59 protein-coding genes (2 of these 59 cut by a window edge) are annotated in these 53,277 nt (G+C 62.6%); 26 read left to right on the top strand and 33 right to left on the bottom strand.

The genetic code is table 11. The features are described 5' to 3' along the window. The 4 genes from SynRS9907_RS13720 to SynRS9907_RS13705 all read right to left on the bottom strand — a co-directional run. Positions 1–664, bottom strand: partial view of a formate/nitrite transporter family protein gene (locus tag SynRS9907_RS13720; protein WP_186593756.1) — the 5' portion only. It extends 224 nt beyond the left edge of the window; 664 of the gene's 888 nt are visible here — the first part of the coding sequence; the start codon lies at positions 662–664; its stop codon lies beyond the left edge, outside the window. Positions 665–699: 35 nt separating this feature from the next. Further along, positions 700–834 carry a hypothetical protein gene (locus tag SynRS9907_RS13715; protein ID WP_006851080.1) on the bottom strand — a complete coding sequence of 45 codons (135 nt, stop codon included), beginning with the start codon at positions 832–834 and terminating at the stop codon, positions 700–702. A gap of 70 nt (positions 835–904) precedes the next feature. Then, the gene (locus SynRS9907_RS13710) at positions 905–2,446 is read right to left on the bottom strand and encodes a ferredoxin--nitrite reductase (RefSeq protein WP_186593755.1); all 1,542 of its coding nucleotides are present in this window, start codon (positions 2,444–2,446) and stop codon (positions 905–907) included. 257 nt (positions 2,447–2,703) lie between these two features. Beyond that, a complete protein-coding gene (locus tag SynRS9907_RS13705) occupies positions 2,704–3,021 on the bottom strand; it encodes a hypothetical protein (protein WP_188022509.1) in 318 nt (105 codons plus the stop codon). A 42-nt stretch (positions 3,022–3,063) separates the two neighbouring features. Here SynRS9907_RS13705 and SynRS9907_RS13700 point away from each other — a divergent pair, with 42 nt between their 5' ends. Together SynRS9907_RS13700 and cobA are read left to right on the top strand one after the other, a co-directional pair. Next, the gene (locus SynRS9907_RS13700) at positions 3,064–3,711 is read left to right on the top strand and encodes a DNA mismatch repair protein MutS (RefSeq protein ID WP_255445931.1); all 648 of its coding nucleotides are present in this window, start codon (positions 3,064–3,066) and stop codon (positions 3,709–3,711) included. Next, a complete protein-coding gene (gene cobA / locus SynRS9907_RS13695) occupies positions 3,708–4,496 on the top strand; it encodes a uroporphyrinogen-III C-methyltransferase (protein ID WP_186593753.1) in 789 nt (262 codons plus the stop codon). The genes SynRS9907_RS13700 and cobA overlap by 4 nt, the downstream gene beginning before the upstream one ends. Before the next feature lie 21 nt (positions 4,497–4,517). Here cobA and moaB read toward each other — a convergent pair whose 3' ends face one another. After that, positions 4,518–5,015, bottom strand: coding sequence for a molybdenum cofactor biosynthesis protein B (gene moaB / locus SynRS9907_RS13690; RefSeq protein WP_186593752.1), 498 nt, complete (start codon positions 5,013–5,015; stop codon positions 4,518–4,520). 45 nt (positions 5,016–5,060) lie between these two features. Here moaB and SynRS9907_RS13685 point away from each other — a divergent pair, with 45 nt between their 5' ends. Both SynRS9907_RS13685 and SynRS9907_RS13680 read left to right on the top strand, forming a co-directional pair. After that, the gene (locus SynRS9907_RS13685) at positions 5,061–5,297 is read left to right on the top strand and encodes a MoaD/ThiS family protein (protein WP_115081347.1); all 237 of its coding nucleotides are present in this window, start codon (positions 5,061–5,063) and stop codon (positions 5,295–5,297) included. Between the two features lie 3 nt (positions 5,298–5,300). Next, positions 5,301–5,729: a molybdenum cofactor biosynthesis protein MoaE gene (locus SynRS9907_RS13680; RefSeq protein WP_186593751.1), complete on the top strand. Its 429-nt coding sequence runs from the start codon at positions 5,301–5,303 to the stop codon at positions 5,727–5,729. Here SynRS9907_RS13680 and SynRS9907_RS13675 read toward each other — a convergent pair. Next, a complete protein-coding gene (locus SynRS9907_RS13675; protein ID WP_186593750.1) occupies positions 5,693–6,556 on the bottom strand; it encodes an NAD-dependent epimerase/dehydratase family protein in 864 nt (287 codons plus the stop codon). The genes SynRS9907_RS13680 and SynRS9907_RS13675 overlap by 37 nt on opposite strands. Before the next feature lie 41 nt (positions 6,557–6,597). On the opposite strand from SynRS9907_RS13675, the gene SynRS9907_RS13670 reads away from it, so the two are divergent. Further along, positions 6,598–7,425: a hypothetical protein gene (locus tag SynRS9907_RS13670; protein WP_255445930.1), complete on the top strand. Its 828-nt coding sequence runs from the start codon at positions 6,598–6,600 to the stop codon at positions 7,423–7,425. Here SynRS9907_RS13670 and SynRS9907_RS13665 read toward each other — a convergent pair. From SynRS9907_RS13665 to SynRS9907_RS13650, 4 genes are read right to left on the bottom strand one after another with little or no spacing between them, the layout of a single operon-like run. Continuing rightward, positions 7,410–8,660, bottom strand: a complete 1,251-nt coding sequence (locus SynRS9907_RS13665) for a molybdopterin molybdotransferase MoeA (RefSeq protein WP_186593748.1) — start codon at positions 8,658–8,660, stop codon at positions 7,410–7,412. The two genes, SynRS9907_RS13670 and SynRS9907_RS13665, sit on opposite strands and share 16 nt — an antisense overlap. After that, positions 8,644–9,120 carry a cyclic pyranopterin monophosphate synthase MoaC gene (moaC, locus tag SynRS9907_RS13660; RefSeq protein WP_115131388.1) on the bottom strand — a complete coding sequence of 159 codons (477 nt, stop codon included), beginning with the start codon at positions 9,118–9,120 and terminating at the stop codon, positions 8,644–8,646. Before moaC ends, SynRS9907_RS13665 begins: the two co-directional genes overlap by 17 nt. Beyond that, positions 9,117–9,815: a carbonic anhydrase gene (locus SynRS9907_RS13655; protein ID WP_186593747.1), complete on the bottom strand. Its 699-nt coding sequence runs from the start codon at positions 9,813–9,815 to the stop codon at positions 9,117–9,119. The genes moaC and SynRS9907_RS13655 overlap by 4 nt, the downstream gene beginning before the upstream one ends. A gap of 52 nt (positions 9,816–9,867) precedes the next feature. After that, the gene (locus tag SynRS9907_RS13650) at positions 9,868–10,179 is read right to left on the bottom strand and encodes a hypothetical protein (RefSeq protein ID WP_186593746.1); all 312 of its coding nucleotides are present in this window, start codon (positions 10,177–10,179) and stop codon (positions 9,868–9,870) included. A gap of 278 nt (positions 10,180–10,457) precedes the next feature. On the opposite strand from SynRS9907_RS13650, the gene SynRS9907_RS13645 reads away from it, so the two are divergent. Beyond that, on the top strand, positions 10,458–10,925 hold the full coding sequence (locus tag SynRS9907_RS13645) for a nitrate reductase associated protein (protein ID WP_114988767.1): 468 nt from the start codon (positions 10,458–10,460) through the stop codon (positions 10,923–10,925). On the opposite strand, the gene SynRS9907_RS13640 is transcribed toward SynRS9907_RS13645, so the two are convergent. Continuing rightward, the gene (locus SynRS9907_RS13640) at positions 10,906–13,137 is read right to left on the bottom strand and encodes a nitrate reductase (RefSeq protein ID WP_186593745.1); all 2,232 of its coding nucleotides are present in this window, start codon (positions 13,135–13,137) and stop codon (positions 10,906–10,908) included. The two genes, SynRS9907_RS13645 and SynRS9907_RS13640, sit on opposite strands and share 20 nt — an antisense overlap. An 82-nt stretch (positions 13,138–13,219) precedes the next feature. Beyond that, positions 13,220–14,761 (bottom strand): NarK family nitrate/nitrite MFS transporter, encoded by a 1,542-nt coding sequence (locus tag SynRS9907_RS13635; protein ID WP_186593744.1) that lies wholly within the window; start codon positions 14,759–14,761, stop codon positions 13,220–13,222. 262 nt (positions 14,762–15,023) lie between these two features. Here SynRS9907_RS13635 and SynRS9907_RS13630 point away from each other — a divergent pair, with 262 nt between their 5' ends. From SynRS9907_RS13630 to SynRS9907_RS13620, 3 genes are all read left to right on the top strand, one after another. Further along, entirely contained in the window at positions 15,024–15,620 is a 597-nt protein-coding gene (locus SynRS9907_RS13630) for a molybdenum cofactor guanylyltransferase (RefSeq protein WP_255445929.1), read from the top strand. After that, positions 15,617–16,660, top strand: coding sequence for a GTP 3',8-cyclase MoaA (locus SynRS9907_RS13625; protein WP_186593743.1), 1,044 nt, complete (start codon positions 15,617–15,619; stop codon positions 16,658–16,660). Before SynRS9907_RS13630 ends, SynRS9907_RS13625 begins: the two co-directional genes overlap by 4 nt. A 79-nt stretch (positions 16,661–16,739) precedes the next feature. After that, positions 16,740–17,231 (top strand): redox protein, encoded by a 492-nt coding sequence (locus tag SynRS9907_RS13620; RefSeq protein ID WP_114988886.1) that lies wholly within the window; start codon positions 16,740–16,742, stop codon positions 17,229–17,231. On the opposite strand, the gene SynRS9907_RS13615 is transcribed toward SynRS9907_RS13620, so the two are convergent. The 3 genes from SynRS9907_RS13615 to SynRS9907_RS13605 are packed head-to-tail and all read right to left on the bottom strand — an operon-like array spanning position 17,219 to position 20,555. Continuing rightward, positions 17,219–18,118, bottom strand: coding sequence for a transglutaminase family protein (locus SynRS9907_RS13615; RefSeq protein WP_186593742.1), 900 nt, complete (start codon positions 18,116–18,118; stop codon positions 17,219–17,221). The two genes, SynRS9907_RS13620 and SynRS9907_RS13615, sit on opposite strands and share 13 nt — an antisense overlap. Beyond that, positions 18,091–19,086, bottom strand: a complete 996-nt coding sequence (locus SynRS9907_RS13610) for an alpha-E domain-containing protein (RefSeq protein WP_186593741.1) — start codon at positions 19,084–19,086, stop codon at positions 18,091–18,093. The genes SynRS9907_RS13615 and SynRS9907_RS13610 overlap by 28 nt, the downstream gene beginning before the upstream one ends. Beyond that, positions 19,080–20,555: a circularly permuted type 2 ATP-grasp protein gene (locus tag SynRS9907_RS13605; RefSeq protein WP_186593851.1), complete on the bottom strand. Its 1,476-nt coding sequence runs from the start codon at positions 20,553–20,555 to the stop codon at positions 19,080–19,082. Before SynRS9907_RS13605 ends, SynRS9907_RS13610 begins: the two co-directional genes overlap by 7 nt. Positions 20,556–20,871: 316 nt before the next feature. On the opposite strand from SynRS9907_RS13605, the gene SynRS9907_RS13600 reads away from it, so the two are divergent. The 6 genes from SynRS9907_RS13600 (at position 20,872) to SynRS9907_RS13575 (ending at position 27,814) form a co-directional block, all read left to right on the top strand. Continuing rightward, complete coding sequence (locus SynRS9907_RS13600; protein ID WP_186593740.1) at positions 20,872–22,302, top strand: sodium:solute symporter family protein; 1,431 nt, start codon at positions 20,872–20,874, stop codon at positions 22,300–22,302. Positions 22,303–22,319: 17 nt separating this feature from the next. Next, positions 22,320–22,448, top strand: a complete 129-nt coding sequence (locus tag SynRS9907_RS14145; RefSeq protein WP_255445928.1) for a hypothetical protein — start codon at positions 22,320–22,322, stop codon at positions 22,446–22,448. A gap of 161 nt (positions 22,449–22,609) precedes the next feature. After that, complete coding sequence (locus SynRS9907_RS13590) at positions 22,610–23,725, top strand: aspartate carbamoyltransferase (protein WP_186593739.1); 1,116 nt, start codon at positions 22,610–22,612, stop codon at positions 23,723–23,725. Positions 23,726–23,734: 9 nt separating this feature from the next. Then, on the top strand, positions 23,735–25,759 hold the full coding sequence (gene asnB, locus SynRS9907_RS13585; RefSeq protein WP_186593738.1) for an asparagine synthase (glutamine-hydrolyzing): 2,025 nt from the start codon (positions 23,735–23,737) through the stop codon (positions 25,757–25,759). Positions 25,760–25,940: 181 nt separating this feature from the next. Then, positions 25,941–27,143, top strand: coding sequence for a Zn-dependent hydrolase (locus SynRS9907_RS13580; RefSeq protein WP_370586641.1), 1,203 nt, complete (start codon positions 25,941–25,943; stop codon positions 27,141–27,143). Continuing rightward, positions 27,140–27,814 carry a DUF1028 domain-containing protein gene (locus SynRS9907_RS13575; protein ID WP_186593736.1) on the top strand — a complete coding sequence of 225 codons (675 nt, stop codon included), beginning with the start codon at positions 27,140–27,142 and terminating at the stop codon, positions 27,812–27,814. The genes SynRS9907_RS13580 and SynRS9907_RS13575 overlap by 4 nt, the downstream gene beginning before the upstream one ends. Before the next feature lie 77 nt (positions 27,815–27,891). Here the strand turns inward: SynRS9907_RS13575 and SynRS9907_RS13570 are convergent, their stop codons facing one another. The 7 genes from SynRS9907_RS13570 to SynRS9907_RS13540 all read right to left on the bottom strand — a co-directional run bounded on the left by SynRS9907_RS13570 (position 27,892) and on the right by SynRS9907_RS13540 (position 32,605). Then, positions 27,892–28,110 carry a hypothetical protein gene (locus SynRS9907_RS13570; RefSeq protein ID WP_115009785.1) on the bottom strand — a complete coding sequence of 73 codons (219 nt, stop codon included), beginning with the start codon at positions 28,108–28,110 and terminating at the stop codon, positions 27,892–27,894. 80 nt (positions 28,111–28,190) lie between these two features. Further along, positions 28,191–28,358, bottom strand: coding sequence for a DUF4278 domain-containing protein (locus SynRS9907_RS13565; protein ID WP_186509456.1), 168 nt, complete (start codon positions 28,356–28,358; stop codon positions 28,191–28,193). Positions 28,359–28,549: 191 nt separating this feature from the next. Beyond that, complete coding sequence (locus tag SynRS9907_RS13560; protein WP_304623052.1) at positions 28,550–29,290, bottom strand: type 1 glutamine amidotransferase; 741 nt, start codon at positions 29,288–29,290, stop codon at positions 28,550–28,552. A 14-nt stretch (positions 29,291–29,304) separates the two neighbouring features. Continuing rightward, on the bottom strand, positions 29,305–31,014 hold the full coding sequence (gene ureC, locus SynRS9907_RS13555; RefSeq protein WP_186593734.1) for an urease subunit alpha: 1,710 nt from the start codon (positions 31,012–31,014) through the stop codon (positions 29,305–29,307). A 3-nt stretch (positions 31,015–31,017) separates the two neighbouring features. Next, positions 31,018–31,338 (bottom strand): urease subunit beta, encoded by a 321-nt coding sequence (locus tag SynRS9907_RS13550; RefSeq protein WP_188021380.1) that lies wholly within the window; start codon positions 31,336–31,338, stop codon positions 31,018–31,020. A gap of 10 nt (positions 31,339–31,348) precedes the next feature. Next, positions 31,349–31,651, bottom strand: a complete 303-nt coding sequence (locus SynRS9907_RS13545; RefSeq protein ID WP_188021379.1) for an urease subunit gamma — start codon at positions 31,649–31,651, stop codon at positions 31,349–31,351. An 18-nt stretch (positions 31,652–31,669) separates the two neighbouring features. After that, entirely contained in the window at positions 31,670–32,605 is a 936-nt protein-coding gene (locus SynRS9907_RS13540) for an urease accessory protein UreD (protein ID WP_188022499.1), read from the bottom strand. 105 nt (positions 32,606–32,710) lie between these two features. Between SynRS9907_RS13540 and ureE the strand changes: the two genes are divergently transcribed. From ureE to urtE, 8 genes are all read left to right on the top strand, one after another. Beyond that, on the top strand, positions 32,711–33,163 hold the full coding sequence (gene ureE / locus SynRS9907_RS13535) for an urease accessory protein UreE (protein WP_188021377.1): 453 nt from the start codon (positions 32,711–32,713) through the stop codon (positions 33,161–33,163). After that, a complete protein-coding gene (locus SynRS9907_RS13530; RefSeq protein WP_188021376.1) occupies positions 33,160–33,831 on the top strand; it encodes an urease accessory protein UreF in 672 nt (223 codons plus the stop codon). The genes ureE and SynRS9907_RS13530 overlap by 4 nt, the downstream gene beginning before the upstream one ends. Continuing rightward, complete coding sequence (ureG, locus tag SynRS9907_RS13525) at positions 33,831–34,436, top strand: urease accessory protein UreG (protein ID WP_188021375.1); 606 nt, start codon at positions 33,831–33,833, stop codon at positions 34,434–34,436. The genes SynRS9907_RS13530 and ureG overlap by 1 nt, the downstream gene beginning before the upstream one ends. Positions 34,437–34,545: 109 nt before the next feature. After that, entirely contained in the window at positions 34,546–35,838 is a 1,293-nt protein-coding gene (gene urtA, locus SynRS9907_RS13520) for an urea ABC transporter substrate-binding protein (protein ID WP_188021374.1), read from the top strand. Positions 35,839–35,931: 93 nt separating this feature from the next. Beyond that, entirely contained in the window at positions 35,932–37,086 is a 1,155-nt protein-coding gene (locus SynRS9907_RS13515; protein ID WP_188021373.1) for a branched-chain amino acid ABC transporter permease, read from the top strand. A 4-nt stretch (positions 37,087–37,090) separates the two neighbouring features. Next, the gene (gene urtC, locus SynRS9907_RS13510; protein WP_115131365.1) at positions 37,091–38,218 is read left to right on the top strand and encodes an urea ABC transporter permease subunit UrtC; all 1,128 of its coding nucleotides are present in this window, start codon (positions 37,091–37,093) and stop codon (positions 38,216–38,218) included. Further along, positions 38,215–38,970, top strand: coding sequence for an urea ABC transporter ATP-binding protein UrtD (gene urtD / locus SynRS9907_RS13505; RefSeq protein WP_115131364.1), 756 nt, complete (start codon positions 38,215–38,217; stop codon positions 38,968–38,970). Before urtC ends, urtD begins: the two co-directional genes overlap by 4 nt. Further along, entirely contained in the window at positions 38,967–39,677 is a 711-nt protein-coding gene (gene urtE, locus SynRS9907_RS13500; protein ID WP_115009797.1) for an urea ABC transporter ATP-binding subunit UrtE, read from the top strand. The genes urtD and urtE overlap by 4 nt, the downstream gene beginning before the upstream one ends. Positions 39,678–39,710: 33 nt before the next feature. Here the strand turns inward: urtE and SynRS9907_RS13495 are convergent, their stop codons facing one another. Next, positions 39,711–39,956 carry a DUF1830 domain-containing protein gene (locus SynRS9907_RS13495; protein WP_170950888.1) on the bottom strand — a complete coding sequence of 82 codons (246 nt, stop codon included), beginning with the start codon at positions 39,954–39,956 and terminating at the stop codon, positions 39,711–39,713. Positions 39,957–40,134: 178 nt separating this feature from the next. On the opposite strand from SynRS9907_RS13495, the gene SynRS9907_RS13490 reads away from it, so the two are divergent. Beyond that, positions 40,135–40,413: a hypothetical protein gene (locus SynRS9907_RS13490; protein ID WP_370586614.1), complete on the top strand. Its 279-nt coding sequence runs from the start codon at positions 40,135–40,137 to the stop codon at positions 40,411–40,413. Positions 40,414–40,430: 17 nt separating this feature from the next. Here SynRS9907_RS13490 and SynRS9907_RS13485 read toward each other — a convergent pair whose 3' ends face one another. After that, entirely contained in the window at positions 40,431–41,681 is a 1,251-nt protein-coding gene (locus SynRS9907_RS13485; RefSeq protein ID WP_188022498.1) for a glycosyl transferase, read from the bottom strand. A 69-nt stretch (positions 41,682–41,750) separates the two neighbouring features. On the opposite strand from SynRS9907_RS13485, the gene SynRS9907_RS13480 reads away from it, so the two are divergent. Next, a complete protein-coding gene (locus SynRS9907_RS13480) occupies positions 41,751–43,478 on the top strand; it encodes an alpha-amylase family glycosyl hydrolase (protein ID WP_188021372.1) in 1,728 nt (575 codons plus the stop codon). Continuing rightward, positions 43,475–44,266, top strand: coding sequence for an HAD-IIB family hydrolase (locus SynRS9907_RS13475; protein ID WP_188021371.1), 792 nt, complete (start codon positions 43,475–43,477; stop codon positions 44,264–44,266). Before SynRS9907_RS13480 ends, SynRS9907_RS13475 begins: the two co-directional genes overlap by 4 nt. Before the next feature lie 19 nt (positions 44,267–44,285). On the opposite strand, the gene SynRS9907_RS13470 is transcribed toward SynRS9907_RS13475, so the two are convergent. The 9 genes from SynRS9907_RS13470 to aspS all read right to left on the bottom strand — a co-directional run. Further along, positions 44,286–45,098, bottom strand: coding sequence for an aminotransferase class IV (locus SynRS9907_RS13470; protein WP_188021370.1), 813 nt, complete (start codon positions 45,096–45,098; stop codon positions 44,286–44,288). Further along, complete coding sequence (locus SynRS9907_RS13465) at positions 45,095–46,393, bottom strand: anthranilate synthase component I family protein (protein WP_188021369.1); 1,299 nt, start codon at positions 46,391–46,393, stop codon at positions 45,095–45,097. The genes SynRS9907_RS13470 and SynRS9907_RS13465 overlap by 4 nt, the downstream gene beginning before the upstream one ends. After that, positions 46,390–47,070 carry a 7-cyano-7-deazaguanine synthase QueC gene (gene queC, locus SynRS9907_RS13460; RefSeq protein ID WP_188021368.1) on the bottom strand — a complete coding sequence of 227 codons (681 nt, stop codon included), beginning with the start codon at positions 47,068–47,070 and terminating at the stop codon, positions 46,390–46,392. Before queC ends, SynRS9907_RS13465 begins: the two co-directional genes overlap by 4 nt. Continuing rightward, a complete protein-coding gene (locus SynRS9907_RS13455) occupies positions 47,067–47,921 on the bottom strand; it encodes an NAD(P)-dependent oxidoreductase (RefSeq protein ID WP_188021367.1) in 855 nt (284 codons plus the stop codon). Before SynRS9907_RS13455 ends, queC begins: the two co-directional genes overlap by 4 nt. Before the next feature lie 3 nt (positions 47,922–47,924). Continuing rightward, a complete protein-coding gene (locus SynRS9907_RS13450) occupies positions 47,925–49,451 on the bottom strand; it encodes a S8 family peptidase (RefSeq protein ID WP_188021366.1) in 1,527 nt (508 codons plus the stop codon). 143 nt (positions 49,452–49,594) lie between these two features. Continuing rightward, entirely contained in the window at positions 49,595–50,212 is a 618-nt protein-coding gene (locus tag SynRS9907_RS13445) for a 7-carboxy-7-deazaguanine synthase QueE (protein WP_188021365.1), read from the bottom strand. A gap of 9 nt (positions 50,213–50,221) precedes the next feature. After that, entirely contained in the window at positions 50,222–51,871 is a 1,650-nt protein-coding gene (locus SynRS9907_RS13440) for a CTP synthase (RefSeq protein ID WP_115081305.1), read from the bottom strand. A gap of 64 nt (positions 51,872–51,935) precedes the next feature. Then, complete coding sequence (locus SynRS9907_RS13435) at positions 51,936–53,069, bottom strand: RpoD/SigA family RNA polymerase sigma factor (RefSeq protein ID WP_188021364.1); 1,134 nt, start codon at positions 53,067–53,069, stop codon at positions 51,936–51,938. A gap of 103 nt (positions 53,070–53,172) precedes the next feature. Further along, positions 53,173–53,277, bottom strand: partial view of an aspartate--tRNA ligase gene (gene aspS, locus SynRS9907_RS13430; protein WP_188021363.1) — the final stretch only. The gene runs 1,725 nt beyond the window's last position; only the last 105 of its 1,830 coding nucleotides appear in the window; the start codon falls outside the window, past its right edge; the stop codon is at positions 53,173–53,175.

Below are 53,277 nucleotides of genomic sequence, written 5' to 3'. Positions count from 1 at the left end.
GGTTCACCACGATGTGCTCCATGCCCATCGATTGGAAGGCGGTGATCGGAAGCCAGCAGGCCAGGATCTTGCCGGGAACGCTCTTGCTCACCAGAGCCATGGTCACGCCCAGGCAAACCAACCAGTTGGCCACGAGTCCGCGCAGGAAGGCGAGGAAGAAGCCCATGCTTCCCAGGGCCTCGTACTTCTTCTCAACGTTGATTTGATTGAGGGCCATGATTTTCTGGGCCACGGCATCCCAGATCGGCGGGCCGACGTTGTCAGCAGCGCCATCCATGGTGCCGCTGGTGAGGCTGATGGCCATGATCACGGCCACAACGGCGGTGCCGATCCAGTTGCCGATCCACACCCAGACCCAGTTGCGGAAGGTGGCACCCCAGCTGCTCTTGCCGGCCCAGGTGGCCATCGGCAGCAGGGCGAAGTTGCCGGTCACCAGCTCCATGCCGAACAGCACGATGCTGGCGAAGCCGAAGGGGAACAGCAGCGAGCCCACAAAGGGGGCTTTGACGGTGATGCCCACGGTGAGGGCCAGGATCACCGCCAGGCCAAGGATGGCCCCGGAGTAAAAGCCACGGATCAGCAGGTTCTTCACGCTGACCGTTGATTTTTTGCCGCCGGCGGCAATCATGCCGTCGACAAGCTCATTGGGTAGGACGTAGTCCATCAGATGAGATTGAGAGTTGGACGAAGGTTTTGATGTCAACCGCTGATGCGGTTCATCAGGCGGGAGAACAGATCAGGGCTGCCGCCCTGACGGTTGATGGCGGCTCCGTCGCGACCACTGGCGCTGAGCCAGTTGACGAAACGAGAGAACACGTCGTTGCGGTTGGCCATGACGGTGAGGGGGAGTGGTCGGTGCGGGGAGCCGTGACTTCAAAAGGAAGCGTCACGGCCAAAGCAGCGATCAGGCCTTCGGGGTGGCCCCGAACTTGTCGATCAACACCTCTTTGAGAGCGGTCTTGATCTCATCGGCCGGGATCGCCTTGCGGTGGATTTCGCCGACCGTTGGGTTGGCGCCTTGGGATCCACCAAGGGTCATCACGTAGCCCTCACCCATCACGCCTTCACTGTTCTTGGCCTTGGTGCCGGTGAGGCCGATGGCACCCATGTAGGCCTGGCCGCAGGTGTTGGGGCAGCCGGTCCAGTGGATTTTCAACTCCTCGGGAAGATTGAGCTCCTGGTCCAGTTCCTTGGCCGCTTCCAGGGCTTGGTCCTTGGTGTTGGTGAGACCAAAGCCGCAGTAGGTGTTGCCCGTGCAGGACACGGTGCCAGCGGCAATGGTGCCTGGCTCCAGCGGGAAGCGCTGCACCAGGGCGTCTGCCTTCAGGGCGTCGAGCTTGTCGTTGGGAAGGCCAACGAGGATGACGTTTTGATCTTCGGTGAGACGCACCTCGCCATTGCCGTAGTTGAGGCTGGCGGTCGCAAAATCCTGCAGATCCTTGGCGGTCAGGCGACCCACCGGAACATGCAGTCCGGCAAAGGAGAGGCCTTCCTGCTTCTGCGGATGAATTCCGTAGTGGGATCGGGGCGTGGTGTTGAAAACAGAGCCTGGGTCGGGGGTCAACGGACCGAAGAGTTCTTCCACCTGGCTGCGGAACACGTCGTGGCCCACCTGATCCAGGTAGAGACGGAAACGACCCTTGGGGCGCTTGTCGCGCTCACCGTTGTCGCGCCAGAGCCGGATCACGGCATCGGTCATCTTGCAGATTTCATCTGGCTTCACCCAGGCGTTCAGGGGAACGGCATAGGCGTTCATTTGCGATGACAGAACACCGCCGATCCAGACGCCAAATCCCATCACTCCATCCCGTTCCACGGGGTGGAAAACGATGTCGTTGTGGAGCAGGAAGTTGTCTTTTGCGCCGGCAACGGCGGTGTTCCACTTGCGGGGCAGGTTCGAATACTCCGGGTTGCCCTGGCAGTTGTTGGTGAGGAAGTTCTGCAGCTCGGTGGTGTAAGGCCGCGTGTCGACGATCTCGTTGGGATCGATGCCGGCGATGGGGTTGCCGGTGACGTTGCGGGGATTGTCGAAGCCGGATTGGATCGTGCTCAGGCCGGCTTCTTTCAGCCGCTTGAGGATTTCCGGCAGGTCGCCCAGCAGCACGCCGCGCAATTGCAGGTTCTGACGGGTGGTGATGTCGCAGCTGCCGTTGTCGCCGTAGCGCTCAACGATGGAGCCAACCACCCGCAGCTGATCGGCCGTCAGCACACCATTGGGCACCCGCAGGCGCAGCATGAATTTGCCCGGCGTTTTCGGACGCCAGAACATGCCGTACCACTTCAAACGCAACTGAAGGTCGGTTTCATCCACCTGTTCCCAGCCGAGCTCGGCGAATTTTTCGATTTCGCTGCCAACCAACAGGCCATCCTTGGCCGCCTTGTTCTGCTCGATCTTGTTGAGCTTCTTGCCATCCAGGTAAGGCCTGGAGGGAGAGCTAATGGTCATAAGTCGATTAACGAGTGGGCGGATTGATTGCTCAAAGACGAGGCGCGAATCAATCGAGATGGCCCGAAGACCGGCAACGCTTCAAAACGAAGGGGAGCGTTGGGTTGATCGAATAAACACTGCGACGGCGACCCTGGTCCGTAACAAAGAGAACACTTTTGGTGCTAGTCAATCCCAGGGCTTTGTCCTGACCGATTTGTAAAACCGGCTACATCTGGTGGTTCCCACGAGGCCGTAAAAGGCAACTTGCTTCGGCCTCAGTATTGGCGTCCAATTTCGCCAACCATGCGCACCGCTCCGGCCCGGAGCATCTGCCAAACCCGCTTCATCGCAGCGAAGTCTTGGTCGAGTTCGGAGGGTCCGGCGGGACGGTCGAAGCTTCGGTCGTACCGGTCATGCCGGTCGTAACGGGCCTCCCTGGGGTCGTATCCCCGGCTGTACCTCTCGTCCCGGACGTCGTTCCGCCCGTCGTACCGGTCGTCTCGGAAGTCGTATCGCTCAATGCGTCCGTCCAGCGGTTCCCGGTAGGAGCGGCTGTCCAATGGGGCACGATCAAAACGACGGCGGGGCGCCATGACTCATCCAACGTTCACAACAACCCGATGACATCAGCCGGCATGGTCATCGATCCGTGGCCATTGCTACGAAATGATGCTTCCGATGGGGGGCGCCAGGGGTTGCATCTGGTGGTGCATGGCCGCAGTGGAGGTGTTGTTCCTGAGTGTTTGGCCTCTCTGCCGGACCTTCTGGCTCAGCGGCGCTCGGCGCCCGTGCAGTTGGAGGTGCTGACGGCTGAACAACCCGTATCGGCGCTTCCCCAATCCTCTTGGATCGTTCCCCTGCTGCTGCTGCCTGGGGCGCATGCCCGCACGGATGTGCCGGCGATTCGCAACAGGCTTCGTGGTGCCGGAGCCAGTGTGCGTCTGCTGCCCTTTCTGGGCTCTTGGACCACATGGTGGAACGCTGTGCTCTCAGCACTTCCGTCGTCTGAGCGAGCTGATGCCGTGCTGGTGCACCATCCCCTGCGCCCGGGGGTGGCGGATCGCTTCCTCGCGATGCTGGCGTCTCGCCTGGCTTTGCCCTTGGTTGCCTTTGATGCCTGGCCCGAGTTCCAGCAGCGCCATCCCAGGGCCAGGCCACTGCCACTAACCCTTGCTCCCAACCGCATGACGGATGCGTTGAGCGAAGCTGGTGGATTGCCTCCTCTGCTGGAGCATCCACCCACCCGTCAGGCCCTGATCGATCTGCTTGTTTCTCTGCCGTGACCACCGCTGAACAAACCGGAACCGTTTATCTGGTGGGAGCCGGTCCCGGTGATCCCGAGTTGCTCACGCTGAAGGCGCATCGGCTGCTGAGCCAGTGCGATGCGCTGGTGTACGACTCGCTGGTGCCCGAGGAAGTGCTGGATCTTGTGCCGGAAACCTGCGAACGCCGTTTTGTCGGCAAGCGTCGCGGTCATCATTCGGTGCCCCAACCCAGCACCAATGCCGTGCTGGTTGAAATGGCCCAGAAGCACAGCACCGTGGTGCGCTTGAAGGGGGGTGATCCCTTCCTGTTTGGTCGTGGAGGGGAAGAAGCCGCTTACCTGGCGGAGCGGAACATTCCTGTTCAGGTGGTGCCTGGTGTCACCGCTGGCATTGCTGCCCCTGCCTACGCCGGAATTCCCGTCACCCACCGGCGGGCGGGGTCATCGGTGACCTTCGTCACCGGTCATGAGGAAATCGACAAGCGCCGTCCCTCCGTGGATTGGCGTGCCCTGGCTGCGGCCAGTGACGGATTGGTGATCTACATGGGGCTGCACAACCTGCCCCGGATCGCAGAGGAGCTGATGGCGGGTGGTTTGGCTTCGACAACCCCCGTGGCGGTGATCCAGCAGGGCACGGTGGCGGGGCAACGCTGCCTCAAAGCCACCTTGGTTGACGTTGCCGATCAATGCCGAGCCGAAGCCTTCAAGTCACCCTCGATCGTTGTGGTGGGTGAGGTGATTGATCAGCAGGTTGAAGCCTGCATGCCCTCACCGGCAGCGGTCACGATGCCGATTCCGTTCTGAACGGCTCCGCTTGATTCCGCTCTATTCCTTCAAGCGAGCCCGGAGCTGGGCCAGGTTGCACGGTCGGGTGTCGGCATCGAGTTGAGCCCGGATGAGCCGGTTCCAAGCAGTGGTCACCGCATCCAGAGATCCCGGCAGCACAAACACGAATGTGCCGTTGGCCACGCCGGCCAGGCAGCGGCTTTGCAGGGTGCTGGTGCCGATGCTTTCGAAGGAGAGCACACGGAATAGTTCACCGAATCCTTCGATGGTTTTGTCCAGCAGCGGTGCCACTGCTTCGGGGGTGCCATCGCGTACGGTGAGCCCGGTTCCGCCGCTGGTGATCACCACATCAACCCCAGGATCGGCGATCCAGCGGCTCAGTTCACGGCGGATTTGATAGCGATCATCCGGGCAGAGTTGTCGCTCCTGAAGGCGATGCCCCGCGTCTTCAAGGCTGCGCTGCAGCTGATCTCCGCTGCTGTCGTCCGCCAGGGTGCGTGTGTCGGAGATGGTGAGCAGGGCGATGGAGAGGCCCATGGCACAGCGGCGGAGCCCTCGGACGCTAGAACCACTCCAGCTGCAATGGACGTGGTGCTGAAGGTGCTGCTGTTCGCTTCCCTGCGAGAACGCGCCGGTTGGGCCGAGCGTTCCCTTCCCTTCACACCAGGCGTCTCGACGGCCCGTGAGGTCTGGAACCAGCTGGATCTTGGTCCGCTGGAGGGCATCAGCATTGCGGTGAACCAGGAGTTGGTCGGTGCCGATCAGCCGTTGCAGGCCGGTGATGAGCTGGCCTTTCTTCCACCGTTCACGGGGGGGTGACGCGTGACCGATTGCCGTGTGGAGGTGTGCCCGGATCCCTTTGATCCTTGGCAGCAACTGGCGCTTTGGAGCGGGGATGCCGCGGCCGCTGCGATCTTCATGGGTCGGGTGCGTCCCACCACCATGGATGGCCGGCCTTTGGAGGCACTGGAGCTGGAGCACTTTCCCGGCCTTTGCGAACGTCAGATCACGGCAATGGCGCTGCGTCTGCAGCAGGAGCACCGGGCGGGGTCGATTTTGGTGCTGCATCGGGTGGGCAAGCTCGCCCCCGGTGAGCCGATCGTGCTGGTGGCGGTGCAGGCCGATCGCCGTGGGGCGGCGCAGCGCTGCTCGGCCGCTTTGTTGGAACAACTCAAGCACCAGGCCCCGTTCTGGAAGCGGGAGTGGTGCGCGGGTCAGGGCACCTGGCTGGCGGCCAACACGCCGCTCTGATCAAGGCGCGGGTGCTGCAGCTGGTAGCCCAGCTGTTTGAGCCGGCTGTTGCGAATCCGTCGGCCCCCTGAACCCGGTTCGTCCTGCCCAAGCCAGCGCACGGGGGCCAGGCCCTGGCGCTGCAGGCTGCGGCCTACCAGGTCCCGCAGCCGAAGCGGCTCGTCGTTGACCACATTCACCAGACCGGCCCATTCAGCATCGAGAGCGGCTTCAAGGGCACCGGCGGCATCGGCCACATGCAGCCAGTTGCTGTAGGTCGAGCCGCTGCCAGGGCGTTCCAGTCCGGCGAGCCCGCGTAGGCGTCGATCGAGATCGCGGCCAGGGCCATAGAGCGCCCCGAGGCGCAGGATGCACACCCGTCTGTCGCTGATGCCGCTGAGCAGTTGTTCGCTTTTCAGCAGAACATCGCTGTGGCCGCTGCCTGGTGTGGGTGGCGTTTGTTCATCCACCCAGTCCCCCGCGGCATCGCCGTACACCGAGCAACTGCCCGTGTAGACGATCTGCCGCAGTTTCGGCAGTTGTGGCAACAGCGACGTCAGGCAATGGAAGCTGTCGACGAAGGTGTGGCGGTAGCCGTTGGCATCCACCTGGCGATCTCCCTTTGGCCCGAGGCAGAACACGGCATTGCTGCTTTTCCGCAGAGCCTCCCGCAATTGCGCGGGGTCTGTGGCGTCGCACAGTTCCACCCGATCGGCGAGGGGGCTGAGTTGCTCCAGCCGTTCGCTGCTGGTGGTGGTCAGCGTCAGCTTCAGCTGGGGGCGTTTTGGTTGCAGCCGCTCCGCCAAAGCGAGCCCCACGTAGCCGCAGCCAACGATCGTCAGGTCCATGGCGGGGATGGCTGTTGGGGCGACCCTAAGGAGACCGACCGTTGGCTGCCGTCACGGACATGACTGATCAGTGGACCCTCAACCGCCGCAATTTCGCCGGCCACTGGCAGGGCTGCGGCCATTGGTTTGAGCGGGACGGCAGCGGTCGGCTGGATCTGCAGCATCCGACCCGTTGGATCGACCCCACCACCTACGCGATTTCCTTTTCCGATGACGACCACGGGGTGTGGGATGGATCGGGTCTGGCCTTTGCCCCCGGGGGTAAGGCCACCTATCCCATCAGCCGGGCCACCTACAACGCCGGTGGAGGCTGCTGGCAGTTCCCCGGGGCGGGCGGTCAGTCCAGCCGGGGGTTGGATGCCGAGCGTCCTCGCTTCGGCCATGAGATCAACTTGTTCTGCGGTCGTTCCCGCTCGATGCTGGTGCTGCTCTGGGAACCGCTTGACGGCCGCTGGCGTTTGCAGCGTGTTGGGGCGGTGGGTTTCCGTTGCATGAACGGCACCGATCCCGAACCCGACCGTCCCGCATGCGGGACACCCGAGGCCTTGCTGGCGCAGGTGCAGGGATGGAGTGGCGAGCGGCAGATGCTCAGGCCGCAGGCGGGGGTGAACGGCCAGGCGGAGGACGCCGCTTCGCTGGTGTTCGATCCAAGCCAGCTGTTGCACAACGACTGCTCAGCGGTGATGCCCGACGGCTTGGTGTTTTCGGTGCCCAGTGAGCTCCCCAGTGCGCCCTTCAGCCTCGAGATCGGTGGCCGTCTCGGCGCTGCCCTGTTTCAGCAGATCAGCATCCATTTCGATTCAACCGGCAGGCTCATGGCCTGGGAGCGCCGCTGGTTTCAGCCTGATCCGGCTCAGAAAATCCGCTGACGGATGAGCTGGGCCCAGAGACGGGTGCCGCTTTCGAGCGGGCCGGCTTCCGCTGGCAGTTCCAGCAGCAGATCGGCCTGTTGCAGGGAACCGATCCTGGACGAGGCCTGCGAGCCATCCACCCGTGCCAGCAGCGTTCCTGCGGCGTTGGTGTCAAGGCGGGCCCGAGCCAATTCCGGCCGTCCCGGTCGGCGGGACAACGGGTCAGCGAGTTCCACCATCACCCGGGGGAATAGCTCCGGTTCGCTTTGGCCCTCCAGAACCTGCAGGGCGGGCCAGAGCAGTTGCAGGGCGGTGACCGCCGCCGCCACGGGATTGCCCGGCAGTCCGAAAAATGGCACGCTTTCGCCGATGCTGCCGAAGGCGAAGGGGCGCCCCGGGCGTAGGAACAGTTTCCAGAAGTCCACGGCACCCAGCCCCGCCACCAGGGGTCGGATCCAATCGGTGTCGCCAGCGGAGACGCCGCCGGTGCTCACCACCACGTCGCAGTCATGGGCCAGATCCAGCAGGGCCTGGCGCAGGGCGTCGGGTTGATCGGCCACCACCCGTCGCTGGGTCACCGATTGCCCCAGGGCTCGGAGCATCGTCTCCAGAAGCGTGCCGTTGCTCTCCCAGATGGCACCGGGTTGCCGCGCTGTTCCGGGTGGCACCAGCTCGTCCCCGCTGATCAGCAGCCCGATGCGGGGTTGCTGCGCAATGGTTAGCTCGGCGATGCCGCAGCCGGCGAGGCGTGCGAGATCGGCGGCACCAAGGCGCTCTCCAGCGGCCAGCAGCAGGTCCCCCGCTCGGCATTCCTCATCCTCGAGGCGAATCCAGGGACGATCCGACGCCTCTTTCACCAGCTGGAGGCTGGTGCCGTCCACGCTGATCAGCTCCTGGGGCAGCACCCAGCCGGCACCGTCCGGCAGTGGAGCGCCGGTGAGGATGCGGATCGCATCGCCGGTGGCCAGGGTTCTGTTGAAGGGCTGGCCGGCGGCGGAGCGTCCCTTCAGCTGCCAGGTGTCCCCAGGTTTGGGTTGGTGGCTCTGCCCCAGGGCGTAGCCGTCCATGATCGAAGCCCGGAATCCCGGAACGGCCGCGCTGGCCAGCACATCCGCAGCGCTCACCCGGCCGAGGGCCTGCTGCAGCGGCACTGTGTTGCTGGTTGTGATCGGCTGAAGCGCCGCAAGAACCCGTCGACGTGCCTCTTCCAGAGGTAGCCCTTCGCGTCCGTAGGGCTCAGCGTTTCCAGACACCGTTCCTCCCTCCTTCCTTGAACTCCAGCTGGATCGCCTCGATCGTCATGGCTGGATCAACCGCCTTGAGCATGTCGTAAAGGGTCAGCAGCCCCACGGACACGGCCGTCATCGCTTCCATTTCCACCCCGGTCTGGCCTGTGGTGCGGCAACGGCAGTGGACCACCAGGCCAGGCAGGGAGGCGTCGGCGTCGATCGACACATCCATGCCACTGAGTGGCAGCGGATGGCACAGGGGAATCAGCTCCCAGGTGCGTTTGGCGGCCTGGATCGCTGCCACCCGGGCGACCGCCAGAAGATCTCCTTTCGGTGTCTCGCCCCGCTGGATCAGGCCGAGGGTTGAGGCGTCCATGCGAATGGCGCCACGGGCATGGGCTTCGCGGTGGGTGGTCGGCCGGTCCCCCACGTCCACCATGTGAACCTCGCCTTGCTGGTTCAGGTGACTCAGATCTTGCGTCATTCGATCAAGCTCACAACACCGCTGCTGAGTTGGAAACAACCCACCACCAGTTTCAGCGCACCGCTGGCTTTGGCCTCAGCCAGAACGGCGCTGCGTTGAATCAAGGTGGAGGCGCTGGCGAGGGCGTTGCGCTTCACGGCGTCCTCGAGATCGCTGCTGCCGTTGATGTTCTCCCGGATGGGTTGGATCAGTCGCTCCAGGGAGGGGGTCAGCGGGTTGGTGTCCATCGCCGCCGTCACGGCTCCGCAGTCGCTGTGTCCCATCACCATCAACAGTGGCGTCTTGAGAACGCTGACGCTGTATTCAACCGAGGCAATGGCTTCGGTGAAGGCGGTGTTGCCGGCGTTGCGGATCACGAACAGTTCACCAGGGGTGGTGTCGAACACCCAGCTCGGCGACACCCGTGAATCAGAGCAGGTGAGCACGGTGGCCCAGGGATGTTGGCTGGTGGCCAACGCCCTGGGGGAGTTGAAGCAGCGCGGGTTAGCGCCCGCCGTTCTGGGTGTCGTTCCGTCGTCTTGTTTGCCCTGGCGCCAGGCCTCGGCAAATCGGCGGTTCCCCTCCATCAGGGCCTCGAGTGGATCATTCGGGCTGCAGAAGCCCTCCTCTGCTGCCTCAACGGGGCGCGCTTGGATCAGGGCGGCCAAGGCCAGACCGCCCGTTCGTTGGAGGAATTGACGGCGCTGAATCCCCATGCCGGCACCTTATGCGGGCCGGCTGGTGGGCTGTGCTGCGTGGGCAGTGCGATCAGCGCTCGCCGAAGGCAGACCAGAGGGTGGCTTCGGAGCCCACAACAGGCTCAACGGCGGGCTGGATGGCAGCAGTGGGTTGGGCTGTTGCGGCTGCGGTGGCACTGGCGATGTCGCGCTCGGCCAAGGGAGCCCAGAGAGCGGCAGGGCCGGCGATTACCGGCTCCACGCCAGCGGCACCGGCCTGAACGGAAGCCGTCTGGGTGCGTACCAGCTGCACGGCGAGGGAACCAACGATGAAGGCGCCCAGGAAACCGGCGGCCAGGGTGATCGGGCTGCGGCCGGAAGCGGACGAGATGCTGCTGGTCACGGCAGAAACTCTTTAAACAGAGCTTCAGTATGGAAAAAATTGGTGTGAACGACTACTAAACAGGTTGAATTGTGTAGCGGAATTAACAGTTTCTATGGGATCAAAGCCCTGCATGGGCTGTTGTTGGAGTGCTTCAGCCGTGACCCATCCATGGGACATTCCCAGCAGCATTCCGAGGGAGAGGGCGAAGCGCACAGACCAACATTTGTAACGGGGTAAACATCTCTGTTTCCGTGGGCTTCCGTTGTCATCATTGACACCGATCAAGGCTTTGGTTGATGTCCAGCCGCCGTAATTCCGCCTGCCATTGCTTTGCCTTTGAACAGGACTTCATCGGCAACTGGCGCTGCATCCCTCTGTGTGTGCGACGCAAATTGGATCTGTGTGGGGTGAAGTTGAAGCTCAACCACTGGCTTGAACTTTCCCAGGAGCAACGTCAAGCCCTGGTGGATTGGCCGGATGGCGCCGATGCTCTTGAGCAGCTTCGCCAACACCTGCGCGATTGCACGCGCTCCATGGCCGATGGCATGGCCAAGGATCTGCCACCGGTGAGTGGTGCCCCCTGGCAACAGCAGGCGGAGCTGCCCGCTGTGGTGCAGGAGGCGGCCACAGTGCGGGGTGTGGCGCTGACCCTGGAGCAGTGGACCCAGCTCAGTGAGCTGGATCGCTTTGCCTTGTGCAAGTTGGTTCGGCCTGGGCACGACCACCACAACCTTGAGGCAGCCTTCAGCGAAGTGCTGGTGTGAGCAGCCGGCGCAGGGCCTCCAATCGTCCTTTCTGCTGTTCAACGGGCTTCACCACCGAGACGGCGGGAGCCACGATCACCGCGCAGGCCTTGAGTTCAGGCTGCTTTGACACCGGGCAGGCCTCGTCGTGCATGAGGGTGTTGGCTTCGCAGGCTTTCTCCTGGGTGAATCCCCAGTGCATCGGCAGGAAGACCGACCCACGCCGGATGCGATCGGTGACTTTCACCGTGGCGGTGAGGTGGCCGCGGCGTGAGCTGATCGCCGCCAGTTCACCGTTGCGCAGTTTCAACTCCTGCGCGTCACCGGGGTGAATCTCCAGCAGCGGCTCGGGATGCTGTTTCATCAACCGTTCCACCTTGCCGGTGCGGGTCATCGTGTGCCACTGGCCCAGGTAGCGGCCTACCGTCAGCACCAGCGGATAGGTGTCGCAGGGGGGTTCCGCTAGTCCCAGCGGTTGATCGGTGCTGAAGCGGGCGCGTTTGTTGGGGGTGGCGAATTGACGGTCTTCGTAGAGACGTTTGGCTTCTGTGGTGGGGGTGCTGCCGCTGGGATAGGGCCATTGCTGCGGTCCTTCGCCTTCCAGCAGTTCATGGCTGAGGCCGCTCACATCGCAAAGCCTGCCCTGGGTGAGAGCTGTGAATTCGGCGTACACCTCAGCCGCTGATTCGAAGTTGAACTGCTCGCTGTAGCCCAGGCGCCGGCCCACCTCGGCAAACATCTCCCAGTCGGGACGGCTCTCGCCGAAACGACGCCGGTAGGCCGGGCAGTAGGTGACCCGCCGTTCGGAATTGGTCATGGCGCCGGCCTTCTCGCTCCACTGGGCTGCGGGCAACAGCAGGTGGGCGTAGTGGGACGTTTCCGAGTCGGCGTAGGCCTCGCTCACCACCACCAGCGGGCACTTCTGCATGGCCGACTTCACCCGGTCAAGATCCGGGAGGCTCACCAGGGGGTTGGTGGCGGCCACCCACCACAGGTCCAGCGCCTCCTGTTCCATGGCCTCGATCTGCTGCCAGGCCGCCAATCCGGGCTTGGTGTTGATTCGTCCTGCCGGCAGCTGCCAGGCCTGCTCCACTTCGGCGCGGTGTTCGGCGTTGGCCACCAGGCGGTAGCCCGGCAGCAGGTGGGCCAGGCCTCCGGCTTCGCGTCCGCCCATGGCGTTGGGTTGGCCGGTGAGGGAAAACGGGCCCGCTCCTTGCTTGCCGATCTGGCCGGTGAGCAGATGCAGATTGATCAACCCCTGCACCACGGCCGTTCCTTCACGGCGTTGGTTCACCCCCATCGACCAGAGGCTGAGCACCTTCTCGCGCCGGTGGAACAGAGCCGCCACTTCCCGAAGGCGTTTTTCGGGGATGTTGCAGAACAGGGCCACCCGTCTTGGGGTCCAGCGGGCGGCGACGTCAAAAAAGGCGTCGTAATTCTCGGTGTGGTCGTCGATGAAGGCCGGATCCTGGCCGTTTTCGCGCAGCACCAAGTGGGCAATCCCGTGCAGCAGGGCCAGGTCGCTGCCCGGTGCAATCGGCAAGTGGATATCGGCGGCTTTGGCGGTGTCGGTGCGGCGTGGATCCACCACCACGATCTTGACGCTGCCGGGGTTTTTGCGTTTCCGCTTCAGCAGCCGCTGGAACAGCACCGGGTGGCATTCGGCCGTGTTGGTGCCGATCAGAAACGCCACTGTGCAGTGGTCGAGGTCTTCATAGCTGCAGGGGGGACCATCGGAGCCCAGGCTGCGGGTGTAGCCCGCCACCGCTGAGCTCATGCACAGCCGTGAGTTGGCGTCGAAATTGTTGGTGCCCAGGGCGCCTTTGAGCAGCTTCTGGGCGAGGTAGTAATCCTCGGTGTGGAATTGACCGGAGCCGTACATGGCGATGCCATCGGCGTTGCCGCGCCGGGCCACGCTCGCCTGGATCTGGCCGGTGATTTTGTTGAGAGCGTCGTCCCAGCTGATCGGCGCGAAGTCGTCCTCAAGGGTCTGGCGGAACAGGGGTTGGCGCAGGCGGCCTGGGGCCAGGGTTTCGCCGACGGTGGCGCCCTTGATGCAGACCTGGCCAAGGCTTGAGGGGTGTTCGCGGTCGCCGCGGGCGGTCCACATCGGGTTGCCCTCGGCATCCCGTTTCACGGCCTCACCCTTCACGGCAGGAGGCAAGAGCTCCAGGCCACAACCCACGCCGCAGTAGGGGCACTGGCTGCGCACGCTGCGGGGTGAGTTGGTCATGCAGGAACCAAAAAAAGAACAAAACCCGGAGCCGAAGCTCCGGGTCGTTGTGCAGCGACAGGGTGCTGCGGAGGGAGATGGATCAGGCGGTTTCGCCTTCGTGCAGGTCTGCGAAGGACCCCTTGGGCTCCTTCAGGAAGAAGAAGCAGAAGAAGGCCACGATCAGACCGGCCACACCCAGGATCTGGAAGAAGGCGCTGTTGGAAGCCGCGATCACCTCGGGGGTGGGTTCGCCGCCGCCGCCCATCCACATCGGCAGGAGGCTGAAGATGGTCAGGTAGGTCACAGCACCAACGTTGCCGTAGGCACCAACCAGGCCGGCCACCTGGCCGGTGACGCGACGCTTAACCAGGGGCACCAGCGCGAAGGTGGCGCCTTCACCGGACTGCACGAAGAACGAAGCGAGCATGGTGATTACCACGGCAACGGCAATGCCGGTGGTGCCGGTGAAGGTGCCGGGCTTGATCATGCTCATCACCAGGTAGCCCACGCCGAGACCGGCAGTGAGGAAGCCCATGGTGTTCTTGCGGCTGCCGACGCGGTCGGAGATCAGACCGCCAGCAGGGCGGGCGACCAGGTTCACGAAAGCGAAGCAGGACGCCAGGATTCCGGCGGTGGCCTTCGGCAGATCGAAGGTGGTTTCAAAGAAGGTGGGCAGCATCGAAACCACGGCCAGTTCAGAGCCGAAGTTCACGATGTAGGTGAGCTCGAGGATCGCCACCTGGCGGAACTCGTAGCGATCTTCCTTGGGATAAACCTTGTTGCCGAGGATCAGGTCGCGGTTGGTGCGAATGATTCCCCAGGTCTGGAAGGCAAACCAGACGGCAACGGCACCGAGGGCAAGGGGGTAGGTGCTTGCGGTGAGGAAGCCCACCTTGGAAAGGCGCCAGCAGAGCACGCAAAGGATGGCTGCGAAGGGCACGTTCATGCCCAGTAGACCCCAGAAGTCGCGCATGGAAGTGACTTCCAGGCCGGCGGATTTCGCCGGGCGCTGATACGTCTTGCCGGGGGGGGTGTCGGTGACGTTGAAGAAGTAGAAGAGGCCGTAGACGGCGGAGACGATGCCGGTCAGGGCGATGGCACCGCGCCAGTTCAGAACAGCGCCGGTGGGCAGTTCGAAGCCGCCGGAGAAGGAGAGGAAGCCAGCGAGGGCCACCATGCTGAGGGCGGAGAAGGCGGAGCCGAAGTTGCCCCAGCCGCCGTAGATGCCTTCAGCCAGGCCGATTTCCTTGGGAGGGAACCACTCGGCCACCATGCGGATGCCGATCACGAAGCCGGCGCCAACGATGGAGAGCAGCAGACGGGCCACCACCAGCTGGTTGAAGTCCTGAGCGGACGCAAACAGCAGGCAGGGAATCGCCGAGAACACCAGGATCGAGGAATAGGTGATCCGGGGTCCGAATTTGTCCAGCAGCATGCCGATCAGCACGCGCGCCGGAATGGTGAGGGCCACGTTGCAGATGGCCACGGTGCGGATCTGACCAACGGTCAGACCCAGGTCCGCTTTCACGGTGGTGGCCAGAGGGGCCAGGTTGAACCAGACCACGAAGGTCAGGAAGAAGGCGATCCAGGTCAGGTGAAGGGTTCGGTACCTGCCCTGGAACGACCAAAGGTCGCCAAGCATTGAGGAGAAGAGAAGGAACCTCGGGCTTCAAAAGGAAAGGTGCCCGGGGATGGCAAAACGGTCGAAAAGAGAATCCGTTTGACCCGCGCAGTTAATCAATTCGTCGGGCCCGTGTTTGGTCGGATTGGTTACCAATTTCTGTTTTTCTGTGCCGAAGCAAACATCAACGGGGCTGATTGATCGGATCAGACGTTCTTGTGCGGCAATGATTTGGTAGCGGTTGCAACTTTTGTGGGTTGTTGGACTCCGCTGGTGCAGATTGTTGGTCGGCGATGTGAACCAAGGCTTGCGGGTTTGTGTGCTCAGTGGCGGAAGCAGCCGTCGCATGGGGCGTGACAAGGCCCTCCTGCCGCATCCCTCCGGTGGTGTCTGGCTCACGGCCCTGGTCGACCAGCTGCTGCCCCTCGGTTATCCGGTGCAGGTGTTGAGTCGTCATGCCGCCCACGCAGAGCTGCTTGCCCACCGGCCGGGATGTTCCGTGCTGCTGGAGCCCCCTCCCTGGAATGGCCCTCTGCAGGCGCTGGCCAGGCTGTTGCCGTCTCAGCCTGGGGAGGCTGTGTTGGTGCTGCCGGTGGACATGCCCCGTTTGCGCACCGCCGTTGTCCGGCAGCTGATCGCAGCCTGGAATCGTGCCCCCGATCAAGCAGCAGTGGCCCATGACGGGCAACGGTTGCAGCCGTTGCTGGCGGTGATCCCCTCCGGTTCTCCCTTCCGCTCCTGCCTTGATCAGCAACTGCAACGCGGCGAGTTGCGCTGGATGGATTGGTTGACCTGCGTTCCCCATCAGGCGGTGCGCTTGCCTCAAAAGGCGTTGGTGAATGCCAATTGCCCTGCAGATCTGGCAGCGTTGGAGGGATGAGCACGTTGTTGCCGCTCGCAGACCGCCTCAACCGGCCCATCGGGGTGTTGCGGTTGTCGCTCACGGCCCGTTGCAATCTCGCCTGTCCGTACTGCTGTCCGGATGTGGAGGAGCCCCCTGGCCTGCTGACGCTGGAGCAGCAGATGCGCGTGATTCGTGTGGCCGCGCGCCTGGGGGCACAAACGCTGCGGCTCACCGGTGGAGAGCCGTTGTTGAGCCGGCGCTTGTTGCCGTTGTTGGAGGCGGTGGCCCAGGCCCGGCGGGATCGTTCGGATCCGATCGCTGGTTTGCAGGCCGTGGCGCTCACCAGCAACGGGGTGCTGTTGTCGGAACCGATGGCGCGGGCGTTGCGTGCCGCAGGGCTGGATCGAATCACCATCAGCCTGGATGCGGCGGAAGGGGAGGCAGCGGCGCGCATGGCTGGTCTCAAGGGTGGTGCCGTGGCTGGAGACCGCCTGGTGCGCCAGGTGCAGGACGGCATCGCGGCGGCCTGCGCCGCTGGCTTTGACCCCTCATGCGGCGAGCTCAAGCTCAATGCCGTGATCCAACGGGGGATCAATGACGATCAGCTGTTGCCCTTGGCCAATTTGGCCCGGCAGCAGGGGATGGAGCTGCGTTTGATCGAATACATGGATGTGGGCAACCGCAACCAGTGGACGCTGGACCAGGTGCTGCCGGCGGCGCAGATGGTGGAGCACATTCATGCCCGTTGGCCCCTGGAGCCTTTGGGTCGCCCGCGGGGTGGGACGGCCCGGCGTTGGCACTACCGCGATGGTGCTGGAACCATCGGTGTGATTGCCTCCATCAGTGAGCCGTTCTGCGGGGATTGCAACCGCTTGCGTGTCACCGCTGATGGGCAGGCGTTCACCTGCCTGTTTTCTGCTGAAGGCACCGATCTCAAGCCCGCGCTCGCCTCAGAGCCTCAGCTTGAGCAGGCCATGCGCCAGCTCTGGCAGCGACGCCAAGACCGCTACAGCGAGGAGCGTGATCCAGCCGCTGTTGCGTCAACCCATGCGGAAATGGCGTATTTGGGGGGCTGAACCGTCGTGATCGTCACCGTTTTTGCGTGATGCCCCCGGTACAACGGGGCAGCTGAAGGATCCCTCAGGATCCATCGACATGTTTGAACTGCTGGCCTACGAGCGCTTCCGCGACACCCCGTCGGTTCGTTTTTTCGACGTCACCGTGAACACCTCGAACGCGCGCGACCTGGTGATTCACAGCGGCCCGGCCGTGTCGCCCCCCAACGATCCGGAGAGCGGAGCCTGGCAGTTCTATCTGCATCCCCATCAGGAAGACAATCTGCTTGCGGCAAGCGGCGGCAGAACCTTCTTCCTGGTGAACCTGGCCTGGGAGCAGCCGTTCCACATCGTTCGGCTCGAGAGCGGTGGTGACATCCTTCGTATCCCGCCTGGCACTTTCCACCGCTCGATCTCCGATCCCGATGGTTCCGTCGTTCTGAACCAGGCGGTTCGTGAGGAGGGCGCTTCTCTGGTGAGGGAATTCCGCGTCTACAACAGCGCCGAGATCCCGGCCTTGATGGCAGCCACCCACAGCTCGGCGCCGAAGCCCCAGTTGCATGGGGTGGAGCCGTTGCTTCAGGCGGCCTGAACCAGGTTGCGTGAGGGGGTTTCCGTTGCGGAGGCGTCCTCTCTGATCTGAATCTGCCAGTTCAGTTCACTGTTGGCTCCAGGGGGGCCGCTGAAGCTGCCGCTCACGGCCGCGGTGAGTTCCGGCTTGGAGGAGGTGGCCAGCACGACATAGCGCTCGTTGACTTCCATCCCGGCACTGGGGTCAAAGCCCCGCCAGCCCGCTCCCGGCAGGTAAACCTCCGCCCAGGCATGCAGGTCGTACTCCTTCGGGGGAGGTTGCTGCAGTTGATAGCCGCTCACAAAGCGGGCCGGAAGACCCACCACGCGGCAACAGGCCACCATCAGCATGGCCAGATCACGGCAGGAGCCGATCCGCTCCCGCAGGGTTCGGCCCGCCGGCCAGGCGGGTCCCACATGGCGTTGGGTGTATTTCACCCGCTCTTGAATCAGTTCAATCAGTTGCTTCAGAAAGGCCAGGGTCTGCTGGTTGCTGCCCATCAGGGCTTCCTGGGTGAGCTCGATGGCCGAGGGTTCGTGTTGGCCGTTGGGCAACCAGCCTTCCAGTGCCCCCTGCAGATCGCTGTTGAGTTGGCCTTGCGGGTAGGGCAGGGGTGGTTCGAGGCCGTTGAAGCAGCTCTCCAGCGGGGGTGCTGGCCGGGTCTCCACCAGGCTGCGGGCCTCAAAGACGAGTTCATCGGTGCTGCCGAGAAAGCGGAGCCGTTGGATTTCATCGCCGCTGGCGGCCACCAGTTCCCGACGTTGCTCCGGTTCCGGCAACACGCTGAGTTGATGCTCCAGCAGGGTCTGGAATCCTTGCCCCCGAGGCCTCAGACAAAGGCGATGTTCCCCGAGGAACACCGGGGCGTCATACCGATACGTCAGGCGGTGAATGATGAGAGCGCGCATGCGGGATCGGTGGGGATGGAATGGAGGTCCGCGCTGGTGAAGTAGCGGGTCTGGATCAGGTGGTGGAGTTGGTTGAGGTCTTGCTGCAGCTGATCAATGGCTTCATGCAGACCGGCTTCGATCAGGTTGTCGATCCGCACATAGCTCCACCGGGCAAGGAGCTGACCGCGCAAACAGTCGAGGTCATCCGGCGTGTCTTGGTTCGGGAGCTGCTGGATCTGTTGCAAGGTGTCGCTGATGCCCTGGAGGCAGTACCGCACCGAGCGAGGAAAGATGGGGTCCAGCAGCAAAAAGCGTGCCACCGCTGCAGGGCTGATCGCTTGTTGCACGCTGTGGCGATACATCTGATAAGCCCCCGCTGTGCGCAGCAGGGTGATCCACTGCAGTTCGTCCAGCACGCCGCCCACCTCTTCAGGGGAAGGCAGCAGCAGGAAGTATTTGACGTCGAGGATGCGGGAGGTTTTGTCGGCCCGTTCGATCAGACGACCCAGCTGACTGAACAGCCAGCTGAGATCGCGGCTCAGGGTGGTGTCGGTGATCCCGTACACGAGCTGGCAGCCGCGGCGGATGATCCGCAGTTGTTCCTGCACCGGTTCGCGCCAGATGTCTTCGTCGTCTTGAAGGCTCCAGTGCAGATCGTTGATCTGCTCCCACATCTCCGTAGTGATCACATCCCTGATCTGCCGTGCGTTCTCCCGTGCCACCGCAATGCAACTCACGATGCTGTTGGGATTGCTGCGGTCCTGCAGCAGGAAGCGCACCACCTGTTTGGGTGTGGCATCGGGGTAGGCCGTATCGAAGCGCTGGCGATCCCCCGTCACCTCCACCAGCGGCAGCCAGGGTTCGGCGCTGCCCGGAGGACAGTCCAGCGCCATCGCCTCACTCACTTCCAGAAAGCGCGAGATGTTTTCGGCCCGTTCCAGATAGCGGTTGATCCAGTAGAGCGAATCGGCAACGCGGCTCAGCACGGCACCGCCTCCTGGGGGTGCCGTGCCGCCATCCGTTGGTCGTCGACGATCCAGGTGTCCTTGCAGCCGCCGCCCTGGGACGAATTCACCACCAGGGAGCCCCGCTTGAGTGCCACGCGCGTCAGCCCCCCTGGACTCACCCAGCTGCTTGCGCCGCGCAGCACGTAGGGGCGCAGATCAACGTGGCAGGGGTAGAGCTCACCGTCACTGAGGGATGGCACGGTGGAGAGTTGCAGCGTGGGCTGCGCAATGAAGTTGCGGGGATTCGCACGGATCTTCGTGTCGAAGTCCGCCAGCTCCGATCGGCTGGCCTGGGGGCCGATCAGCATTCCGTAGCCCCCGGCTTCCGCCACCGACTTCACCACCAATTGCTCGAGGTGTTCGAGCACGTAGCGCCGGTCGTCCGGTCGGGCGCAGAGATAGGTGGGAACGTTCTCGATGATCGGCTCCTCATCGAGGTAGTAGCGGATCATCGCCGGCACGTGGGCGTAGATCAGCTTGTCGTCGGCGACGCCGGTGCCCGGGGCGTTGGCGATGGCGACCCGTCCTTGCCGCAGCACGTCGATCAGGCCCGGCACCCCCAGCATCGAGTCCTGGCGGAACACGGTGGGATCGAGAAAATCGTCGTCGATCCGGCGGTAAATCACATCCACAGGCTTGAGGCCGTTGGTGCTGCGCATCCACACGCGGCCGTCTTCGCACACCAGGTCGCGCCCTTCTACCAGTGCAATGCCCATCTGCTGGGCCAGATAGCTGTGCTCGAAATAGGCGCTGTTGAACACCCCGGGCGTCAGGATTGCCACGCGGGGGCTGTCACTCCAGGGCGCCAGGTCTTGAAGGGTGCGCAGCAGATGGGATGGATAGGCGTCGATCGGTTGAACGGCACGGCCTTCGAACAGGCCAGGGAACAACCGTTTCATCACCCGACGGTTCTCGAGGAAATAGGCCACCCCCGATGGACAGCGCAGGTTGTCTTCCAGGACACGCCAGGTGCCACTGCCATCGCGGATCAGGTCGAGCCCGGAGATGTGGCACCAGCGGTTGAGCGGCAGGCTGATGCCCTGCATCTGAGGTCGCCAGCCGGAGGAACTTTCAACGTCTTCCCGCGGGATCACTCCATCATTGAGGATCTGCTGGGGGCCATAGATGTCTGCGAGGAAGCAGTCGATGGCTTCCAGGCGTTGCAGCAGTCCCCGCTCCAGGGTGATCCAGTCGCTGCGGCTGATCAGCCGGGGCAAGGGATCGAAGGGGAGAATCCGTTCGCTGCCTTTGAGGCCGGAATCGTTGAGGCGAAAGGTGGCGCCGAGGCGACGCAGCAGTTGGCTAGCCGAGGCATGGCTGCGGTTGAGCTCGGGCAATCCCAGCTGCCCCAGTGATGTGAGCAGCGTGGCCAGATCGTCGCGCGGTCTGGCTGTTTCATTGCAGAAATATTCGTCGAAGCCGACCGTGGGTTTGTAGTCGGTGAACATTCCAATCGCGTAGGTGAATGTCATCCAAGGCGTCGCCCCAACCCCCTTCGGGTGGTGGTTGCTACACATTCCGCAATTTCAGGCGACCGGGCGCTGATCGCCTGATGTTTGGGTATCCGAAGGCACCGAAATCGAAGGCGACAGCTGGAGCTGGGACGCCTCTTTTGCTTACCTGTTTCTGGAGTTCAAACGCTCTTCGCCTTGGATGAATTGCTCTGGGCGCGACTGATCTTTGCCCTTGGTGCCGTTGTGACTGCGGCGACGGTGGTGATGATTCTGCGCGGACACCTGTATTGGAATCGCAGGGGGTCGACGGATGTCCGCTGACTCGGTTCCCTTCCTTCAGCCCGGGATCGCCTGGGCGTTGGTGGTGCTGTTCTCTGTGCTCTGGGTGGCGCTGGGGATTGCCTGGGGCCGGCGCGGTCAAGGCAATGCCGACGACTACATGCTGGCGGGGCGCAACATCGGGCTGGCCCTGAGTACGGCCACGTTGATGGCCTCCTGGGTCACCGGCAACACCACCCTGCTCGCCCCTGAATTCGGCTACAAAACCGGCCTCTGGGGCATGTTCAGCTATGCCCTGGCCGGGCTTGGCCTGATTCTGTTCGCCCCCCTGGCCTCGCGGATCAAGCAGTTGATGCCCAACGGGCGCACCAGCGGCGACTTCATTCGCCTGCGCTACGGGCGTCTGGCCTGGTGGGTGTTCATGCTGATCACCGCGATCTACACCCTGGGCTTTCTGATGACCCAGGCGATGGGTGCTGGCCTGCTGCTGCAGGCGCTTTCAGGCTTCGATTACCACGTGGGAATGGTGGTGGTGATTGGTGTTGCCACCGTCTACACCCTGTTCGGTGGGATGCGGGCCGTGATTGGCACCGATTTCATCCAGTCGCTGTTGATCATGGTGTTGCTGGCGGTGGTGGCGGTGCTTGCCTTCCGTCAATTCCCGATGCCTGAGGTGCATGCCTCCTTGCTGGCCCGGCATCCCGATCGGCTGGATCTGCTGCTGCCGGCGGGCTTGTTGATCGCCTGGAATTCCGCCCTCTTTTCGATGGGCGAGGTGTTTCACAACAACATTTGGTGGTCCCGGGTGTTCGCCAGCCGGCGCTCGGTGGTGATGACCTCTTTTGTTTTGGGCGGAATCGCCTGGATGAGCGTGCCGATGGTGACGGGCTCCATTGGCCTCGTGGCCCTGGCCCGTGAGCTGCCCCTCGAGCAGGTGAACATGGTGTTCCCTGTGATGGCAGCCGATCTGCTCGGGGCCGGTGGCGCGGCCCTGGTGTTTGTGGTGGTGTTTGCTTCGCTCACCTCCACCTTGGATTCGTTGCTGGCATCCACCGCCGATCTGTTGGCGGAGGATGTGTACTTCCGCCTGTTGCGGCCCCAGGCCAGCGACCTACAGCTCAAGCAGGCGGCGCGGCTGATGGTGGTGGGGTTGGCCGTCGTCACCCTGGCGCTGTCCTGGCCGCGGCTGGATTCGCTGGCGTCGGTGCTGTTCTTCACCGGTGCCCTGGTGGCCTCCACGGTCTGGCCGGTGGCCTGCGGTTTGTACTGGCGCACGGCCAACCGCACGGCTGCCATCGCGGCCATGCTCGCCGGCAGCGTTGTGGGCCTGCTCGCCTATGTGCTGATCGCGCCCTACTGCGCTGCTGTGTTTTCGGCGGCCGTGTCGGCGGTTGTGATGCTGATTGGCAGTCGCATGCGGCCGGAACGCTTTGACTTCACCTTGCTGAAGGAGGAGGGATGATCCAAACGCTTCCTTTGATGGCCGGCCTCGTTGGTCTGTCGGGTTTTCAGTTTCTGCTGGTGGCCAGTCAGCTCGCCCTGGTGCTGTCGGTGCTCGTGCTGCTGGTGATTTGGTGGGTGGAGTGGAGGAATGGCCGGGTTTGGTGATGTCTCCTTTAGCCGTCCACCCCAGCACAATCCTTTCCGGATCTTTGCTTAAGAAGCTGCTTCTTCGTGGACGAAGCAGTGTGGTTGTTGTTACGGGTGAAAGATGTAATTCCTGGCTTTAGCACTCGGTCTGGCAAACAGGGTGTTGATCCGATCCCGCTATGGCACAGGCCAAATCAGCAGTTGTGGACGCGTCATCGGTTCAGATTCGCTTTGAGCCGATGGGGCCAGATGTTTATGGGCAGAACCAACCCCAGGAGCTGCTGGCTGCCATTGCCGAAGACGTTGAGCCTTTGAAGGATCTGGTGGATCAGCACGTGGTCTCGATCCAACCGTTTCGCCCACAGACTCTTTTGCAGGTGTTTCGGCTGGCGGCGAAATTCGAGAGCAATCCAGACCGCTATTGCCGTCACAACACGCCGCTCACCGGCAAGATTCTGATCAACGCGTTTTACGAACCAAGCACGCGCACGCGGCTGTCCTTTGACAGCGCTTGGCACCGCCTCGGCGGTTCCTCCATCAACATCACCGACAGGGCCACCACGGGGATCGCCAAGGGCGAATCCCTCGAAGATGTCGCCCACATGTTCAACAACTACGGCGATTGTGTGGTGCTGCGGGACAGCGATCCCGGTGCGGTTTATGCGATGACGTCAACCCTGCGGATTCCCATCATCAATGCGGGGAATGGGATCGATGAGCATCCCACCCAGGCGATGGCGGATCTCTACACGATCTTCAAGTGGCGCCCCAAGCTTGCTGAAGCTGAAGTGGCACCCGCTGATCGGATTCGCATTGGGATCGTCGGAATTCCCTCGCGGATGAGAACGGTTCGCTCACTGTTGCGGATCCTGGCCAAGTTCCCGCAGGCCGTGGATGAGGTGGTGGTGATTCATGCCCCTGGGTTGGAGCCGGAGCAGCCGCTGTTCGACCCAGGACAGTTGGAGGAGCTTGAAGCATGTGGGATGAAGGTGCGCTCCAGCACCGATCTGCAGGCGGAAGTGCCCGACTTGGATGTGGTTTACATCAATGCCATTGCCTGGGTCGGCGATTCCTATGAAGTGCACGGCGGAGGGTTCCGTCTCACCCGCGACATGCCCTTCAAGCCGGAAGCGATCGTGCTCCATCCGCTAGCTCGGGGAGCGGAACTGAGCACCTGCATGGATGACACGCCCCACAATTGGTATTTCAGCCAGGCCAGGGGAGCTGTGTTCCTGCGGATGGCCCTGCTCACCTGCATGGTGGATCGGGCCGAACGCGTGATGGATGTGATCTGAGGTGGACTGATGTGTGGAATCGGGGGTGTTTTCAATGCCGACCGTCAGCAGACGGTGGATCGCCAGCTGCTGGTCAACATGGCGGCGATTCAGGCCCATCGCGGGCCCGATGGCTTCGGCGTTGAGGTGATCGATCAGGCCGGCGTTGGCTTCTGCCATGCCCGCCTTTCGATCATTGACCTGAATGAGTCACGGGCCCGGCAGCCCTTCCTCACCGATGACGGTGAGGTGCTGATGGCCCACAACGGTGAGTTCTACGACTTCCAGCGAATCAGGGCTGATCTCACCGCCCAGGGAGTGCGCTTCAGCAGCAAGAGCGATTCCGAGATCCTGCTGCGGCTGTATCAACGCCAGGGCCTTGAGGCGACCTTGCCCCTGTTGCGCGGTGAGTTCGCCTTTGCCTTGTTTGATCGGTCCGAAGACTGCCTTTACCTGGTGCGGGACCGCTTCGGCATCAAACCGCAGTACTGGGCGATGACGCCTGAGGGTCTGGTGTTCGGTTCCGAATTGAAGGTGCTGTTCGCCCATCCGGCGGTGGAGCGACGTTTCACCTCGGAGGGTCTGTTTCACCAGTTGATGCAGACCATGGTTCCCGGCACCACCGCCTTCGCCGGGGTGCATCAGGTGAAGCCCGGCCATGTGCTGAAGGTGCAACGGGTGAATGGGCATCTGGAGGTGTCGGAGTCCACCTACTGGGACGTCGACTTTCCGCGCAAGGACGAGCGGGACCCGAAGCGAACCGAAGCCGACCACATCGCTGCCGTTCGTGCGGCTTTGCTGGAGGCCGTTGAACTGCGCATGGTGGCCGACGTGCCGGTGGGTTGTTACCTCTCAGGCGGCATCGACAGCTGTTCGATCCTCGGCTTGGCCTCAGCCGTGAGCCAGGCACCGGTGAAGGCGTTCACGATCGGGTTTGACGACGCCCGTTACGACGAGTCGCCGATTGCCCGTGAGATGGCCGAAGCCACCGGCGCTGAGCAGGATCTGATGCGTCTCTCGGGCCAGGAGCTCTATGGCCACATGGAGCGCACCATGTGGCATGCGGAGCGAACGATCTACAACACCCTGGCGGTGGCCAAGTTCTTGATGAGCCGTCACGTCAACGACGTGGATTACAAGGTGGTGATGACTGGCGAAGGCTCAGATGAGCTGTTTGGCGGCTATCCCGCCTTTCGCCGCGACATGTTCCTCCATGGTCTCGATGACCTGCCGCAGGAGGAGCGCGCCAGCTGGGAAAGCCTGCTGCAAGAGTCCAATGCCCTGGTGAAGGGGGCAATGCTGGCTGAAAACCAGGTGGATGACCCCGATCTTGATGCGGTGGTTGGCTTCACCCCCAGTTGCCTGCAGCCGTGGCTGGCCTGCGCGCCTTTGGTGCCGGAGCTTCTGGCGGAATCCCATGCCACAGCGTTGAAGGATTACTCCCCGGGCAAGGCGATTGCCGAGCAGCTGGATGCGGATCAACTGGAGGGGCGCCATGCCCTGGACAAGGCCCAGTACGTCTGGATCAAGACCATGCTGGAGGGCCAGATCCTCACCTGGGGTGGCGACCGGGTCGACATGGCCAATTCCATGGAGGCGCGACCCGCCTTCCTCGATCACCATTTGGCCGCGGTTGCGGTTCAGGTGCCGCCTGAGCTGCGGATCAAGGGGAAAACCGAGAAATACGTGCTGCGGGAAGCCATGGCCGGCCTGTTGCCGGAGGTGCTGTACCGGCGTGAGAAGTTCGCCTTCATGGCACCGCCAGCCCACACGGAGCCCGAGAAGTGGGAGCAGATGAAGCAGCTCGCCGACGACTACCTCAGTGATGAGGCGATCGATGCCGCTGGTTTGTTGAGCAAAGCCGGCGTGCGTGCCTTGTTTGCCCGTCACGAGGATCCAGCCACCACCGATGCAGAGCGTGTGCAGATGGATGCGGTGATCAATCACCTGCTGGGCGTGCAGATGTTGCACCGCATGTTTGTGGCGGAAGACATGCCAGCCCTGGCCCGCCGGGAGGCGGACCGCCTGGGCTGGCGCGTGCTGATGCCCGTTTGAATTCTTTGATCAGGGTTAAATCGTTGCGCTAGCTACAGGCCGATCGGTCCGTTCAGGTGAAGGTGTTGGTTCCTTTGAACTGAAGGTCACGGCATTGCCAGCGCTCATTTCGGCTTCTCCGACCACCCCTGCATCGCGGGTCGAGCCAGCCAAGATCGCGGCGCGTCCAAACCGTGATCGTTTGGTGGCAACGATTGAGCAGCTGGCCAGCATTGGCGCCAAGCCTGATGGCAGCGTGTGTCGACGCGGTTTTTCGCCGGAGGATGTGGAGGGCCGTGAGTTACTGGCCCACTGGATGAAGCAGCTCGGCATGCAGGTGCGTGTTGATGCCGCTGGCAACTTGATCGGACGCCTCGAGGGCCTGGATCCCCACCGCCCTGCCCTGGTGACCGGGTCGCACCTCGACACGGTTCCCACCGGTGGACGTTTTGATGGGGCCCTGGGGGTGTTGGCCGGTCTGGAAGCCTGCCGCGCGCTGCAAGACCAGGGCCTGCGCCTGCAGCACGGCATCGAGTTGATCGCTTTTGCCGACGAGGAGTCGACCATGGTGGGCTGCAAGGGCTTGGCGGGCACGGCCTCCGATGACCCGGAGAGTTATGCCACCAGCAATGGTCAGCCGATTCAGGACAACCTGGCGCGCATCGGCGGCCACTGGCCCTCCCTGGCCTCGGCGCGCCGCTCCGATGATGCTTATGCCGCTTTCCTGGAGTTGCATGTTGAGCAGGGTGGCGTTCTTGAGCAACGCGGTGATGCCATCGGTGTTGTGGAGGGCGTTGTTGGTCAGCGTCGGTTCAGCATCAATGTGAAAGGCCAGGCCAATCACGCCGGCACCACACCGATGGGGTTGCGACAAGACGCCCTCGTGGCGGCCTCGCGTCTTGTTCTTGCCATCGAGGCCATGGCTTCCCGTCATCCCGGAGATCCGGTGGCGACGGTGGGTCGACTGGAGGTTTGGCCCAATGCAGCCAATGTTGTCCCCGGCGCAGTCGCCCTGACGGTTGACCTCAGGGATGTGGATCCCACCGTTCTCGATCAGTTGGTTGAGGAGTTGATGCATCAGGTGGAACGCATCGGTGTTGAAACCGGCTGCCCGATTGCGGTTGACCCCCAGTTCAGCGTTGATCCCACCCCTGCTGACGCTGTGGTGATGGCCACGATCGCTGAGGCCGCAGCCGATCTCGGCCTGTCCCACAGCCATCTCCCCAGCCGCGCCAGCCACGATGCCCAGGAGGTTGGCCGACGTTGGCCGATGGGCATGATTTTTGTGCCCAGCCGGGGCGGCCTGAGTCATTCCGCTGCTGAGTTCACCAGTGACGAGCAGTGCTGGGCGGGCACCGCGGTGCTGCTGGAAACGTTGCTGCGGCTCGACCGTCAGCTGCCGTGACCTTTTCGATCCTGGCCCGGGACCCCAGCAACGGTCGCTTCGGCGTGGCTGTGGCCACCTGTCATCTGGCTGTTGGATCCACCGTGCCTCACATCCGCGCCGGAGTTGGTGCTGTCGCCACCCAGGCCCACACCAATCCGTATCTGGGGATTTGTGGCCTTGAGCGCCTTGAGCAGAGTTCCGATGCCGAGAGCGTTCTGGCCAGCTTGCTGGCGGATGACCAGCACCGAGACCGGCGTCAGTTTCACCTGATCGACCTGGACGGTCGCACGGCCTGTTGGACGGGGCAGGATTGCGGCCCTTGGGCAGGGCATCGCCATCAGCGTGATCTGTCTGTTGCCGGCAATTGCTTGGTGGATGAGGGTGTGTTGGCGGCGATGGAACAGGCCTTTCTCACCAGCGACCCCAGCTTGAAACTGGGCCGCCGTCTGATGATGGCTCTGCAGGCCGGGGAAGCGGCGGGCGGTGACCATCGCTCTCCCTTCTGCACCTCAGCAGCGGTGCAGGTGAGTGGTGAAGCTGCTTTTCCGCTGTTGGATCTGCGCGTTGATTTCCACGAGTGCGCCGTGGAGCAGTTGATGGAGGTGTATGAGCGCAGTCAGGCCCTCTGGGCCCAGGAGTGGAGGGATGAGCTGTCGGAATTGCCGATGCTCAACCGCTTGGTGGCTTGAGTATTCAGAGTCGTTAAGCCATTAAAAAAGCCCTGCAACGCAGCCGTGTGCAGGGCTTCTGGGGAATTCAGAAGTGCTCAGCTGGGGACGGATGCTTCCCACTCCACATTCAGGCCGGCCTGACGTGCGTCGGTGATCAGGTCATCGATGCAATCCATGCCAAAGGCGGCTTGCCCAGACAGCAGGGCGTCCCATTCCTGAGACGGAAAGTGGGTTTGCAGCCAGAACACGCCATGCACGCTGGAGGGACTCACTTGCACGAGGCCCTGGTCGAGGCGAGAGGTGATGAGATCCAACGTCTTGGCTGAAGCTGGATCTATTACGCCTCAATCCTCGGAACTGGAATGTTCGAGTTGCTACGGATTGAGAAGTTGGCCTAGCGGGTGTAGCGCACGCCGCGGTACACGAGCTGCACCGGAGTGCTGTGGTTGTTGATCTGGCGGGCTTGGTACACGTTGCGGCGGTAAACCAGCTGCACCCCAGGCTTGCCCTGAGTGGCGTTGTTTTGCTGGTATTGATGCCCGCGATAGAGAAGGGTGGTCATTGGATGGTCCTCGAAGCAAGCTCAGGTCCCCGTTCCATGGCCTGAGGCGAACTGCGCTTCGCGCGATGCGAAGTGAACGATCGGTAGCTGTTGCTACAGAAATATTGAAGCTCTTGCAAATGCCGAAGTGGTGTTCAGGTTGATACCTCTTCAGAAAAGTTTTTGGTTTTGTTTATTTTTGTGCGTAGGAATTAGTGGGTCTGGCTGATCTCAATCAGTTGATTGAGCACAGCATTGAAGAAGTTTCGGCCTTGTTTCTGAAGCGTGGTGCCCAGCCTGCGCCAGTCCTGGCTCAGGCGGTCGGGTCCTTCAGCTCCAAGGGCGCTCACCACGTAGTCGTGGTCGTTGGCGATCCAGCGTTCCAGCGCATCGCCGTCGATCTCGAGGTGGCATTGCAGGCCAATGGCGTGGGCTCCGATCCGAAACACCTGTTCGGCGCAGTGCAGTGAAGAACCCAGCAGGGTTGCATCGGCCGGGAGGTGGATGCGATCACCATGCCAATGCAGCACCAGAGTGCTGCTTGGTTGCCCCTTGAGCAGGGCCTCATCACTGGGATCCGCGACCCAGTGGATCGCGCCAAGCCCCAGTTCCTTCAGTTGCTGCGGTGGTGCGCCCACCTGCAGCGGTTGAACGCTGCCCCCTGCAGCCACAGCCAAGAGCTGCGCCCCGAGGCAGATGCCCAGCACCGGTCGGCGTTGCTGGTGCCAGGCCCTCAACCAGTCCAGTTCCTGCTGCAACCAGTCCATGCCTGGTTGGTCGTGATCGTTCACGCTCATCGGGCCACCGAGCACAAGGGCGATGCTGTTGGCACACGCCCTGGGGTCCGGCAGTGGGTCGCCCCGGTCGGGCCTCAGGATCTCGAGTGTCAGGCCCAGCTGCCGCGCCAGCTCTCCCACCAGTGCGGCGTCTTCGTGGTCCACGTGTTGGACCACCAGCAGCGTGGGGCTCAAAGCAGCAGGTAGCGCTGGGCCAGGGGCAGCACCTCGGCGGGCTCACAGGTGAGCAGTTGACCATCGGCGAACACCTCATAGGTCTGTGGGTCCACGCTCACCTTGGGCAGTGCTGAATTCAGCTTGAGGGCGCTCTTGCCCACGCTGCGGGTGTCCTTCACCGCCATGCAGGTGCGCTCCAGTCCCAGCTGGCGTTGGATGTCGGCATCCATCGCCGCTTCGCTCACGAAGGTGAGACAACTGGGGGCGAGGGCTTTGCCGAAGGCGCCGAACATCGGCCGGCCGTGCACCGGGCCTGGGGTGGGAATCGAGGCGTTGGCATCGCCCATCTGGGCCCAGACGATCGAACCGCCCTTCACCACCAGTTCCGGGCGAATGCCGAAGAAGCCCGGCTTCCACAGCACGAGATCGGCGAGTTTGCCGGTTTCGATCGACCCCACTTCGCTGCTGATGCCGTGGGCCAACGCCGGGTTGATCGTCACCTTGGCGATGTAGCGCTTGAGCCGGTGGTTGTCGTTGCGAGCGGAGTCTTCGGGCAGGGCACCGCGCTGCACCTTCATCTTGTGGGCGGTCTGGAAGGTGCGGGTGATCACCTCGCCCACGCGGCCCATGGCCTGGGAGTCGCTGGCGATGATCGAGAAGGCGCCCAGGTCGTGAAGGATGTCTTCGGCGGCGATCGTTTCGCGCCGGATCCGTGATTCGGCAAAGGCCACGTCCTCGGGGATCTTCGGATCGAGGTGGTGGCACACCATCAGCATGTCGAGGTGCTCCTCGAGCGTGTTGCGGGTGTAGGGCCGGGTGGGGTTGGTGCTGCTGGGCAGCACGTTGGCCTCACCGCAGATCTTGATGATGTCTGGCGCGTGTCCACCGCCGGCGCCTTCGGTGTGGAAGGTGTGGATGGTGCGTCCCTTGATGGCGGCGATCGTGTCTTCCACGAAGCCGGCTTCGTTCAAGGTGTCGGTGTGGATGCACACCTGCACATCCATCCGATCGGCCACCGACAGGCAGGCATCGATGGTGGCGGGCGTGGTGCCCCAGTCTTCGTGCAGCTTCAGGCCGCAGGCACCGGCGCGCACCTGTTCTTCCAGCGCTTCCGGGGTGCTGGCGTTGCCTTTGCCGAAGAAGCCCAGGTTCACCGGCAAACCTTCGGCGGCCTGGAGCATCCGTCCGATGTGGAAGGCGCCGGGGGTGCAGGTGGTGGCATTGGTGCCTGTTGCCGGTCCGGTGCCGCCGCCCATCAGGGTGGTAACGCCGCTGGCCAGGGCCGTTTCGATCTGCTGGGGGCAGATGAAGTGGATGTGGGTGTCGATGCCACCGGCCGTGAGGATGTGGCCCTCCCCAGCGATGGCTTCGGTCCCTGGGCCCACCACGATCGTCACCCCTTCCTGGGTGTCGGGGTTGCCGGCTTTGCCGATGCCAACGATGCGGCCGTCCTTGAGGCCGACATCGGCTTTGACGATGCCCCACCAGTCGAGGATCAGGGCATTGGTAATCACCGTGTCGACGGCGCCCTCGGCTCGAGGGGTCTGGGATTGGCCCATGCCGTCGCGGATCACCTTGCCGCCGCCGAACTTCACCTCATCGCCGTAGACGGTGTAATCCTTTTCGACTTCCAGAATCAGATCGGTGTCGGCCAGGCGAACCCTGTCGCCGGTGGTGGGTCCGTAGGTCTCGGCGTAGGCCTGGCGGGAGATGCGGTAGGGCATGGGTCAGGCGTCGAGGGGTCCGTTGATCTGGCTGTTGAAGCCGATGACGCGTCGCGCACCGGCGAAGGGAATCAGGTTCACGTCGCGGCTGTCGCCGGGTTCGAAGCGGATGGCGGTGCCGGCGGGGATGTCGAGCCGTTGACCGCGGGCTGCGGCCCGGTCGAACTGCAGGGCGGCATTGGCTTCGGCGAAATGGAAATGGGAGCCCACCTGCACCGGCCGGTCGCCGCTGTTGGAGACGCTCAGTGTGGTGACGGGTCGACCTGCATTCAGTTCCAGTTCACCCGGTTCGGGGAGCAGTTCGCCTGGGATGAGAGGTGCCATGGGTTCTGCCTCAGCGAATCGGGTCGTGCAGCGTGACGAGCTTGGTGCCATCGGGAAAGACGGCCTCGATCTGCACCTCATGGACGAGTTCGGTCACGCCTTCCATCACCTGGTCCTGACGCAGCCAGGTGGTGCCTTCCTGCATCAGCTCCGCCACGCTCTTGCCGTCACGGGCACCTTCCAGCACCAGAAAACTGAGCCAGGCCACCGCTTCGGGGTGGTTGAGCTTCAGGCCACGGTTCAAGCGCCGCTCAGCAAGCAGTGCCGCGGTCACGATCAGGAGCTTGTCCTTTTCCTGGGGACTGAGATGCATGGCGAAGCTCGGTCTTCTTCAGTGTGTCTCCGCTGCAGCCTCGAAAGCGTTCACAGTGGACGTTTGTCGGCGCAGAGGCTGTTCCTGCAGGGGCCAGACCCTGGGGATGCGAGGCCGTGTCAGCCCTCGGATCGTTCGCGTTCGCTCCCAGATCCGGCTGAACCAGAAGCGGGCATCACGGCTCGACTCGCCGGAATAGCGGGCGATCAGTCCCTGATTCAGGGCGCCGCAGCGCATTGTGCCCGTCAGGCCTTCGCGGTCGGCCCGTGCTCCCTCCAGCAGTGATGCTGTTGTTTCGGCACCCATGGCCATCGGTGCGGCCCAAGCCAGTGTTCCGAACACCGGTGCGCCTCCCAATCCATGCGGGCTGTCCAGGCTGGCGCCGCCGAGCTCCACCCGATCCGCCAGCTCCCAGGTTGGGCTGTTGCCTGCGAGGCGCTGAATGGTGAGGCTCGAGCGCCACCGTCCCTGCTGCAGGGTTTCGCCGGCGGCGGTTCGGCCCAAGCGCACGATCTCTGCGCTGAGAAAGGAGGCGTCCTGGGGCAGGGTCACCGTCAGCTGCTGCTCGAACAGGGCATCGGCGTACAGCACCAGTTCCTGCGGCAGCCATTCGAAGTCACTGCCGCTGGCCAGTGAGCAGCGCACCTGTTGATGGGCAAAGCAGCCCTCGGGTTGCAGGCGGCTGCGGCCGATCGATCCGTAAACCTTCTGCGCCGCCACGCTGGTGATCAGGCCGCGGCTGTTGGCCTCAAGCTTGAAGTCCAGGCTGAGTTGATCGCCGCCCACCAGGCCTCCGGCGGTGTGCAGCACCGGCAGCTCGCAGCGTCCGTCATCGCCGCGTTCACTGCGAAGCAGCTTGAACGGAGCCGTGCAGCCCCCCTGGTGTTTGGTGCTGCCGTTGGTGGCATGAAACTGCAGGTCGCAGCGGCCGTGCCAGGGATCGAGACGTTGCATGGCCTCACGCTCCGCCGCCACCGGCTTCAACTCTGTAGCAATGCACACCAAAGCGCTGCTGATTGATCGGCACGCTTTTGTTGTGGAACTGGAGAGGAGCTGCTGGTGACGGATGCGGTGGTCGTGCTGGAGCAGCGCCTGCAGAACAGCAGTGCCACGGCCACCCTGCAGTTGCCGTTAACGGCCGAAGAGCGCACGGTGCTGCGGGGCCGTCGCACCACCTCCTGCGGTCGCCCGGTGCTGTTGCAGTTGCCCCGTGAGGGTTCTCTCCAGCCCGGTGACTTGTTGGGGGATCAGTCCGGTTCGACTGTTGTGGAGGTGGCGGCAGCGCCGGAAGCATTGATGCGGGTGCAGGGATCGCATCCTCTTGAGCTGTTGCAGGCGGCATATCACCTGGGCAATCGCCATGTCGCCCTGGAGCTGCATGAGCAGGAGCTGTTGCTGCCGGAGGATTCCGTTCTCGCCACGATGCTGGAAGGTCGGGGATTGACGGTGAGCCGCTGTCAGCAGCCGTTTGCCCCCGAAGGCGGCGCCTACGGAGGCCATCAGCACGGATGACGTCCCTGGCGTTACTGCAACTGGTCAGCCCGGCCCTTCCAGTGGGTGCCTTCAGCTATTCAGAGGGGCTGGAGGTGTTGATTCAGGCGGGTTCCATCGCCGATGAGCAGGCCATCCAGGCTTGGTTGGAGGCTGAACTGCAACGGGGCGCGGTGCGGCTGGAAGCTGCGGCATTAAGGCCTCTGGCGGAGGCGTTGGTGGGGTGGTCCACCCAGGCCGATGCGGCGGCCAAGGCGCGCCTGATCGATCTGGATGGTTGGCTGATGGCCACCCGCGAGGCCGCGGAGCTGCGAGCCCAGCAGCGTCAGATGGGGATGTCGCTGCTGCAGTTGATGTCGGACATGGGACACGACCTGCCTGAGCCGGTGGCCCTGAGCTGGCCGGCGGCCTGGGCCTGGGCTGCTGTGGGCTTGTCGGTTTCAGGGGGAGACATGGTGGAGGGGTACCTCTACGGCTGGGTTGCCAATCAGCTCAGTGCCTCGGTGCGGCTGCTGCCGTTGGGTCCGTCTCGAGCGCAGGTGCTGCAACAGCGGCTGCTGCCGCTGATTGCCTCCCAAGCGCAGCTGCTTCAGGCGGCCGATCCCCAGCAGCTCTGGAGCAGTGGTGTGGGTGCGGGCATGGCGCAGCTTGCCCATGCTGAGCTGTATTCACGCCTGTTTCGAAGCTGATGAGCAGCAAACTGCGCCTGGGGGTGGCGGGCCCTGTGGGATCCGGCAAGACCGCACTGGTGGAGGCCCTCTGTCGCCGCTTGCGCGACGAGCTCCAGCTCGCGGTGGTTACCAACGACATCTACACCCAGGAGGATGCCCAGTTCCTCACCCGTGCGGGTGCCCTGGATCCAGAGCGGATCCGTGGCGTGGAGACCGGTGGTTGCCCTCATACGGCGATCCGTGAAGACTGCTCGATCAACCGAGCTGCCGTGGCGGAGCTGGAGATGCAGTTTCCGAATCTCGATCTTGTTCTGGTTGAGAGCGGCGGCGACAACCTGGCGGCGAGCTTCAGTCCGGAATTGGTGGATCTCTGCATCTACGTGATCGATGTGGCGGCCGGCGACAAGATCCCCCGTAAAGGAGGGCCTGGCATCACCCGCTCTGACCTACTGGTGATCAACAAGATTGATCTGGCTCCCCAGGTTGGTGCCGATCTTTCAGTGATGGAACAGGACACCCGGCGGATGCGGGGAGACCGGCCTTGGTGTTTCACCAATCTCCACAGCGGCGAAGGCCTGGAGCAGGTGGTGGGGTTCCTGTTGCAACAGCTACCGAATCGTTGATCCGCTGCTGCTGGGCTCGTCATTTGGTTCTTCTTGATACCAAAACCAGGACGCGCTGATCCGTACCTTCCATCAGCTGCCGTCAGGCACATTCCTGTTTTGGATCACCATGAGCTCTTCTCTCTCTAAGCGTCTGTTCGCCGGCATGGCCGCGGCATCGCTGGGCCTTGCCGTGACCGCATGCGGTGGCGGTGACAAGGCTGCCAACGTTGACTACGACGACAGCGTCACCGTCGGCATCCTGCACTCGCTGACCGGCACCATGGCCATCTCCGAGTCCACCCTGGTGGACACCGAGAAAATGGCGATCGATGAGATCAACGCCGCCGGTGGCGTTGAAGTTGATGGCAAGAAGTACAAGATCGAGTACATCGTCGAAGACGGTGCCTCCGATTGGCCCACCTTCGCTGAGAAGTCCAAGAAGCTGATCGACCAGGACCAGGTGCCCGTGGTCTTCGGTGGCTGGACCTCAGCCAGCCGCAAGGCGATGCTGCCTGTGTACGAGTCGAAGAACGCTTTCCTCTACTACCCGATTCAGTACGAGGGTCAGGAGTGTTCCAACAACATCTTCTACACCGGTGCCACTCCGAACCAGCAGTCGGAGCCTGCCACCAAGTTCATGTATGAGAAGTCGCCTGCCGCTGGCAAGCCCTTCTTCCTTGTGGGTTCGGACTACGTCTTCCCCCGCACCTCCAACACCATCACCAAGGAACAGCTCAAGTCCCTGGGTGGCGAAGTGGTCGGTGAGGACTACTTGCCCCTGGGCAACACGGAGGTTGCTCCGATCATCGCCAAGATCAAGAAGGCCCTGCCTGACGGTGGTGTGATCATCAACACCCTGAATGGTGACCAGAACGTCGCCTTCTTCAAGCAGATCCAGGACGCCGGCATCACCCCCGATAACGGCTACTACGTGATGAGCTACTCCATCGCGGAAGAGGAGATCAGCACCATCGGTTCTGAGTTCCTTGAGGGCCACTACGGCGCTTGGAACTACATGATGTCGATCGACACCCCGGCATCCAAGAAGTTCGCTGCTGACTTCAAGGCCAAGTACGGCGCCGACCGCCAGGTCGCTGACCCTCAGGAGTCGGCCTACAACATGGTCTACCTGTGGAAGAAGGCTGTCGAGAAGGCCAACAGCTTCGACGACGACAAGGTGCGTGAGGCCCTGGTCGGCATCGAGTTCGACGCGCCTCAGGGACCTGTGAAGGTGATGCCCAACCACCACCTCTCCCAGACCGTGCGCATCGGCCAGATCACTGCTGACGGTCAGTTCGAGATCCTCGAATCCACCGATGGCCCCGTGGCTCCTCAGGCCTGGAACCAGTTCGAGCCCAGCTCCAAGGGCTTCGCTTGCGACTGGACCGACGCCTCCAAGGGTGAGAAGTACAAGCTCTGATCTTCTGATCACAGCCTGATTGCTCTTCAGGGAGGAGCCCGGTGACGGGCTCCTCCTTTCGTCGTTTCATTGAACGCTTCGTTTCACACGTCCGTGCAACTGCTTCTCGAAAGCCTGTTCAACGGTGTTGCCATCGGCTCGGTGCTGCTGATGGCCGCCCTCGGACTGGCCATTGTCTTCGGCCTCATGGGCGTGATCAACCTCGCCCATGGTGAGCTGATCATGCTTGGGGCCTACACCACCTACGTGGTGCAGCTGATCTTCAAGCTGCCTGCGCTGCAGCCGGTTTACAACGCCTACGTGCTGGTGGCGCTTCCCCTGGCTTTCATCGTCAGCGGTGTGGTCGGCATCCTGCTGGAACGCACCGTGATTCGCCGGCTCTACGGCAACCCGCTGGAGACCCTGCTCGCGACCTGGGGCGTCAGCTTGATTCTTCAGCAGTTTGTGCGGAGTGTTGCCCTGGCCCACGCCGCCGGCCTGATCCTGGCGCTGGTGCTGGGCTTTGGCCTGCCGCTGCTGCTTCCCTCCTCGCTTCTTTTGGGGCCTCGAGCTCGTTTGGTGCGTGCGGGGAGTTGGGCTGTTTCAGCCCTGGGCGGTGTGCTGCTGGCCGGTGGCCTGGCCTCACAAATCAGCCGCATTGCCAGGGCCACCTCCCGCAATGTGGATGTGACGGCACCCAAATGGATGCGCGGCGGCATCGAATTCATGGATATCACCTTTCCTGTGCCGCGCCTGGTGATCATCGTGATCACGATCGTTGCGGTGGTTGGGGTGACGTGGTTCCTCAACAAAAGCGTTTGGGGCATGCGCATTCGTGCTGTGACCCAGAACCGTTCGATGAGTGATTGCCTTGGCATCCCCACCGACACCGTTGATGTGCTCACCTTTGGCATCGGCTCCGGTTTGGCCGGTGTGGCGGGGGTTGCTGTTTCCCTGCTGGGTTCGGTGGGCCCCAACGTGGGCGGGTCCTACATCGTTGGCTGCTTCATGGTGGTGGTGCTCGGTGGCGTCGGAAACCTGTTGGGCACCGTGCTCGCGTCCTTTGCCATTGGCCTGCTCACCGACCTGATCGGTGCTGGACGTCTGCTGACGATCTGGCCTGACATGCCGGCCCCCCTGGCTGGTGCTGTTGATTTCTTCGCCACCACGAGCATGGCCCAGGTGATGGTGTTCGCTCTGATCGTGGTGTTCCTTCAATTCCGTCCCGCGGGTCTGTTCCCGCAAAAAGGACGCATGGTGGAGGCCTGATCTGATGTTTCAAGCCTTTCAACAACGCCGTTGGCCCTTGATCATCCTTTGGGTGGTGATCGTTGCGGCCATCGTTGCCGCGCCTGCTGTTCTGCCGGTGTTTCGGCTGAATCTGTTGGGTCGCTTCCTCTCTTTGGCGATCGTTGCCCTCGGTATCGACTTGATCTGGGGCTTCACCGGTTTGCTCAGCCTTGGCCAGGGCATCTTTTTTGCCCTCGGCGGTTACGGCGTGGCGATGTACCTGCAGCTCAACAGCTCGGGTGATCTGCCCAACGGCATTCCCGAGTTCTTCAGCCTGTATGGCGTGGATCGGTTGCCCGCCTTCTGGGAGCCGTTCCATTCCCCGCTGTTCACTTTAGTGGCGATCTGGCTGGTTCCAGCTGTGCTGGCTGCCGTGCTCGGCAACCTGGTGTTCCGTAATCGGATCAAGGGGGTCTATTTCTCGATCCTCACCCAGGCGGCCCTGCTGGTTTTTTTCAATTTCTTCAACGGCCAGCAGAAGCTGATCAACGGCACCAACGGCCTTAAAACCGATGTGACCCAGCTGTTCGGCCAGATGGTGGGTTCCCCGGAGATGCAGCGGGGATTCTTCTGGTTGACCTCTGTGGTGGTGATTCTGGCCTGGCTGTTTCTGCGCTGGGTGGTGCGGGGCCGGTTTGGAGACGTGTTGATCGCCATTCGCGATGACGAACCCCGGCTGCGCTTTGCCGGTTACAACCCAACCCTGTTCAAGACGATCGTCTTCGCCATCGCTGGTGGTTTGGCAGGCATCGGTGGTGCGCTTTACACCGTTCAGTCGGGCATTGTGTCGCCGCAGTACATGACCGTTCCCTTCTCGATTGAGATGGTGATCTGGGTTGCGGTGGGGGGTCGAGGCACGCTCGTTGGAGCCATCCTCGGCGCTGTGGCCATCAACTACGCCAAGAGTTTGGTGAGCGAAGCTCTCCCCCAAAGTTGGCTGTTCATCCAAGGGGGCCTGTTCATCCTCGTGGTGACGGCCTTGCCGGAGGGCGTCATTGGCTGGTTCCGAGGCGATGGCCCTCGCAACTGGCTCAACCGATTCGGCATTGCCCGTCGGAGTGAGACCTATCCACGTCTCGATCTTGAAGGTCAGGAAGAGGTTCAGTCATGAGCACGGCTTTATTGGAGTTGCGCCAAATCACCGTCAGTTTTGATGGCTTTTTGGCGCTGCGCGATCTCAACCTCAGCCTTCAGCCTGGGGAGCTGCGCGCCGTGATCGGCCCGAATGGCGCCGGCAAGACCACGTTCCTGGATGTGATCACTGGCAAGACCGCTCCCACGGAAGGGGATGTGGTGTTCAAAGGACGCTCTTTGGTGGGAACGCGCGAGCACCGCATTGCGCGCTTTGGCATTGGCCGCAAGTTTCAGAGCCCTCGTGTTTTTGAGAAGCTCAGCGTTCAGGAGAACTTGGCTCTGGCGGTGAGCCAGCCGAAGCAGCCCTGGTCATTGCTGGTGGGGGGCCTGAATGGGGAGCAGCGCGATCGTGTTCATCACCTGATGAGCATCGTCAATCTGCAGAACCGTGCCGATTGGGCTGCTGGGTCGTTGTCCCACGGCCAGAAGCAGTGGCTTGAGATCGCCATGCTTGTGGGTCAGGATCCCGACCTGTTGCTGGTGGATGAGCCGGTGGCTGGGCTCACGGATGAGGAGACCGATCTGACGGCGGATCTGCTCAAGTCGTTGGCCGGGGATCACACCGTGCTGGTGATTGAGCACGACATGGAATTCATAAGACGGCTTGAAAGTCCGGTGACGGTGCTGCACCAGGGCCATGTCCTCTGTGAGGGCACGATGGATCAAGTGCAGGCTGATCCCCGGGTGATTGAGGTTTATCTCGGCACCACTGAGGAGGAGAACCAATGACGAACCTGCTGGAGATCCAAGGCCTCAACACCTTTTACGGTGAAAGTCACATTCTTCGGGATGTTGATCTCAGCGTGAAATCGGGGGAGATGGTTTGTCTGATCGGCCGCAATGGTGTGGGTAAAACCACCCTGTTGAAATCGCTGATCGGTCTGTTGCGCCCCCGCTCCGGAACCATGGCGTTCGACGGTGCTCAATTGGATCGTCAGGCACCGCATCAGCGGGCTCGGGCCGGGATTGGTTATGTGCCGCAAGGTCGCGAGATCATCCCTCAGCTCACGGTGGAAGAAAACTTGCTTTTGGGAATGGAGGCGTTGCCGGGTGGATTGGCCCGGCATCGCCACATTGATCCATTTGTGTATGAGCTTTTTCCGATCCTTCAGGAGTTTCTACCGCGTAAGGGCGGTGATTTGAGTGGAGGTCAGCAACAACAATTGGCCATCGCCCGTGCGTTGCTTGGCAAGCCAAAGTTGCTGCTGTTGGATGAGCCTACGGAGGGCATTCAGCCCAACATTGTTCAGGATATTGAAGCGGCTGTTCGGCGGATCATCGCCGACACCGGGATCGGGGTGTTGCTGGTGGAGCAACATCTCCACTTCGTTCGCCAGGCTGATCGGTACTACGCCATGCAACGGGGCGGCATTGTTGCCAGTGGCTCAACCAGTGAACTCAGCCAGACGGTTGTTGATCAGTTCCTGAGCGTTTAGAGCTTCGCTCGTGATGGCTCTTTCTGGGTCAGTTCAACTGGCCCAGATGGATTCTGTTGCAGGCTCTTCATTCATGGCGTAATCGCTCACGTCGGCACGCACGTGCAGCATCTGCCCTGTCATCGACATTTTCCAGATTTCCAGGCGTGCATCCTCGGGGGCTTCGAACCAAAAGACCTCTGTGGGCATCACCACCTTCTCTCGGTAGAAGTGGTCGGCACCAATGCATTTCACGATCACCATTCGGCTGGTGTCGTTTTGGTAAACACACTCAATCATCCTGAGCATCTGGAATGATGCCAATCTCGTGGTCTTAAGACAAGAGGAGTGTTTGATTGGTCACCGAATCAGCACGCCTTTAGATTTGGTACAGATGAGTTGATACAGAGTCGGTCGATTGTGTATCAATCGTCACGATTTTGATCTGGGCTTTGACAAGTAAGCGCCCATTAGCGTTTTGAAGATCGCACAGAGTGGCTCTTTCGTTTCAGCTGAAACAATTCTTTTTCGCCGCTTTTTGCATGATTGTTTTGTTGATCATGGGGATTGCAGAATGGAGAAAGCGATCGGTTTGAGTGTTTCTCAGCAATTCGATGTTGAGCGGATGAATCGCGCGATCGAATCAACAATCGATCCACAGCAGCTGCAGGTGTTGGCCAAGCAATTGCTTCAGGCGTGGCATTCCCAGCGCGCTGCAACAGTTTGGATCACGCGAGAGCGGGAGCAGCTGGGCTGAGGCTCAATGCGTTGGCTTCAAGCAGCGAGCTCAGAGGTGATGCGTTGTGGATTGTGATTCGGGCGTTTCAAGGATGTGCAATCTGCCTGTCCTGCTGCGGCCAGATCAGATTGAAGAGCTGAATTGCAACTGCGCAGTCGCGACCAGCTCGGCAGCTGATGGGCGATCGGCGCCTGCATCAGTTTGGCCAGGCCGGGTCGCAGCAGGCCGGCAAAGTTTTGAACCGCCAGCTCTTCGCCATGGCGGTCGTACGGCAATCGGTTGATGGCTGAATCAAGGCCGAACTGCCTCACGCGATCCTCGCCAACTCGCCGGTACAGCACCTCAAGGGTCGGCAGTTGATCCATCGACATCACACAACCTTCGTGTTCCATCAGGCCGCGCAACACCGTGCCGAAAATTTCGCCCGCCATGCGCTGCAGGCCTTCGCTGGGTTGTTGGCCCAGCTCCTTGTGTTTGTGGTCGAACAACCCCAGATCCACTTGAGCGATTCGGCTGGAGGCCACATGGCGATACACCTCAGACAGCAGGCCCACCTCCAGCCCCCAGTCCGACGGGATGCGCAGATTCATCGCCAGATCGGTGGTGAAGGCGAATTCACCAGCCAGGGGATAGCGGAAGGATTGCAGGTACGACAGGTAGGGCAGAGGCCCGAAAATCTGCTCCAGGCTGGCCAGCAGTGGGCCGACAAACAGACGGGTGGCTCGGCCCTGAAGCGCTTGGGTCTCGAGGGAAAGGCGGCTGTAGAACGCCTTCACGTAGGCAATGCCGTGGGATCGATCCAGCAGGGGACGGAGCATGCGCTCCGGATACGCCGATCCAAAGGTTCTGATGTCGGCATCGAACAGGCCAACAACTTCAGCGTTCTGGCACGCCACTCCGAGCCCCTGCCAGACGGCCCAGCCCTTGCCCGGTGGTCCGGTCACGTCGAGCCCCAGTTCGCCGACGGATTCGAGCAACTCCCGCACGGCGGGGCCGTTGGTCCAGTGCACCCGAACGGGGAAGGGCATCCCTTCAAAAAACTTTTCCGCCGCTTTGACGTCCTCGGCGCTCGTGGCTGCCAATGCCACCACCAGTTCGTTGAGTCCCTTCAGGCCCGAAAGTGTGTCGCGAATCAGGCCGAGGGCCGGGCGGCTGAATTCCTCCATCAGGCACGGGATCAGCAGGGTTGTGGGTCGCTGACTCAGCTCCCGGTTGAAGGCAACCGCATCGAGATTGCCCAAGCTGTAGTCGTGGACGGTGCTGATCAGGCCCTGCTGAAAATCCATGTGGTGTTCGATGCAACAACAGAGGTCAGAGTCCTGCCCCATACCTGAAAGGTCTGGAGGAGGAAGGTGATGCAGCCCCCGCGCGACGAGACGCTGCGGACCCTGCTTGGCGATCTGTACCCGAATGATTCTTCCGGGGATGGCAAGGAGTTGTCGTCGCAATTGCTGCAGATCTTGAGCCAATCGTCAGGAGATGGCGATATGGCAGATCACATCGATCGCTGGGACGGTGGCGATGTGGTCTTGATCACCTACGCCGACACCATTGGTGAGCAGGGTTTTCCTGGGCTTCAGGCCTTGAAGACGTTTGTGAATCGCCATCTGCAGCCCTTCGCAGCGGTGATTCATGTGCTGCCGTTTCTTCAATCCACAAGTGATGGCGGTTTTGCGGTGGCCAGCCACACCACGCTCGAGCCGCGTTTCGGTGATTGGCGTGATCTCGCCGCCCTGGCACAGGGCCGACGGCTGATGGCCGATCTGGTTCTCAATCACGTGTCGGCCTCTCACCCTTGGGTGCAGCAGTTCATGCGCGATGAGCAGCCCGGCCGCTCCTGCGTGCTCGAGGCAGCCCCGGATCCCTGCTGGGCGGATGTGGTTCGTCCGCGCAGTTCCAATCTGTTCACGCAATTGAGGGGCCCCGTTGGTGCGCGTCAGGTCTGGACCACCTTTGGCCCCGATCAGGTGGATCTCAACTGGCGCAGTGCGGAGGTGCTGCTGGGCTTTGCCCGGCTGATGCAACGCATGGCCCGGCATGGGGTGCGGTGGATCCGTCTGGATGCCGTGGGTTTTGTCTGGAAGGAACCCCATACCTCATGCATCCATCTGCCGCAGGCTCATCAACTGGTGCGGGTGCTGCGTCTGCTGCTCGATCAGGTGGGACCCGATGGCGTTGTGGTCACCGAGACCAACGTTCCGGAGCAGGAAAATCTCTCGTATCTGAGAAGCGGTGATGAAGCGCATCTCGCTTACAACTTTCCCCTGCCCCCCTTGCTGCTGGAGGCCAGCGTCAGTGGTCGGGCCGATCTGCTCAATGCCTGGCTGAGTCGTTGGCCCGACTTGCCGCCGCAAACGGGGTTGCTCAATTTCACCGCCTGCCATGACGGCATCGGTTTACGGCCGTTGGAGGGCCTGATGCCCCAGAAGCGCTTGCTGCAGCTGTTGATCGGCTGTGAGCAACGGGGTGGACTGGTTAGCCACAGGATGCTCAGTTCCGGTGAGGAGGTTCCCTACGAGATCAACATCAGTTGGTGGAGTGCCATGGCGGATGGGGGGATTGATCCCACGTATCTCCAACGGGAGCGCTTCCTGCTCACCCAACTGTTGATCCTGGCTCTGCCTGGGGTCCCCGCCTTCTATCTGCCGGCGTTGTTGGCGGCTCCCAATGATCTGACCCGCTTTCGTCGCACGGGCCATCGCCGCGATTTGAATCGGCCCCAGTTCACGGCCCAGGCCCTGGAGCGCCGCCTGGCGGATCCCGATTCAGATGTCTCTGCGCTGTTGCCGGCGCTGCGGCGGGCTCTGGCCGAACGGGCTGTTCATCCGGCCTTGCACCCGGATGCCTCGATGACGGTGCTGAGCGCGGACCGGAGTGATTGCGTCATCCTGCGGCGCTCCCGTGGGGGGGGAACGCTGGTGGCTGTTCACAACATCACGGCAGCGCGCCTCAGCTTTCGCCTCAGTGGCCTGGGTGGTGATCTGAACAAGCCCTGGGCCGATTGCCTGAGCGGTCATGTGTTCGAACCACATCAGTCGCATTCGCTAGAGCCTTATGCGGTGCATTGGTTGGTTCAGCCATGACCGCGAGTGTCGAGCCGGCGTGGTGGGTGGTGACCGATCTCGACGGCACCTTGCTGGATCACAGCTACGACTGGTCGCCGGCCAAGGATCTGATCCGTCAGCTGCAACAGCACCGGATTCCGGTGATTCCCTGCACCAGCAAAACGGCCGAGGAAGTGCGCGGCTTTCGCGCCGAGGCGGGGCTGCATGACCCCTACATCGTTGAAAACGGTGGCGCCGTGCATGGGGAAACTCCGGAAGGGGAGCCCTGGGAGCTGCCGTTGGGTCCGGATTGGACGGCGCTGAAACCTCAGTTGCAGCGACTTCAGGCCGAGTTGGGTGAGCCTTTGCGTTCGTTGGATGAACTCAGTGAGGCGGAAGGGCAGCGGTTGTTGGGGCTTGGCGGTGAAGCCTTGCGCCAGGCGCAGCGGCGGTGCTGCAGCGTGCCTTTTGTGCCGCCCTCGGCCAAGGGGCGTCGCCGGCTTGAGGCTCTGGTTCAGCGGATGGGCCTGACGGTGGTGCAGGGCAACCGCATGGGTCACCTGCTGGGCCCAGGCATCAGCAAAGGAAAGGCGTTGGCCACCCTGAAGCGACATCTGGGTGCTGAGCAGGTGCAGGTCTTGGCCTTGGGGGATTCCCCCAACGATCTGCCGTTGCTCGAGGTGGCCGACATTGCTGTTGTGGTGCCCGGCCCCGATGGCCCCCATCCCGCTTTGCGTTCCGGGATCGATGCTGGTCATTTCCAGGTGGCGGCAGCCCCCCATGGCCATGGCTGGGATGAGGCTGTGCGCCGGATTCTTCGGATCTAGGCCATCGCTGGCCCCTGGCTCAATCCAGCAAGGATTGCCAGAGCTCCACTGCAGCAGTGGTTACCGCCATGGGCTGACCGTTGTGGGATGCGATCGGTCGACAGCTGAGGCTGTTGATCAGAACGGCCTGATCGTCGGCATCGAACGTGGCCGCCAGCTCGGTTTCCACCGCGATGCCCTGGGCCAGTGCACGGCCCCGCATCACCCCTGGGAGGCAGCCGCTGCTGAGGGGCGGTGTCAGCCACTGTCCGCGACGCCGGACCAGCAGATTGGCCGCCGTTCCGCAGCACAGCGTTCCAGCCGTGTTCAAGAGCAGAGCGTCGTCGGCCCCTTGCTCCTGGGCTTCCCTGCGGGCCTGGATCGATTGCCCGTAGGCAAAGGTCTTACAACGGCTCAGGCGGCTGGAGGCGTTGCGGCGCTCATGGCGACTGGTGATGGTGGTGACGGCTGAAAATGTTGGTGTGCAGGCCTGGAGCGTGAGCCAAAAGCGGTGCTGCCCTGGAGCCGGCAGTCCGATTCCGCGCTGAGGTGAGCTGCCCCGGCTCCAGTTGAGGCGCAGGGCCCCATCGGCTTCGCTCAGCTGGCTGCGTTGAATTGCGCCTTCAATCAGAGGCTTCAGCGCGTTTCGCTGCGGTGGCGGGTCCATGCCCAGCAGAGCTGCACTGTCGCTCCAGCGCTGCAGGTGCTCCTGCAGGAGTTGCGGCGCACCGTTGCGGGTCAGCACCGTTTCAAAGAGGCCATCGGCCAGGAGCAGGGCGCGGTCGTTGAGGGGAAGCTGCAGGCTTGCTGCTGTTCCCCACTGACCCTCGATCCAGGCGATAGCGGTGCTCATGTCAGCGCCTCCAGCAAGGGCTGCAGTTTCCACATCAACTCCTCTGCTTCGCCAAGCGGATTCGAGTCGGCGACGATTCCGCAGCCGGCATGGGCCCGCAGGGTGTCGCCTTGGCGCAGTAAGGATCGGATCAAGATGTTGCTGTCGAAGCTGCCATCCCAGTCGATCCGTAGCAGGGATCCGCAGTAAGGCCCTCGGCTGGTGGGCTCGAGCTCATGCAGACGTTGGCAGGCCCGCAGTTTCGGCGCCCCGCTGATCGACCCCCCAGGCCAACTGGCTTCCAGAAGATCGACCCAGCTCAATCCGGCCTGAAGTTGTCCCTCCACGACCGAGGTGAGGTGATGCACGGAGGCATAACTTTCGAGCCCCACCAGTTGGGGAACCTGAATCGAACCCGGCTGGCAGGCACGACCGAGGTCGTTGCGCAGCAGGTCGACGATCATCACGTTCTCGGCCCGGTCCTTGTCGCTGCACACGAGTTCCGCGGCGAGATTTGCATCCTGTTCGGGGTCGCCATGGCGCGGCCTGGTGCCTTTGATCGGCCGGGTTTGTACGGCTCCATCAGCACTCACCTGCAGAAAACGCTCTGGGGACGATGACAGCAACGCCTCGTTCTGGTCGCTGATGATCAGCCCTGCAAAGGGGGCAGGACAGGCCTGCCTCAGGGTGAGAAACAGCTCGAGGGCACTGCCTCCCTGGGGCCAGGCTGTGCTGCAACAGGCCGTGAGATTGGCTTGGAAGAGATCACCTGCAGCGATCAGCTCACGGATGCGCTGCACTCCTGCGGCGTACTGCTCGGGTGTGGTGTGGTGACTCCAGGCCGTCAGGGGAATCGATGGGGGCTCGTCTTTGGGCGGCTCAGGGCTGGAGGCCAGCTGTTGGGTGAGGCGTTCCAAAGCAGCCGTGCTGCTGGCTTCGATCCACAGCCTGCGCTTTTGGAGATCAAAGCGAAGCACCGGATCGTGGCGGGCGATCCAAAGCGTGGCCATGCCATCGCTGGCCCAGGGGTTTCCCGGTTCCACCCAGGCGGCGGCTTCATAGCTCAGCCAGCCGCACCAATGCCCTGGGGCAAGCCCCCGCAGTGCCTCGAAGGGATTGCCGGCTCCTGGCTCTCCAGGGAGGCCACGGCAACAGATGATCTCCTGGGGTGCCACCGCCAGGGTGGCCCATCGGCCCAGGTTGCTGCCGTCGCCATCCAGCCAGACAAGGCCTTCCTCGCCGCAGGCATGGGCCAGTTGGTGCGCGAGCGCCTGGGGCTCCTGCCAGGGCAGTTCAAGCTGTTGGGGGCGGATCATGCCGCTGTTGAACTGCAGAGATCAGGCCGGCCTGCCTCGCGGAGTGCTGCATCACGGATGCGGCAGCTGTCGCAGACACCGCAGGGGTGCGTGCCGCCGCTGTAACAGCTCCAGGTTGTATTGATCGGAACACCCAGGCGAAGGGCTTCTTCAACGATGCGCACCTTGCTCCACTGCACAAGCGGTGCCCAGAGTTGGGCCCCATGGCCCTCCCGACCGGCTTTGCTGGCAAGGTCGGCCAGGGCCTGAAAGGCGTTGAGGTAGTCGGGCCGGCAGTCGGGATACCCCGAGTAATCGACAGCATTTACCCCCAGCACCAACCTCTCGGCTCCGCGAGCCTCCGCCAGGCTGAGGCCAATGGAGATGAACACGGTATTACGCCCCGGCACGTAGGTGGGTGGAATGCGGCCTTCCTCCACGCCATCGGTGGGGATCGAGATGCTGGCGTCGGTGAGGGCTGAGCCCCCCCAGCTGGCCAGATTCACGCTGATGCAGTGATGCTCTGCCAAGCCAAGCTGCTCAGCAACGGCAGCGGCGGCGTCCAATTCGCGGCGATGACGCTGGCCGTAGTCAAAGGACAGGCCGATGACGCGGTCGCCCTGCTCAAGGGCAAGGGCCGCAGCGGTGGCGGAATCCAAACCTCCGGAGAGAAGCGCGATGGCAGTGCGTTGACTCATCTCAGAACCGTGAGTTCGTGCAGGGCGCAGTAGTCCTGCTCATCCAGGTCGGTGCCGTTGGCTTGTTCAAGCAGGGACAGCAAACCGCTCAACCCCTGATCCTGGAGCCCAGCGGTTGTCGCCTCCTCCAGGAACAGGCGTAGGTCTTTGCGCAGCAGGGCGGTGCTGAAGTTGGGATCGGAGTAGCTGTGATCCAGCATCCGTTGCAGCTTCTTGTCGAAGGTGGGGGCGTAGAGCGCTGACGGCCGCAGGATGGCCATGAACGTTTCCACAGGAACGCCGGCCCGCTGAATCAGTTGCAGGGAGAGCGAGAAGCTGTGGGTGAGGCTGGCGATCAATTGATTGAGGGCCAGCTTGGTGGCAGCGCCGCTGCCAACGGGGCCCACGAGCTGGGGCTCTTGGCAGAGATGGGAGAGGAGTGGCCGTTGTTCTTCGAAGACCTGCGCTTCGCCGCCGGCCATCACAAGTAGGGATCCGTTCAGCGCTTGTGGTTTGCTGCCGAGCACCGGGGCTTCCAGATACTGCCCTCCTTGCTGAGTGGCCCGTTCGGCCAGTGCCTGACTTTCCGTGACTCCCACGGTCCCCATCGTGATCAAGGTGGAGCCATCGAGGGGACCGATGTCGTTCAAGACAGCCGCCGTGACAGGACCGTCGCGCAACACCGTGATCAGGCTGTCGCAACAGCGGGCGGCTTCCGCGGGGCTGTTCAGGGCTTGGGCACCCGCCTCGATTAGGGCCTTGGAGCGATTCCGGGTGCGGTTCCAGACGTGCAGCGAAACGCCCCGCTGGAGGAGGCGTTGGCCGATGGATTCACCGAGCAGCCCGGTGCCCAGTAGAGCAACGCTTGGCATGATTTATGCGTTGACGACATCAAGCTGGATCGCTTGATCGAGCTCGAAGTAATCGAAGTGGTTGCTGGCGAGCATGGTGCGAAGCAGATCCCGTTGATCCGATCCTGGCGCGTCGTTGAAGTCAACGCTGGCGAAGAGATGGTCTCCTGTGTCGAGGCTGGTGAAGTTGTCGACTGCTGCATATTTGCCTTGCTCGCGGCGAACTCTGTCGCGCATGATTTGCGTCGTGGCTTGGCGACGTTTGAGGTTGCCGCTCAGGCTGCCAATCAGAGGGTCGCCAAAGGCATCGGCACTGAGGCTGTCGATGTTGTCCAGCGTGATCACGCTGGAACTGAGTGATCTCCTCCCCACGCCCTGCGTGCCGGTTGGCTTGCCCTGGGTGCTGCTTCTGCCCTGCGTCGTCCCTGTGATCAAATCCTCGATCGCGCCGCTGCTCAAACTGCTGTTGTGGCTTTTCAGCAATCCAGCAACTCCGGCGACGTGGGGTGCCGCCATCGAGGTGCCGCTGAAGTAGCCAGAGCGGTTGCCTGGAAGGGTTGATTTGATGCCGACGCCGGGTGCCATGACGTAATTCAGCGGGCGTGACCCAGCGCGATTGGAGAACCATGCGAGGCGCCCATCCCGTTGGACAGCCCCCACCGCGATGCCATGGTTGATGGCGTGGGAAGCCGGATAGTCCGGTGATGTGCCCCCCCAATTGCCGGCGGCCATCACCACCACGGTGCCGCGGCGGGAGGCATGGCGGATCGCATCGGCCATGGCTCGGCTGTAGCCCGTCCCGCCGAGGGAGAGGTTGATTACATCGGCACCATTGTTCGTGGCCCAGCGAACGCCTCGAATGGCATCCGAGAGGTACCCCGCACCGTTCTCATCGAGGACGCGGATGGGCATGATCGTTGCGTCATGCGCGACGCCCGTGATGCCGCGGCCGTCATTGGCCGCAGCGATCGTGCCAGCCACATGGGTTCCATGGCCGTTGGCGTCTTCGGCGATTGAATCGCCATCAACGAAATCGTAGCCGGCCTGAATGCGCCCCTTGAATTCCCAGTTGTTGTAGTCAATGCCGGTATCGACCACGGCGATGGTCACGCCTTTGCCCGTCACGCCGGGGCCGTTGCTGTTGGCCGCCCAGATCTCTGGAGCGCCGATCATGTCGAGGTTCCAGAAATAGCCCCCAAGGGGGGCTTGATTGTGAAGAGGGCGATTCAGCAGGCTTTCAAATGCACCTTTGGCATTCACCTGGCCGTAGCCATCCATGCGGCTGAATGTTCGCTGCCGTTCAGCTGTTGGATTTGCCTCTGCAGGCTTCAAGTGTTGGGCGGAGAGGGAGAAGTGACCCCCCTCGCGCAGCCGCAGGTGTGGATCCAGCAGTGATTTCCCCTTCGCAGCAACCCGGTTTCTGCCGGTGTGCAGGTTGATGCCAAACCAATCGTGATCACCGTGCCGCTCCAGAGTCCCTTGGCTGCGGCCAACAAAATCAACCCACCGGCGACGGCGGACGGAGTGTCTGCGGCTGATGGAGGAGGACATGGCTGTGGAATCAACCGAACAACCTCTGGAGCGGCCAGGGGTCGTCCCCACCACCCTATGAATTCATCGTGGCTTAGGTGCCGCGAGGGTTGGCAAGCAAGGGCTGTGGGTTGACTGAGCGTTTTATGGGTGGACGGGCGTGATCACCTCACTCCTAGCCATTTGTGGGCTTGCAGGCTCAGACGCCAGGCGGGGTTATGGCGCACGTGCTCAATCGCGAGTTGTTGGCCTTCCGGGCTGTCCCAGCCGGGCTGGAGATAGTGCAGAGCCTCCTCTTGGCCAGCCTGCGCCATGGCATCCGCGAAGTGCAGATCTTCCGGGGCATGCACCACCACCTTCAGTTCCTGCATCCGGTCCAGTAGGCCCTGAAGCGGGGGCTTGTGTCGCTTCGGGGACAGGGTGATCCAGTCGAAGCGTCCGCTCAGCGGATCCACCCCGCTGGTTTCGAGATGCAGGGGGAGACCGCATCGCGCATCGAGGCTCTGGGTGAGGGGCTGTAGATCGTGATGCAAAGGTTCTCCACCGGTGATCACAACGAAGCTGGCCCCGGCTTCAGCAGCCATCTGGGCGGCATCAGCCAAGGCATCGATGGGCTGCTCAGGGTGCCCTTGGGCCGGCCATGAGTGCTTGGTGTCGCACCAGGGACAGCCCACGGTGCAGCCCGCGAGCCGAATGAAAAATGCACTGCGTCCGGCATGGTGGCCCTCTCCCTGCAGGGAATGGAATGTTTCCACCACCGGGAGACGCTGGGAGTCAGCCATCGACGCGGTTCATGGAATCGCAATGTCCCCCTGTTGACGCAGGGCCTGAGCCGGTGAATCCGGAAGGCGTTGTTGGGCCGCTTCGATCAATCCCCGGAACAACGGATGGGGTTGTCCAGGCCGGGAGAGGAATTCGGGGTGGTACTGGCAGGCGGTGAAGAACGGATGCCCTTTCAGTTCGATCAACTCCACCAGGCGTCCATCCGGGGACGTGCCGCTCACCACATATCCGGATTCCAGGAAAAGATTGCGATAGGAGTTGTTGAATTCGTAGCGGTGGCGGTGGCGTTCATAGACCACCTCGTCTCCGTAGAGCCTCTGGGCGAGGGTTCCCGGCGCAATCCTGCAGGGGTAGACCCCCAGGCGCATCGTGCCGCCCAGGTCGACCACGTCCTGCTGTTCCGGCAGCAGGTGAATCACGGGATGGGGCGTGTTTTCGTTTAATTCAGCACTGGTGGCCTCGGTGAGGCCGGCCTGGTTGCGAGCCCACTCGATCACTGCGGTTTGCATCCCAAGACAGAGCCCAAGGAAGGGCACCCGTTGTTCCCGGGCCCAGCGAATCGCTGCAATCTTTCCATCGACGCCACGGTTGCCGAAGCCACCGGGCACGACGACGGCGTCCATTCCGCGCAGGAGTGCATCGGCGCCGTCCGCTTCAATCTGTTCGGCGCAGACCCAGTGCAGGTCGAGGGAGGCATCCTGGGCAATGCAGGCATGCTGCAGCGCTTCGACGACGGAGAGATAGGCGTCGTTCAGCTGCACGTACTTGCCCACCAGGGCAACTTTCACCGATGGGCCGGGATTGCGCAGCTTGTTGACCAGTTGTTCCCATGCCGCCATGTCGCTGTCATGGTCGGTCAGGTTCAGCACGTCCAGCACTTCACGGCACAGACCCTCCTGCTCAAGGATCAGCGGCACGGCATAGATGCTGTCGGCATCCAGAGAGGGAATCACGGCGCGGGTGGGCACCCCGCAGAAGCCGCCGATTTTCCGCTTGAGATCGTCGCTGATGTCGCGATCACTGCGGCAGACGAGCACATCCGGCTGGATGCCGATCGAACGCAGTTCCTTGACCGAGTGCTGGGTGGGCTTGGTTTTGAGTTCGCCGGAGGTGCCGATGAAGGGCAGCAGGGTGACGTGGATGTAGGCCAGGTCGTTGCGACCCACGTCCTCCCGGAATTCACGGATGGCTTCGAGGAAGGGCAGTGATTCGATATCACCCACGGTGCCGCCGATTTCCGTGATCACCACATCGGCATTGCTGTTGGAGGCAACCCGGTGGATGCGCTCGCGGATCTCGCCGGTGATGTGGGGAATCACCTGAACGGTGCCGCCGTTGTAGTCGCCGCGGCGCTCCTTGTTGATCACCGATTGGTAGATCGAGCCGGTGGTCACGCTGTTCAGGCGTGACATCGCCGTGTCGGTGAAGCGCTCGTAATGGCCCAGGTCGAGATCGGTTTCGGCGCCGTCTTCCGTGACGAAGACCTCACCATGCTGGAACGGGCTCATCGTTCCGGGATCCACATTCAGGTAGGGATCCAGCTTGAGAATCGAAACGTTGTAGCCCCGCGACTTCAGCAACCGGCCGAGGCTCGCCGCCACGATTCCCTTGCCAATGCTGGACACCACACCACCGGTGATGAAGACGAATTTGGCCATGAACTGCCGGGCGACTCTTCAAATTAGCTGGCGTCGGTCATGGGCTCCAGGGGGAACCGGTGGTTTAGGAATCCAGGCCCTGGATGTAATCCCGGACTTTGCTGCGTCGTTGGGGTTGCCGCAGTTTGAGTAGGGCGCGGGTTTCGATCTGACGAACGCGCTCCCTTGAGAGTTTCAGCTCTTCCCCGATCTGGGCCAGGGTCTGGGGCGTGTCGTCCTCCAAGCCGAAGCGCCGGCGCAGGACAGCGGCCTCCCGACTGGTGAGTTCATCCAGGAGATCCTCCAGATCGTTGTGGAGTTCGTCGTGGGTGAGGGTCTGCTCCGGGGTGGCATGGCCGTCCTCGATCAGATCTCCGAGTTGGGTGTCCTGTTCGCGGCCGACACGGGTGTCCAGAGACACTGAGCGGGGCACCCGGGCCAGGGTCTGGCGCACGGTGTCCTCACTGATGCCCAGCTCGCGCGCCAGATCTGCGATCGAGGCGATGCGTCCTTCGTTGCTTGCAATCTCCTGCTGGACCCGTTTGATCCGGTTCAGTTTTTCGGTGACGTGAACGGGCAAACGGATGGTGCGGCTCTGGGTGGCGATGGCCCGGGTGATGCCCTGACGAATCCACCAGTAGGCGTAGGTGCTGAAGCGGAAACCACGGGTGGGATCGAACTTTTCCACGGCTCGTTCCAGCCCGAGCGTTCCCTCCTGGACCAGATCCAGGATTTCCATGCCCCGCTGCTGATACTTCTTGGCCACCGCCACCACCAGGCGCAGGTTGGCCTGAATCATGTGGTCTTTGGCTCGCCTCCCATTGCGGAGGGCCAGCTTCAGATCTTTGGCCTTCAGCTGGGCCTGTTCGGCCCAGGCCTGATAGCCCAGGTCAATCCGCTGCTGCAACTCGGGCAAGGGCAGTCCTGCAGCCCGGGCCCATTCCTGCTTGGTTGGCCAGTGGCTGTGCTGGTTGGCTTCCCGGCGTTGCAGTTCTTCGAGGCGATGGAGTTCACCGATGGCGGTATCGCTCTCAGCCAGCTCCCGTTGCTGGTGCAGCAGTGCTTCGCGGCGCTGCACCAGGCGGGCCAGGGTGACCTCCTCTTCATTGGTGAGCAGGTCGACTCGGCCGATGTCCTGGAGATAAAGCCGCAGTAGATCCGTGGTGCCGCTGCTGCGGCGCTCACGGGTCCCCCCGGTCCGTCGGGGCTTGCTGGGCAAAAGCTGACCTGGGTGAAGTCCAACTTCAGGGTTCCTCGCGGTTGACCGCGGTGCGACAAATGCGCTGATTCCCTTCGGGATCTGCTCAGTCCCGCTGCAGAGGTCAGTCCTCCTGGTCGGGCTCGACCCAGGTGCTGGCCACGTGCAGTTCCTCCAGCTGCTTGTCGGCCACGCCCCCTGGGGCATTGGTCATCAGGCAGCGGGCCTG

The organism is Synechococcus sp. RS9907, from assembly GCF_014279615.1.
Classification (GTDB): Bacteria; Cyanobacteriota; Cyanobacteriia; order PCC-6307; family Cyanobiaceae; genus Parasynechococcus.
Note: the sequence above shows the minus strand (reverse complement) of the source record. Positions and strands in the feature narration are given on the sequence as shown.

What these genes read in the sequence shown, in the direction of transcription:
- SynRS9907_RS13715 (WP_006851080.1), bottom strand. Translation starts at nt 834, where the DNA reads ATGGCCAACCGCAACGACGTGTTCTCTCGTTTCGTCAACTGGCTCAGC.
- SynRS9907_RS13710 (WP_186593755.1), bottom strand. Translation starts at nt 2,446, where the DNA reads ATGACCATTAGCTCTCCCTCCAGGCCTTACCTGGATGGCAAGAAGCTC.
- SynRS9907_RS13705 (WP_188022509.1), bottom strand. Translation starts at nt 3,021, where the DNA reads ATGGCGCCCCGCCGTCGTTTTGATCGTGCCCCATTGGACAGCCGCTCC.
- SynRS9907_RS13700 (WP_255445931.1), top strand. Translation starts at nt 3,064, where the DNA reads ATGGTCATCGATCCGTGGCCATTGCTACGAAATGATGCTTCCGATGGG.
- moaB (WP_186593752.1), bottom strand. Translation starts at nt 5,015, where the DNA reads ATGGGCCTCTCCATCGCCCTGCTCACCATCTCCGACACACGCACCCTG.
- SynRS9907_RS13685 (WP_115081347.1), top strand. Translation starts at nt 5,061, where the DNA reads ATGGACGTGGTGCTGAAGGTGCTGCTGTTCGCTTCCCTGCGAGAACGC.
- SynRS9907_RS13675 (WP_186593750.1), bottom strand. Translation starts at nt 6,556, where the DNA reads ATGGACCTGACGATCGTTGGCTGCGGCTACGTGGGGCTCGCTTTGGCG.
- moaC (WP_115131388.1), bottom strand. Translation starts at nt 9,120, where the DNA reads ATGACGCAAGATCTGAGTCACCTGAACCAGCAAGGCGAGGTTCACATG.
- SynRS9907_RS13655 (WP_186593747.1), bottom strand. Translation starts at nt 9,815, where the DNA reads ATGGGGATTCAGCGCCGTCAATTCCTCCAACGAACGGGCGGTCTGGCC.
- SynRS9907_RS13645 (WP_114988767.1), top strand. Translation starts at nt 10,458, where the DNA reads ATGTCCAGCCGCCGTAATTCCGCCTGCCATTGCTTTGCCTTTGAACAG.
- SynRS9907_RS13640 (WP_186593745.1), bottom strand. Translation starts at nt 13,137, where the DNA reads ATGACCAACTCACCCCGCAGCGTGCGCAGCCAGTGCCCCTACTGCGGC.
- SynRS9907_RS13635 (WP_186593744.1), bottom strand. Translation starts at nt 14,761, where the DNA reads ATGCTTGGCGACCTTTGGTCGTTCCAGGGCAGGTACCGAACCCTTCAC.
- SynRS9907_RS13625 (WP_186593743.1), top strand. Translation starts at nt 15,617, where the DNA reads ATGAGCACGTTGTTGCCGCTCGCAGACCGCCTCAACCGGCCCATCGGG.
- SynRS9907_RS13620 (WP_114988886.1), top strand. Translation starts at nt 16,740, where the DNA reads ATGTTTGAACTGCTGGCCTACGAGCGCTTCCGCGACACCCCGTCGGTT.
- SynRS9907_RS13615 (WP_186593742.1), bottom strand. Translation starts at nt 18,118, where the DNA reads ATGCGCGCTCTCATCATTCACCGCCTGACGTATCGGTATGACGCCCCG.
- SynRS9907_RS13605 (WP_186593851.1), bottom strand. Translation starts at nt 20,555, where the DNA reads ATGTTCACCGACTACAAACCCACGGTCGGCTTCGACGAATATTTCTGC.
- SynRS9907_RS13600 (WP_186593740.1), top strand. Translation starts at nt 20,872, where the DNA reads ATGTCCGCTGACTCGGTTCCCTTCCTTCAGCCCGGGATCGCCTGGGCG.
- SynRS9907_RS14145 (WP_255445928.1), top strand. Translation starts at nt 22,320, where the DNA reads ATGGCCGGCCTCGTTGGTCTGTCGGGTTTTCAGTTTCTGCTGGTGGCC.
- SynRS9907_RS13590 (WP_186593739.1), top strand. Translation starts at nt 22,610, where the DNA reads ATGGCACAGGCCAAATCAGCAGTTGTGGACGCGTCATCGGTTCAGATT.
- asnB (WP_186593738.1), top strand. Translation starts at nt 23,735, where the DNA reads ATGTGTGGAATCGGGGGTGTTTTCAATGCCGACCGTCAGCAGACGGTG.
- SynRS9907_RS13565 (WP_186509456.1), bottom strand. Translation starts at nt 28,358, where the DNA reads ATGACCACCCTTCTCTATCGCGGGCATCAATACCAGCAAAACAACGCC.
- ureC (WP_186593734.1), bottom strand. Translation starts at nt 31,014, where the DNA reads ATGCCCTACCGCATCTCCCGCCAGGCCTACGCCGAGACCTACGGACCC.
- SynRS9907_RS13550 (WP_188021380.1), bottom strand. Translation starts at nt 31,338, where the DNA reads ATGGCACCTCTCATCCCAGGCGAACTGCTCCCCGAACCGGGTGAACTG.
- SynRS9907_RS13545 (WP_188021379.1), bottom strand. Translation starts at nt 31,651, where the DNA reads ATGCATCTCAGTCCCCAGGAAAAGGACAAGCTCCTGATCGTGACCGCG.
- SynRS9907_RS13540 (WP_188022499.1), bottom strand. Translation starts at nt 32,605, where the DNA reads ATGCAACGTCTCGATCCCTGGCACGGCCGCTGCGACCTGCAGTTTCAT.
- SynRS9907_RS13530 (WP_188021376.1), top strand. Translation starts at nt 33,160, where the DNA reads ATGACGTCCCTGGCGTTACTGCAACTGGTCAGCCCGGCCCTTCCAGTG.
- ureG (WP_188021375.1), top strand. Translation starts at nt 33,831, where the DNA reads ATGAGCAGCAAACTGCGCCTGGGGGTGGCGGGCCCTGTGGGATCCGGC.
- urtA (WP_188021374.1), top strand. Translation starts at nt 34,546, where the DNA reads ATGAGCTCTTCTCTCTCTAAGCGTCTGTTCGCCGGCATGGCCGCGGCA.
- urtC (WP_115131365.1), top strand. Translation starts at nt 37,091, where the DNA reads ATGTTTCAAGCCTTTCAACAACGCCGTTGGCCCTTGATCATCCTTTGG.
- urtD (WP_115131364.1), top strand. Translation starts at nt 38,215, where the DNA reads ATGAGCACGGCTTTATTGGAGTTGCGCCAAATCACCGTCAGTTTTGAT.
- urtE (WP_115009797.1), top strand. Translation starts at nt 38,967, where the DNA reads ATGACGAACCTGCTGGAGATCCAAGGCCTCAACACCTTTTACGGTGAA.
- SynRS9907_RS13495 (WP_170950888.1), bottom strand. Translation starts at nt 39,956, where the DNA reads ATGATTGAGTGTGTTTACCAAAACGACACCAGCCGAATGGTGATCGTG.
- SynRS9907_RS13485 (WP_188022498.1), bottom strand. Translation starts at nt 41,681, where the DNA reads ATGGATTTTCAGCAGGGCCTGATCAGCACCGTCCACGACTACAGCTTG.
- SynRS9907_RS13480 (WP_188021372.1), top strand. Translation starts at nt 41,751, where the DNA reads ATGCAGCCCCCGCGCGACGAGACGCTGCGGACCCTGCTTGGCGATCTG.
- SynRS9907_RS13475 (WP_188021371.1), top strand. Translation starts at nt 43,475, where the DNA reads ATGACCGCGAGTGTCGAGCCGGCGTGGTGGGTGGTGACCGATCTCGAC.
- SynRS9907_RS13470 (WP_188021370.1), bottom strand. Translation starts at nt 45,098, where the DNA reads ATGAGCACCGCTATCGCCTGGATCGAGGGTCAGTGGGGAACAGCAGCA.
- SynRS9907_RS13465 (WP_188021369.1), bottom strand. Translation starts at nt 46,393, where the DNA reads ATGATCCGCCCCCAACAGCTTGAACTGCCCTGGCAGGAGCCCCAGGCG.
- queC (WP_188021368.1), bottom strand. Translation starts at nt 47,070, where the DNA reads ATGAGTCAACGCACTGCCATCGCGCTTCTCTCCGGAGGTTTGGATTCC.
- SynRS9907_RS13455 (WP_188021367.1), bottom strand. Translation starts at nt 47,921, where the DNA reads ATGCCAAGCGTTGCTCTACTGGGCACCGGGCTGCTCGGTGAATCCATC.
- SynRS9907_RS13450 (WP_188021366.1), bottom strand. Translation starts at nt 49,451, where the DNA reads ATGTCCTCCTCCATCAGCCGCAGACACTCCGTCCGCCGTCGCCGGTGG.
- SynRS9907_RS13445 (WP_188021365.1), bottom strand. Translation starts at nt 50,212, where the DNA reads ATGGCTGACTCCCAGCGTCTCCCGGTGGTGGAAACATTCCATTCCCTG.
- SynRS9907_RS13440 (WP_115081305.1), bottom strand. Translation starts at nt 51,871, where the DNA reads ATGGCCAAATTCGTCTTCATCACCGGTGGTGTGGTGTCCAGCATTGGC.